The organism is Microvirga guangxiensis (genome assembly GCF_900102135.1).
GTDB classification, from domain to species: Bacteria; Pseudomonadota; Alphaproteobacteria; order Rhizobiales; family Beijerinckiaceae; genus Microvirga; species Microvirga guangxiensis.
Map to the genome: position 1 here is coordinate 1 of NZ_FMVJ01000003.1, position 54,734 is coordinate 54,734.

The 54,734-nt window shown below is 63.6% G+C and carries 58 protein-coding genes (1 of these 58 running past the window's edge); 36 read left to right on the forward strand and 22 right to left on the reverse strand.

The features are described from left to right. Nucleotides 1–1,517 (reverse strand): DNA translocase FtsK 4TM domain-containing protein (locus tag BLP10_RS03535; RefSeq protein WP_139165426.1); only part of this gene is annotated, 1,517 nt, incomplete at its 3' end. A gap of 124 nt (nt 1,518–1,641) precedes the next feature. On the opposite strand from BLP10_RS03535, the gene BLP10_RS03540 reads away from it, so the two are divergent. From BLP10_RS03540 to BLP10_RS03555, 4 genes are read left to right on the forward strand one after another with little or no spacing between them, the layout of a single operon-like run. Next, nucleotides 1,642–2,031 carry a hypothetical protein gene (locus BLP10_RS03540; RefSeq protein WP_139165427.1) on the forward strand — a complete coding sequence of 130 codons (390 nt, stop codon included), beginning with the start codon at nt 1,642–1,644 and terminating at the stop codon, nt 2,029–2,031. A 43-nt stretch (nt 2,032–2,074) separates the two neighbouring features. Beyond that, the gene (locus BLP10_RS03545) at nt 2,075–3,028 is read left to right on the forward strand and encodes a DUF1775 domain-containing protein (RefSeq protein WP_342025891.1); all 954 of its coding nucleotides are present in this window, start codon (nt 2,075–2,077) and stop codon (nt 3,026–3,028) included. A 15-nt stretch (nt 3,029–3,043) separates the two neighbouring features. Beyond that, nucleotides 3,044–3,643 carry an SCO family protein gene (locus tag BLP10_RS03550; protein WP_091130189.1) on the forward strand — a complete coding sequence of 200 codons (600 nt, stop codon included), beginning with the start codon at nt 3,044–3,046 and terminating at the stop codon, nt 3,641–3,643. After that, nucleotides 3,640–3,978 (forward strand): DMT family transporter, encoded by a 339-nt coding sequence (locus BLP10_RS03555; RefSeq protein ID WP_139165428.1) that lies wholly within the window; start codon nt 3,640–3,642, stop codon nt 3,976–3,978. The genes BLP10_RS03550 and BLP10_RS03555 overlap by 4 nt, the downstream gene beginning before the upstream one ends. A gap of 120 nt (nt 3,979–4,098) precedes the next feature. On the opposite strand, the gene BLP10_RS03560 is transcribed toward BLP10_RS03555, so the two are convergent. From BLP10_RS03560 to tesB, 3 genes are all read right to left on the reverse strand, one after another. Beyond that, nucleotides 4,099–5,466, reverse strand: coding sequence for an ammonium transporter (locus tag BLP10_RS03560; RefSeq protein WP_091130193.1), 1,368 nt, complete (start codon nt 5,464–5,466; stop codon nt 4,099–4,101). 34 nt (nt 5,467–5,500) lie between these two features. Further along, nucleotides 5,501–5,839 carry a P-II family nitrogen regulator gene (locus tag BLP10_RS03565; protein WP_091131946.1) on the reverse strand — a complete coding sequence of 113 codons (339 nt, stop codon included), beginning with the start codon at nt 5,837–5,839 and terminating at the stop codon, nt 5,501–5,503. A 208-nt stretch (nt 5,840–6,047) separates the two neighbouring features. Next, nucleotides 6,048–6,905, reverse strand: coding sequence for an acyl-CoA thioesterase II (gene tesB, locus BLP10_RS03570; protein WP_091130197.1), 858 nt, complete (start codon nt 6,903–6,905; stop codon nt 6,048–6,050). 173 nt (nt 6,906–7,078) lie between these two features. Here tesB and BLP10_RS03575 point away from each other — a divergent pair, with 173 nt between their 5' ends. Next, nucleotides 7,079–8,338, forward strand: a complete 1,260-nt coding sequence (locus BLP10_RS03575) for a ubiquinone biosynthesis hydroxylase (RefSeq protein WP_091130201.1) — start codon at nt 7,079–7,081, stop codon at nt 8,336–8,338. Nucleotides 8,339–8,479: 141 nt separating this feature from the next. Further along, on the forward strand, nt 8,480–10,852 hold the full coding sequence (locus BLP10_RS03580) for a calcium-binding protein (RefSeq protein WP_091130204.1): 2,373 nt from the start codon (nt 8,480–8,482) through the stop codon (nt 10,850–10,852). Between the two features lie 81 nt (nt 10,853–10,933). Here the strand turns inward: BLP10_RS03580 and ppa are convergent, their stop codons facing one another. Together ppa and BLP10_RS03590 are read right to left on the reverse strand one after the other, a co-directional pair. After that, nucleotides 10,934–11,467, reverse strand: a complete 534-nt coding sequence (gene ppa, locus BLP10_RS03585) for an inorganic diphosphatase (RefSeq protein WP_091131949.1) — start codon at nt 11,465–11,467, stop codon at nt 10,934–10,936. A 289-nt stretch (nt 11,468–11,756) separates the two neighbouring features. Further along, nucleotides 11,757–12,263, reverse strand: a complete 507-nt coding sequence (locus tag BLP10_RS03590) for a GNAT family N-acetyltransferase (RefSeq protein WP_091130207.1) — start codon at nt 12,261–12,263, stop codon at nt 11,757–11,759. 258 nt (nt 12,264–12,521) lie between these two features. Between BLP10_RS03590 and BLP10_RS03595 the strand changes: the two genes are divergently transcribed. After that, complete coding sequence (locus BLP10_RS03595) at nt 12,522–14,702, forward strand: calcium-binding protein (RefSeq protein WP_091130210.1); 2,181 nt, start codon at nt 12,522–12,524, stop codon at nt 14,700–14,702. A 95-nt stretch (nt 14,703–14,797) separates the two neighbouring features. Here the strand turns inward: BLP10_RS03595 and acnA are convergent, their stop codons facing one another. After that, nucleotides 14,798–17,506, reverse strand: a complete 2,709-nt coding sequence (gene acnA / locus BLP10_RS03600; RefSeq protein ID WP_091130213.1) for an aconitate hydratase AcnA — start codon at nt 17,504–17,506, stop codon at nt 14,798–14,800. A gap of 234 nt (nt 17,507–17,740) precedes the next feature. Between acnA and ccmA the strand changes: the two genes are divergently transcribed. Both ccmA and ccmB read left to right on the forward strand, forming a co-directional pair. After that, nucleotides 17,741–18,373 (forward strand): heme ABC exporter ATP-binding protein CcmA, encoded by a 633-nt coding sequence (gene ccmA, locus BLP10_RS03605; RefSeq protein ID WP_091130217.1) that lies wholly within the window; start codon nt 17,741–17,743, stop codon nt 18,371–18,373. Next, entirely contained in the window at nt 18,370–19,038 is a 669-nt protein-coding gene (gene ccmB, locus BLP10_RS03610) for a heme exporter protein CcmB (protein WP_091130220.1), read from the forward strand. The genes ccmA and ccmB overlap by 4 nt, the downstream gene beginning before the upstream one ends. Before the next feature lie 7 nt (nt 19,039–19,045). Here ccmB and BLP10_RS03615 read toward each other — a convergent pair whose 3' ends face one another. Continuing rightward, a complete protein-coding gene (locus tag BLP10_RS03615; RefSeq protein ID WP_091130224.1) occupies nt 19,046–19,729 on the reverse strand; it encodes an ArsR/SmtB family transcription factor in 684 nt (227 codons plus the stop codon). 77 nt (nt 19,730–19,806) lie between these two features. Here BLP10_RS03615 and BLP10_RS03620 point away from each other — a divergent pair, with 77 nt between their 5' ends. Next, the gene (locus BLP10_RS03620) at nt 19,807–20,136 is read left to right on the forward strand and encodes an NIPSNAP family protein (protein WP_091130226.1); all 330 of its coding nucleotides are present in this window, start codon (nt 19,807–19,809) and stop codon (nt 20,134–20,136) included. Beyond that, nucleotides 20,133–20,510, forward strand: a complete 378-nt coding sequence (locus BLP10_RS03625; protein ID WP_091130229.1) for an antibiotic biosynthesis monooxygenase family protein — start codon at nt 20,133–20,135, stop codon at nt 20,508–20,510. The genes BLP10_RS03620 and BLP10_RS03625 overlap by 4 nt, the downstream gene beginning before the upstream one ends. Here BLP10_RS03625 and BLP10_RS03630 read toward each other — a convergent pair. Beyond that, nucleotides 20,494–21,480 (reverse strand): M23 family metallopeptidase, encoded by a 987-nt coding sequence (locus tag BLP10_RS03630; protein WP_091130232.1) that lies wholly within the window; start codon nt 21,478–21,480, stop codon nt 20,494–20,496. The two genes, BLP10_RS03625 and BLP10_RS03630, sit on opposite strands and share 17 nt — an antisense overlap. Before the next feature lie 242 nt (nt 21,481–21,722). Between BLP10_RS03630 and BLP10_RS03635 the strand changes: the two genes are divergently transcribed. Genes BLP10_RS03635 through BLP10_RS03645 form a run of 3 tightly spaced genes read left to right on the forward strand, consistent with a single transcriptional unit; the run spans nt 21,723 to nt 23,186 of the window. Beyond that, nucleotides 21,723–22,463 carry a heme ABC transporter permease gene (locus tag BLP10_RS03635; RefSeq protein ID WP_091130235.1) on the forward strand — a complete coding sequence of 247 codons (741 nt, stop codon included), beginning with the start codon at nt 21,723–21,725 and terminating at the stop codon, nt 22,461–22,463. Continuing rightward, a complete protein-coding gene (gene ccmD, locus BLP10_RS03640) occupies nt 22,463–22,618 on the forward strand; it encodes a heme exporter protein CcmD (RefSeq protein WP_091130239.1) in 156 nt (51 codons plus the stop codon). Before BLP10_RS03635 ends, ccmD begins: the two co-directional genes overlap by 1 nt. Beyond that, nucleotides 22,611–23,186, forward strand: coding sequence for a DsbE family thiol:disulfide interchange protein (locus BLP10_RS03645; RefSeq protein WP_244510384.1), 576 nt, complete (start codon nt 22,611–22,613; stop codon nt 23,184–23,186). Before ccmD ends, BLP10_RS03645 begins: the two co-directional genes overlap by 8 nt. On the opposite strand, the gene BLP10_RS03650 is transcribed toward BLP10_RS03645, so the two are convergent. Further along, complete coding sequence (locus tag BLP10_RS03650; RefSeq protein ID WP_091130246.1) at nt 23,152–23,640, reverse strand: YaiI/YqxD family protein; 489 nt, start codon at nt 23,638–23,640, stop codon at nt 23,152–23,154. The two genes, BLP10_RS03645 and BLP10_RS03650, sit on opposite strands and share 35 nt — an antisense overlap. Before the next feature lie 107 nt (nt 23,641–23,747). Here BLP10_RS03650 and BLP10_RS03655 point away from each other — a divergent pair, with 107 nt between their 5' ends. Beyond that, nucleotides 23,748–25,115: an adenylate/guanylate cyclase domain-containing protein gene (locus tag BLP10_RS03655; protein ID WP_175493769.1), complete on the forward strand. Its 1,368-nt coding sequence runs from the start codon at nt 23,748–23,750 to the stop codon at nt 25,113–25,115. On the opposite strand, the gene BLP10_RS03660 is transcribed toward BLP10_RS03655, so the two are convergent. Both BLP10_RS03660 and ftsY read right to left on the reverse strand, forming a co-directional pair. Next, nucleotides 25,085–25,681: a septation protein A gene (locus tag BLP10_RS03660; RefSeq protein ID WP_091130252.1), complete on the reverse strand. Its 597-nt coding sequence runs from the start codon at nt 25,679–25,681 to the stop codon at nt 25,085–25,087. The two genes, BLP10_RS03655 and BLP10_RS03660, sit on opposite strands and share 31 nt — an antisense overlap. Continuing rightward, on the reverse strand, nt 25,678–27,027 hold the full coding sequence (gene ftsY / locus BLP10_RS03665; protein WP_091130255.1) for a signal recognition particle-docking protein FtsY: 1,350 nt from the start codon (nt 27,025–27,027) through the stop codon (nt 25,678–25,680). The genes BLP10_RS03660 and ftsY overlap by 4 nt, the downstream gene beginning before the upstream one ends. A 67-nt stretch (nt 27,028–27,094) precedes the next feature. On the opposite strand from ftsY, the gene BLP10_RS03670 reads away from it, so the two are divergent. Further along, complete coding sequence (locus BLP10_RS03670; RefSeq protein ID WP_091130259.1) at nt 27,095–27,910, forward strand: RluA family pseudouridine synthase; 816 nt, start codon at nt 27,095–27,097, stop codon at nt 27,908–27,910. On the opposite strand, the gene mtaB is transcribed toward BLP10_RS03670, so the two are convergent. Further along, a complete protein-coding gene (gene mtaB, locus BLP10_RS03675) occupies nt 27,907–29,160 on the reverse strand; it encodes a tRNA (N(6)-L-threonylcarbamoyladenosine(37)-C(2))-methylthiotransferase MtaB (RefSeq protein ID WP_091130262.1) in 1,254 nt (417 codons plus the stop codon). The two genes, BLP10_RS03670 and mtaB, sit on opposite strands and share 4 nt — an antisense overlap. Beyond that, nucleotides 29,160–30,044, reverse strand: a complete 885-nt coding sequence (gene dapF / locus BLP10_RS03680; protein ID WP_091130266.1) for a diaminopimelate epimerase — start codon at nt 30,042–30,044, stop codon at nt 29,160–29,162. The genes mtaB and dapF overlap by 1 nt, the downstream gene beginning before the upstream one ends. Nucleotides 30,045–30,205: 161 nt before the next feature. Here dapF and BLP10_RS03685 point away from each other — a divergent pair, with 161 nt between their 5' ends. Further along, nucleotides 30,206–31,039: a GyrI-like domain-containing protein gene (locus BLP10_RS03685; protein ID WP_091130269.1), complete on the forward strand. Its 834-nt coding sequence runs from the start codon at nt 30,206–30,208 to the stop codon at nt 31,037–31,039. On the opposite strand, the gene BLP10_RS03690 is transcribed toward BLP10_RS03685, so the two are convergent. Further along, complete coding sequence (locus BLP10_RS03690; RefSeq protein WP_091130273.1) at nt 31,027–32,100, reverse strand: MBL fold metallo-hydrolase; 1,074 nt, start codon at nt 32,098–32,100, stop codon at nt 31,027–31,029. The two genes, BLP10_RS03685 and BLP10_RS03690, sit on opposite strands and share 13 nt — an antisense overlap. Nucleotides 32,101–32,348: 248 nt before the next feature. On the opposite strand from BLP10_RS03690, the gene BLP10_RS03695 reads away from it, so the two are divergent. The 8 genes from BLP10_RS03695 to leuC all read left to right on the forward strand — a co-directional run bounded on the left by BLP10_RS03695 (nt 32,349) and on the right by leuC (nt 38,742). Then, a complete protein-coding gene (locus BLP10_RS03695; RefSeq protein WP_091130277.1) occupies nt 32,349–32,564 on the forward strand; it encodes an eL24 family ribosomal protein in 216 nt (71 codons plus the stop codon). Between the two features lie 2 nt (nt 32,565–32,566). Beyond that, nucleotides 32,567–34,114 carry a signal recognition particle protein gene (gene ffh, locus BLP10_RS03700; protein ID WP_091130280.1) on the forward strand — a complete coding sequence of 516 codons (1,548 nt, stop codon included), beginning with the start codon at nt 32,567–32,569 and terminating at the stop codon, nt 34,112–34,114. A gap of 80 nt (nt 34,115–34,194) precedes the next feature. Further along, entirely contained in the window at nt 34,195–34,764 is a 570-nt protein-coding gene (locus BLP10_RS03705; protein WP_175493770.1) for a hypothetical protein, read from the forward strand. 12 nt (nt 34,765–34,776) lie between these two features. Further along, nucleotides 34,777–35,136, forward strand: a complete 360-nt coding sequence (gene rpsP, locus BLP10_RS03710; protein WP_091130286.1) for a 30S ribosomal protein S16 — start codon at nt 34,777–34,779, stop codon at nt 35,134–35,136. Nucleotides 35,137–35,189: 53 nt separating this feature from the next. Continuing rightward, complete coding sequence (gene rimM / locus BLP10_RS03715; RefSeq protein ID WP_091131952.1) at nt 35,190–35,858, forward strand: ribosome maturation factor RimM; 669 nt, start codon at nt 35,190–35,192, stop codon at nt 35,856–35,858. After that, a complete protein-coding gene (gene trmD, locus BLP10_RS03720) occupies nt 35,855–36,538 on the forward strand; it encodes a tRNA (guanosine(37)-N1)-methyltransferase TrmD (protein ID WP_091130290.1) in 684 nt (227 codons plus the stop codon). Before rimM ends, trmD begins: the two co-directional genes overlap by 4 nt. A 188-nt stretch (nt 36,539–36,726) precedes the next feature. Continuing rightward, nucleotides 36,727–37,110 carry a 50S ribosomal protein L19 gene (rplS, locus tag BLP10_RS03725; RefSeq protein ID WP_091130293.1) on the forward strand — a complete coding sequence of 128 codons (384 nt, stop codon included), beginning with the start codon at nt 36,727–36,729 and terminating at the stop codon, nt 37,108–37,110. Nucleotides 37,111–37,335: 225 nt separating this feature from the next. Next, nucleotides 37,336–38,742 carry a 3-isopropylmalate dehydratase large subunit gene (leuC, locus tag BLP10_RS03730; RefSeq protein ID WP_091130296.1) on the forward strand — a complete coding sequence of 469 codons (1,407 nt, stop codon included), beginning with the start codon at nt 37,336–37,338 and terminating at the stop codon, nt 38,740–38,742. A 79-nt stretch (nt 38,743–38,821) separates the two neighbouring features. Here the strand turns inward: leuC and BLP10_RS03735 are convergent, their stop codons facing one another. Beyond that, complete coding sequence (locus tag BLP10_RS03735) at nt 38,822–39,112, reverse strand: hypothetical protein (RefSeq protein WP_091130299.1); 291 nt, start codon at nt 39,110–39,112, stop codon at nt 38,822–38,824. Nucleotides 39,113–39,236: 124 nt separating this feature from the next. Between BLP10_RS03735 and BLP10_RS03740 the strand changes: the two genes are divergently transcribed. Both BLP10_RS03740 and BLP10_RS03745 read left to right on the forward strand, forming a co-directional pair. Beyond that, nucleotides 39,237–39,500 (forward strand): hypothetical protein, encoded by a 264-nt coding sequence (locus BLP10_RS03740; RefSeq protein ID WP_091130303.1) that lies wholly within the window; start codon nt 39,237–39,239, stop codon nt 39,498–39,500. A gap of 6 nt (nt 39,501–39,506) precedes the next feature. After that, nucleotides 39,507–39,914, forward strand: coding sequence for a metallopeptidase family protein (locus BLP10_RS03745; protein WP_091130308.1), 408 nt, complete (start codon nt 39,507–39,509; stop codon nt 39,912–39,914). Nucleotides 39,915–39,926: 12 nt separating this feature from the next. Here BLP10_RS03745 and BLP10_RS03750 read toward each other — a convergent pair whose 3' ends face one another. After that, entirely contained in the window at nt 39,927–40,157 is a 231-nt protein-coding gene (locus BLP10_RS03750) for a hypothetical protein (RefSeq protein ID WP_091130312.1), read from the reverse strand. 172 nt (nt 40,158–40,329) lie between these two features. On the opposite strand from BLP10_RS03750, the gene leuD reads away from it, so the two are divergent. The 7 genes from leuD to leuB all read left to right on the forward strand — a co-directional run bounded on the left by leuD (nt 40,330) and on the right by leuB (nt 47,584). Then, complete coding sequence (gene leuD, locus BLP10_RS03755; protein WP_091130316.1) at nt 40,330–40,932, forward strand: 3-isopropylmalate dehydratase small subunit; 603 nt, start codon at nt 40,330–40,332, stop codon at nt 40,930–40,932. Nucleotides 40,933–41,821: 889 nt separating this feature from the next. Then, nucleotides 41,822–42,196 carry a cupin domain-containing protein gene (locus BLP10_RS03760; protein WP_091130320.1) on the forward strand — a complete coding sequence of 125 codons (375 nt, stop codon included), beginning with the start codon at nt 41,822–41,824 and terminating at the stop codon, nt 42,194–42,196. 77 nt (nt 42,197–42,273) lie between these two features. Further along, nucleotides 42,274–43,464, forward strand: coding sequence for a lytic murein transglycosylase (locus BLP10_RS03765; RefSeq protein ID WP_091131955.1), 1,191 nt, complete (start codon nt 42,274–42,276; stop codon nt 43,462–43,464). Nucleotides 43,465–43,470: 6 nt separating this feature from the next. Further along, nucleotides 43,471–44,094, forward strand: a complete 624-nt coding sequence (locus tag BLP10_RS03770; protein ID WP_091130323.1) for a LysE family translocator — start codon at nt 43,471–43,473, stop codon at nt 44,092–44,094. Nucleotides 44,095–44,161: 67 nt separating this feature from the next. Further along, on the forward strand, nt 44,162–44,902 hold the full coding sequence (locus BLP10_RS03775) for a metallophosphoesterase family protein (protein WP_091131958.1): 741 nt from the start codon (nt 44,162–44,164) through the stop codon (nt 44,900–44,902). Between the two features lie 2 nt (nt 44,903–44,904). Next, nucleotides 44,905–46,362 carry a serine/threonine protein kinase gene (locus tag BLP10_RS03780; RefSeq protein ID WP_091130326.1) on the forward strand — a complete coding sequence of 486 codons (1,458 nt, stop codon included), beginning with the start codon at nt 44,905–44,907 and terminating at the stop codon, nt 46,360–46,362. Nucleotides 46,363–46,477: 115 nt separating this feature from the next. Further along, nucleotides 46,478–47,584, forward strand: a complete 1,107-nt coding sequence (gene leuB, locus BLP10_RS03785; RefSeq protein ID WP_091130330.1) for a 3-isopropylmalate dehydrogenase — start codon at nt 46,478–46,480, stop codon at nt 47,582–47,584. A 65-nt stretch (nt 47,585–47,649) separates the two neighbouring features. Here leuB and BLP10_RS03790 read toward each other — a convergent pair whose 3' ends face one another. Next, nucleotides 47,650–47,985: a hypothetical protein gene (locus tag BLP10_RS03790; RefSeq protein ID WP_139165430.1), complete on the reverse strand. Its 336-nt coding sequence runs from the start codon at nt 47,983–47,985 to the stop codon at nt 47,650–47,652. A gap of 147 nt (nt 47,986–48,132) precedes the next feature. On the opposite strand from BLP10_RS03790, the gene BLP10_RS03795 reads away from it, so the two are divergent. Then, the gene (locus BLP10_RS03795; protein WP_244510385.1) at nt 48,133–49,242 is read left to right on the forward strand and encodes a sulfite oxidase; all 1,110 of its coding nucleotides are present in this window, start codon (nt 48,133–48,135) and stop codon (nt 49,240–49,242) included. On the opposite strand, the gene BLP10_RS03800 is transcribed toward BLP10_RS03795, so the two are convergent. Further along, complete coding sequence (locus BLP10_RS03800; protein WP_091130341.1) at nt 49,220–50,002, reverse strand: hypothetical protein; 783 nt, start codon at nt 50,000–50,002, stop codon at nt 49,220–49,222. The two genes, BLP10_RS03795 and BLP10_RS03800, sit on opposite strands and share 23 nt — an antisense overlap. Before the next feature lie 390 nt (nt 50,003–50,392). Between BLP10_RS03800 and BLP10_RS03805 the strand changes: the two genes are divergently transcribed. Further along, the gene (locus tag BLP10_RS03805; RefSeq protein WP_091130344.1) at nt 50,393–51,424 is read left to right on the forward strand and encodes an aspartate-semialdehyde dehydrogenase; all 1,032 of its coding nucleotides are present in this window, start codon (nt 50,393–50,395) and stop codon (nt 51,422–51,424) included. A gap of 231 nt (nt 51,425–51,655) precedes the next feature. On the opposite strand, the gene BLP10_RS03810 is transcribed toward BLP10_RS03805, so the two are convergent. From BLP10_RS03810 to BLP10_RS23930, 3 genes are all read right to left on the reverse strand, one after another. Next, nucleotides 51,656–53,101, reverse strand: a complete 1,446-nt coding sequence (locus BLP10_RS03810; RefSeq protein ID WP_244510386.1) for a sensor histidine kinase — start codon at nt 53,099–53,101, stop codon at nt 51,656–51,658. 271 nt (nt 53,102–53,372) lie between these two features. Further along, a complete protein-coding gene (locus BLP10_RS03815; RefSeq protein WP_091130351.1) occupies nt 53,373–54,050 on the reverse strand; it encodes a carbonic anhydrase in 678 nt (225 codons plus the stop codon). A gap of 16 nt (nt 54,051–54,066) precedes the next feature. Continuing rightward, nucleotides 54,067–54,734, reverse strand: the 3' end of a protein-coding gene (locus BLP10_RS23930) for a serine/threonine dehydratase (RefSeq protein WP_342025902.1). The gene runs 1,009 nt beyond the window's last position; only the last 668 of its 1,677 coding nucleotides appear in the window; its start codon lies beyond the right edge, outside the window — the gene reads right to left on this strand; its stop codon occupies nt 54,067–54,069.

A 54,734-nucleotide genomic window follows, 5' to 3' on the forward strand; every position in this document is an offset into this window, starting at 1 on the left:
AGGTGGGGCATGCGGGCGAGATCGGCGATGACGGGCTCGCCGCCGATGGTCTTGCCCAGGCACAGGGCGAGCTTCTGCTTGGAGGTCTCGAAGTCCTGGGAGGCGAGCAGCTCGCGCAGGTAGACGGTCTCGCGCTTGTGGTTGGGCAGCTCGATGCCGATGGCATTGCGGCCCTGGACCACGGCGACGCGGGCGGAGACGGCGCTCATGGAGCGGGCGATGTCGTCGGCCAGCGAGATCACCCGCGACGACTTCGTCCCAGGCGCAGGCTCAAGCTCATACAACGTCACCACAGGACCGGGGCTCACCTTGGTGATGGCGCCGCGCACGCCGAAATCCTCCAGCGTGCCTTCGAGCAGGTTGGCGTTCTGCTCCAGCGCTTCCGCCGAGATCAACGGAGCCGAGGATTTTTTGGGCTCGGCCAGCAGGTTCAACTGCGGCAGCTGGTAATTCTCTTCATCAAGCAGGGACGGCTGCGCCTCGCGGGCCATGCGCTTGCCGGGCTTGGGGGCGGCAGGCACAGGTCCGACGCGGGCGGAGACGGGCTCGGGCCGCATGGCGGCGCGGGGCACCGGCTGGGCCATGGGCTCATCGTCATAGGTGTCGTCGTCCTCATAGACCGGCGCGGGCGCTGTCCGCGCAGCGCGGGGTGGGGGCGCATCGAGTACCGGCTCCCGGCGAACGGCGATGCCATCGCGCTTGGTTCTGCGCGGTTGCGGCTCGGCCTCGTATTCCTCATCCTCTTCAGGCGCGTGACGGCGCTCGCTCCAGCGGCGTGCGCTGGCGCGAAGGCTCATGACTCCATGGGCAAGCGCCCCAAGCGACACGATGCCCCAGCCGGGCTCGTCGTGACCTGCATCGTCAGGATCGTCCAAGTCGGCGATCTGGCGGCGCTTGACGGGTCGGGGAGCCTCCTCCTCCGGTTCATCGTAGGCGCGCTCCTCGTGCGGGCTGATGCCGCAGGCGGCGGTGAGGCTTAAAATCGCGATGCCGGCGAAGAGGAAGCCCAGAACGGCGCTGGCCGAACCGCTGGACAGGCCGGTGATGGCCTTTGCGCCGGTGAGAACCGCATCGCCTGCGACGCCGCCCAGGCCCGTCGGCAGGGGCCAGCGATCCGTGGCAGGCATGGCGCTGGCGAGCGCTGTCGCCGCGCCCGCGCCAAGCACCCAAAGGGCGAATCGCAGCTGCAAACGGCCGAGTTCGCCCGATTTCATGAGGCGCCAGCCCCACAGCGCCAGCGGCAGGACAGCGGCGATGGCCCCGAGGCCCAGAAGCTGCATCAGCAGGTCGGCCACGATGGCGCCGGGCCAGCCGAGCGCATTATGGACCGGCAGATCGGTGGCGTTGTTGAGGCTCGGGTCGTCCACCGACCAGGTGGCGAGCGCCACCGCCACCGCACCGGCTGTGGCGACCAGGCACAGGCCCGTCAGCTCCTGCGTCCGGCGGGCGAGGAAAGCCCGCAGACCGCTGAACAGGCCGTCATAGGCGGAAGAAGAGGAACGGCGTGCCGTACGCATCAAACCACTCTGAAAACCAGATAAATGAGACAATCTTGCCCTGAGCTTAGAGGCCGGGGGTTAAGGGCCTATTAACCCTGTCGCTTCTTTGCCGCTGTTGACGGACGGGGTGGAAGGGACCAGTGTGCCGGCTATGACGCGCACGGGCACCACCACGGCTTTCAAACGCGCCGTTCTCACGGTGCTGCTGGCCTATGCGCTCGTGCTGCAGACGGTCCTGGTCTCACTCAGCGGGGCCGCTCATGCGGCCGAAGCAGCCGGACCCCAGGGCATCCTCTGCCTGCAGGACGGCCAACGCCTGCCGGATCATGATCCGGCCAAAGCCCATGACGGGCTCTGCTGCATCCTGAGCTGTTATAGCGCGGGGCCGGCCGGTCCCTTGCCCGAGCAGGTTTCGGCCGATCGTCTCATGCCTGTCGCGATCAAGGCGACGGTGCGGGCCGTCTCTGCGGACATACGCCCCTTCTCCAACGTTCTTCCTGTCGGATCGCGCGCGCCGCCGCGCCTCGGCTGATTGTGCCTTCATCGATCACCCGAACTCCCACAGGATCCTTCCCATGTTGTCGTCACCTACCCGCGGTGCGCTCGTCGCAGCCGCTCTCATTGCCGTATCTACCCCCGCTTTCGCCCATGTGAGCTTCGAAGCGGCGCAGGCCGCTCCCAATTCAAGCTACAAGGCGATCCTGCGCATCCCGCATGGCTGCGACGGCACGCCGACCCTCAAAGTGCGTGTGCGCATTCCCGAAGGCGTCGTTGCCGTCAAACCCATGCCGAAGCCGGGCTGGAAGCTGGAGACGGCAAAAGGCGCCTATGTGCGCGCCTATCAGGTTCAGGGCGAAGCGGTGTCCGAGGGCGTGACCGACATCGTCTGGACAGGCTCGCTCGACGATGCCCATTACGACGAGTTCGTGTTCCAGGCTCGCTTCACCGATGCGTTTCAGCCGGGAGCGACGGTTTATTTCCCCGTCGTGCAGGAATGCGAGAAGGGCACTCAGGAATGGACGCAGGTGCCTGCCGCCGGCGAGGATCCGCACAAGCTGGCCTCGCCTGCACCGGGCGTAAAGATCGCGGCAGCCGCCCATGCTGCGCCCGCTGCGCAGAAGGCTGGCGCGCTCACCATCGAGCAGCCCTGGTCGCGGGCGACGCCTGGCGGCGCGAAAGTCGGCGGCGGTTATCTGCGCATCACCAACACCGGCAAGGAATCCGACCGCCTGATCGGCGGCTCGTTCCCGAATGCTTCGCGGGTCGAGGTGCATGAGATGACCATGGAAAACGACATCATGCGCATGAAGCAGGTCGCAGGCGGCCTCGAGATCAAGCCGGGCGCGACCCTCGAGTTGAAGCCCGGCGGCTATCACCTCATGTTCATGGATCTGACGGCACCGCTCGCCGAAGGCCAAGTCATGAAAGGCACGCTCGTGTTCGAGAAGGCCGGAACGGTGGCTGTGGAATACACCGTTCGCGGCATGGGGGGCGCTGCTCCCGCCGCCGGCCACCATCAGCACCACTAAGGAGGCACGCGAACGATGACTTTCAAACGCTCCCTCATCATCCCGCTCGCGGTGTTTCTCGCGGGTCTGGGTATCCTGCTCACCACGGCGTTCTTCATCCTGCAGCCGCAGCAGCAGCAAAGCGCCGGACGCGTGCCCATCGGCGGGCCTTTCCGGCTGACGTCGCATGAGGGCAAGCCGTTCACGGATGCGGATCTGAAGGGCAAGCCCTTCGCCGTGTTCTTCGGCTTCACCCATTGTCCGGAAGTTTGTCCGACGACGCTCTACGATCTCACGCAGGATCTCGCGTCGCTGGGATCGGACGCCGATAAGCTGCGGATCGCCTTCATCACCGTCGATCCCGCGCAGGACACGCCGGAGTTGATGAAAACCTATCTCTCTTCCTTCGACCCGCGCATCGTGGGGCTGACTGGAACGGACGAGGAAATCGCGGCGGTCGCGAAGGAGTACAAGATCTATTATCGCAAGGTGCCGACCGATGGCGGTTACACCATGGATCACTCGGCCACGATTTTCCTGATGGACAGCAAGGGCGATTTCTACGGCACGTCGAACTTCCAGGAAACGGCGGAGATCCGGCGCGGGAAGTTGAAGCAGCTGATCAAGAACGGATGAGGCGCGTGAGCTATCTCTATCTCGGTGTTGCCATCGTGGCGGAGGTCGTCGCGACCTCCGCTCTGAAGGCCTCTGAAGGCTTTTCGCGTCTGGGTCCAAGCCTCATCGTCCTGTTCGGCTACGGGCTTGCCTTCTTCTTTCTATCGCTGACGCTGCGGGCCATTCCGGTGGGAATTGCCTACGCCATCTGGTCTGGTATCGGCATCGTGCTGATCTCTGCCGTCGGGTGGATCTGGTTCAAGCAGGCGCTCGACATGCCTGCAATCATCGGCATGGGTTTGATCATTGCCGGCGTGGTCGTGGTCAACATGTTCTCGAAGTCCGTGAGCCACTGAAACCGGCTGATTCCATGAACCGGAAAAGCCCCGGCCATGTGGGCCGGGGCTTTTCTTTTGAGCCTCTGGAAGGCTTCGTTGCCGCATCGTGCGAGTGTGCTCGCGCGATGCGGATGATGCTCAGTAGTTGTAGGCGCGCTCGCCGTGATCGGCGAGGTCAAGACCCTCGCGTTCGGCATCCTGCGTGACACGCAGGCCGACGATCAGGTCGACGATCTTGTAGAGCACGAAGGAGCCGATGCCGGTCCAGAGCAGGGTCACGACAGTCGCGATGATCTGCGTCCAGACCTGACCGCCGATGCTGTATTCGCCCGCGCCGGTGCCGCCGAGGAGCGGAGCGGCCACGATGCCGGTGCCGATGGCGCCGATGATGCCGCCGATGCCGTGGATGCCGAACACGTCGAGCGCGTCGTCATAGCCGAGGGCGTTCTTCAGAGAGGTCACGGCGAAGTAGCAGCCCGCGCCCGCAACGAGGCCGAGCACGATGGAGCCCATTGGGCCCGAAAGACCTGCGGCCGGCGTGATGGCGACCAGACCCGCGACGGCGCCCGATGCGATGCCCAGCAGCGAGGCCTTGCCCTTTTCGAAGGCTTCGACGGTCATCCAGGCAAGACCGGCGGCGGCGGGGGCGAGGATCGTGTTCAGCAGGGCGAGAGCCGCGCCGCCTGTGGCTTCCAGGTTGGAACCTGCGTTGAAGCCGAACCAGCCGACCCACAGAAGGCATGCGCCGACGAAGGTGAGGGTAAGCGAGTGCGGGGCCATCAGGTCGCGGCCATAGCCGATGCGCTTGCCGACCATGAGAGCGCCCACGAGACCGGCGACGCCCGAGTTGATGTGCACTACCGTGCCGCCCGCGAAGTCGAGGGCCCCGAGGCCGAAGAGATAGCCTTCCGAGAACCACACCATGTGCGCGATGGGCAGATACACGAAGGTGAACCACAGGCCCGTAAACAGCATCACCGCCGAGAACTTGATGCGCTCGGCGAAGGCGCCGACGATCAGGGCGGGCGTGATGCACGCGAAGGTGAGCTGGAAGGCGATGAAGCTGAATTCCGGAATGGCGACGCCCTTCGTGAAGGTGTCGGCGGTGGAATCCGTCGTCACGCCTGCGAGAAAGGCCTTCGAGAATCCGCCGATGATGGCGCCGAGCGTACCCTCGCCGCCGGAGGTGAAGGCGAGCGAGTAGCCATAGAACACCCACAGGATCGACACGAGGCTGAACACCGCGAAGACCTGCATGAGCACGGACAGCATGTTCTTCGTGCGTACGAGGCCGCCGTAGAACAGGGCAAGGCCCGGGATCGTCATGAGGATCACGAGGAGCGCGGAAACCAGCATCCAGGCAGTGTCGCCCTTATTGACGGTGGGAGCTGCAGCAGCCGCGTCGGCTGCGGGCGCGGCGGCGTCCTGCGCGAGGGCGGGATCGATGGCAGCAAGGCCGAGCGCCAGCGCACCGAGGGCGGGCAGAATGAGATGACGGAACTTCATCGGATCAAACTCCGGAAAACCATTGAAAAAGGGATTACAGGGCGTCGGTATCGGTCTCGCCCGTGCGGATGCGGACCGCTTTCTCGAGCGATGTGACGAAGATCTTTCCGTCGCCGATCTGACCTGTGCGGGCGGCGGCCGTGATCGCTTCGATCACCTGCGACACGAGGTCGGATGCCACCGCCACCTCGATCTTGATCTTCGGCAGGAAGCTCACGGCATATTCCGCGCCGCGGTAGATCTCCGTATGGCCCTTCTGCCGTCCGTATCCCTTCACCTCGGTCACGGTGAGGCCGTGTACGCCCAAGGCGGTGAGCGCGTCACGCACCTCCTCCAGCTTGAACGGCTTGATGACCGCCATCACGATTTTCATGGGTCTTGCCCCCTTTGAGACGCTGGCCTGCAGGAAGCAGGCCATGGTTTCCATGCGAACCCGCCTCCTTCGGCAGGTGTCGGAAAGGGATATGCAAGGAGCATGCCAAGTCTGTTTAGACAGGCGTCAGCAGGCCTGCCTCTTTCATAGGCAGCCCGGAAATGGCCAGGAAAAACCCTATTTGCTTAATTTCTGTGCAGCTCTCGGTTCAGGACCGATCCCGGATAAGACCTTCCTGCGCCACCGAAGCGACAAGGGTACCGTCCTGCCTGAAGATCAGGCCGCGGGAAAAGCCGCGAGCGCTGCCGGCATTCGGGGTGTCCTGCGCATAGAGCAGCCACTCATCGGCCCGGAAGGGGCGGTGGAACCACATGGCGTGGTCGAGGCTCGCCGCCTGGACGGTGGGGTCGAACACAGTGAGGCCGTGGGGGATTAGCGACGTATCGAGCAGGGTCATGTCGGACGCATAGGCCAGCACGCATTGGTGGATGGCCGGATCGTCCGGCAGGCGGCCGGTGGTCTTGATCCACACATGAAAGCGCGGCTCTCCGGGCTTGCGGGAGATATACCGCTCGATTTCGACGGGGCGGATCTCCAGCGGGCGCTCGCGCTCGTAATAGGTGCGCATGGGCTCGGGCATCTGAAGCAGCAGGCCGCCCTTCACCTCTTCCTCGGAGGGGAGCTCGTCGGGGCTCGGCACCTTCGGCATCTCGGCCTGATGTTCGAAGCCGCCTTCATCCACCTGGAACGAGGCGGACATGGCGAAGATCGCCTGGCCGTGCTGGGTCGCCACCACGCGGCGGGTGGTGAAGCTCTTGCCGTCCCGGATGCGGTCCACCTCGTAGATGATCGGCACCTTGGGATCGCCCGGCAGCATGAAATAGCAATGAAGCGAATGAGGATGGCGCCCATCCACGGTGCGCGTGGCGGCCACCAGTGACTGGCCGATCACCTGCCCGCCGAAGACCCGCTGCCATCCGCTCTTCGGGCTCTGGCCGCGAAACAGGTTCACTTCGAGCTGCTCGAGGTCGAGAATGGAAAGAAGATCCGTGACGGCGCGGGACATGAATCGGTGATCCTCAAGAAGAAACGAGTCATCCATCGGCGAGTGTCGTGCGAAGGTCAAGCTTGACGCTGGTCAATGGATCGCTGACACCCAACCTATAACGATCGACGCGGGATAAGGCGACGCGATGCGTACCCGGATTGCCGCCACCCGTGAGAGGCGAGGAGAAGAACATGGCTGCAGCAGACATGGGACGGTCGCGCATCGTCATTGCAGGCGGAGGCCTGGCCGGACTGTCTCTCTCGCTTGCCCTCAAGCGGGCGCTTGCCGACGGCGTCGATGTGATCATGTGCGACCCCGCGCTCTCCCGCGACCCGCATGGGGACCGGCGCTCCTATGCCATCGCCGCGGCTGCCCGGCGCATGTTCCAGGCGCTCGGCGTCTGGGATGCGGTGTCTGAAAAGGCCCAGCCGATCCTCGACATGGTGATCACGGATTCGAGCCTACAGGACCCGATTCGCCCCACCTATCTCACTTTCGAAGGCGCGGTGGACGGCGAGGCTTTCGCTCATATGGTGACCGCGGGCGACCTGACGGCGCTGCTGCTCGAGGCATGCCGGGAAGCCGGTGTGACCTTGAAGCCCGAGGGCGTGAAGGGCTTTACCTCGCATGCCGCGCATACCGATGTGGAGCTGACGGGCGGCGAAACACTTTCCGCCACTCTTCTTGTCGCGGCCGACGGCGCGCGCTCCCGTTTGCGCGAGCAGGCCGGCATCGGCTGGATCTATTGGCCCTACAACCAATCCGGCATCGTCGCCACGATCTCCCACGAGCGCGACCACGAGGGCAGGGCGGTGGAGCATTTCCTGCCTGCCGGTCCCTTCGCGATCCTGCCGCTCAAGGACGAAACGCGCCCCGATGGATCGGTGCAGCACCGTTCCTCCATCGTCTGGAGCGAGCGCAGCGAGAACGTGCCGGTTCTGCTTGAATCCCACCCGGAGGATCTGCTTGCCGAGCTCGAGAAGCGCTTCGGCCTGCAGCTCGGCAGGATTGCCTTCGAGACCAAGCCCCAGGCCTTTCCGCTGGCGTTCGGCGTGGCGCGCTCCTTCGTGGGCGAGCGCCTCGTTCTTCTGGGCGATGCCGCCCATCTCATTCATCCCATCGCAGGGCAGGGTCTCAATCTCGGCCTACACGACGTGGCGGCCCTGGCCGAGATCATCACCGACGCCATGCGGCTGGGTCAGGATCCGGGCGGCGCCGACGTGCTCATGCAATACGAACGCGCGCGGCGGGCCGACATCACGGCCATGGGCATCGTGACCGACGGCCTGAACCGGCTGTTCTCGAACGACCTGTTGCCTGTGCGCCTGATTCGCGATCTTGGCCTCGGGCTCGTCGACCGGATGCCGGGCTTGAAACGCTTCTTCATCCGCGAGGCGGCAGGCCTCAGACGAGAGGACGTTCCGAGGCTTCTCAAGGGCGAGGCGCTCTGAAGGAAAGCACACGCCTCAGAGGAAGGTCAGAGAAGAACTGCAAAGGCGCGTCGGAAATCAGCTAGATAACGCTCTTTCCCTTTCTTATGAAATAACATATCACAATCAGCCATCATTCCTTTGCTTTCGCGGAAGAAATCCATGGCCGATTACTATTTTGATCCTGATCCTGCTAATAACCCGCCTGCCGATTATGATACAGATGGAGCTCTCAAGCTCACCGCGGGAACGGCGATTATCGGCCTTACGCTTACGAGAGACGCAAATGGCGGGATCCCAGGAGTCGGGATCCGTGCTCTGGGCATCCAAGACATCACCCTCATCTCCGGAGCGACCATCCGCAGCCAGAGCACCGGGATCGAATTTGCGGCGCAAGGCACAAACAGGCTCTTCAACAGCAACGGCTTCATCTGGTCCCTGTCCGGCAGCGCTGTCCGGTTCTCCCAGGGTGGCGAGGGCATTATCTCGAACCAGGGTGCCATCCAGGGTCGGACAGGCATCGAGATGACGGGCACCGGCGGGTTGCAGGTGTTCAATTCGGGCGTGATCACGGCCACAGGGACGGAAACCGAGGATAACGCAATTCGCGGCGGAAAAGGCAGCGACAGAGTCGTCAATACCGGCATCATCCGCTCCGTGAACAGCGATGTCGCGATCGACCTCGACGAAGGCGACGACATCTACGAGGGCGGCGGCGGCAGCGTCATCGGCAAGGTTTTGCTCGGGAAAGGCAACGACACAGCCTATGGTGGCTCCGGTGACGAAACCTTCTCGGGCGGCCAAGGTAATGATTACATCCATGGCGGCGCCGGCATCGACACGGTCGATTACTCGGATGCCACCGGCTCGGTCACCGTCGATCTGCGGCAGAGTGTCGAGCAGAGCATCGGCGGCAACCATGACAGGGACACGCTGATCAGCATCGAGAACGTCATCGGCGGCGATCACAACGATCGGTTGATCGGCAACGATGACGACAATTACCTGCAAGGCGGCAAAGGCGACGATACACTTGAAGGCGGTGCCGGCAACGACACTCTCGACGGCGGAGAGGGCGATAAGGACTGGGTCCGTTACACAGGCACGGCCGCCGTTACGGTCAATCTCGGATTGACCCACGCTCAGGATACGGGCGGCTACGGCAAGGATACCCTCTACGAAATTGAGCATGTCGAAGGCGGCGGCGGTTCCGATACGATCACCGGAAACGACAAAGCCAACGAGCTTATCGGCAATGGTGGCAACGACACTTTCCAGGGCGGCAAGGGCGATGACACCATCGACGGCGGCCAAGGCAACGACATGGCCGTCTTCTCAGGCAAGAGGGAGGAATACGAATTTCCCATCAATGTCGATGGTGACAATGTCGAATTCACCGTCAAGGACCTGGTCGCCGACCGGGATGGAACCGATAAACTGAAGAACGTTCGTTTCCTCAAGTTTCTGGGGGATCCCAATACGAGCGACGATGATGTCATCATTGCCGTACGCAACCAGAATCCGAGCAGCATCACCTTGTCCACGTCCAGCGTGCGGGAGGATGCAACGAGCGAGTCTCATATCGGCTACATCAACGGTTCCGATCCTGATGAGGATTCGCTCACCTACTCCCTGAGCAACGATGCGGGCGGGCGATTCAAGCTGAACGGAACGCAGCTGCTTGTGAACGGCGCGTTCGACTACGAGAGCGCGACCTCACATGAGATTGTCGTCAGAGCCGTAGACAAATGGGGCGGCGAATTCTTCAAGACGATCACCGTCAACGTGACGAATGTCATCGAGTACACGCCGATCGTCCGCACCGGCACGGCTGCGAGCGATCGGCTCACGGGCGAGAGCGGCAACGATTGGTTCTCCGGTCTGGGCGGCAATGACTCGCTTTATGGCAGCAACGGCAACGACTCGCTTTATGGCGGCGACGGAGATGATCTTGTCGTCGGCGGCGATTCCGATGGCGACGAGGCCAACGGGAACGACCTGCTCGATGGCGGTAACGGCAACGACCGGCTTTATGGCTGCGCTGGAAACGACACAGTTTACGGCGGCGAAGGAAACGACGTCGTCGTCGGCGGAAATGGCGATCTCCCGAGCGGCGACGATCTCCTCTATGGCGGCAACGGGGCCGATACCCTGTATGGCGGTGACGGCAGCGACGTCCTTTACGGCGGCAACGGCAACGACATGCTGAACGGGGGCAGCGGCAGGGATACTTTCGTGTTCGACATGCGGCCCAATGCGCGCACGAATATCGACAACATCACAGATTTCAGCCCCGCCGATGACACGATCCACCTGGCCCGCTCCGCCTTCAACAAGATCTCGAAGGGGACCCTCGCGAAAAAGGCCTTCGTGGTTGGCAACAAGGTCAAGGACAGGGACGACCGCATCATCTACGACAAGAAGTCGGGCGCGCTGTTCTACGATCCAGATGGGACCGGCAAGGCCAAGGCTGTCCAGTTCGCAATGATCCAGAAGAACCTTGCCCTCACGCACAAGGACTTTTTCATCTTCTGATCCTGCCCAAACAAAAGCCCGGCTCGCAGGAGCCGGGCTTTCAAGCTCGAATGGCCGGAGGGGATCCGGCCAGTGCGGTTCTTAAGCCGGCTTCTTCGCCCGCTCGATGGCTTCCCGGATCAGGCGATGTGCCTCGGCCGCGTCGCCCCAGCGGATGATCTTGGCCCATTTGCCGGGCTCGAGATCCTTGTAATGCTCGAAGAAGTGCTCGATCTGCTTGAGGGTGATCTCGGGCAGGTCGGTATAGGTCTTCACCCGGTCGTAGCGCTGGGTGAGCTTGCTCGACGGCACGGCGATGATCTTCTCGTCCTGGCCGCCGTCGTCCTCCATCACGAGCACGCCGACGGGGCGCACGTTCATGACGGCGCCGGGCGCGATGGCGCGGGTGTTGGCGATGAGCACGTCGCAGGGGTCACCGTCGCCGGACAGGGTGTGCGGAATGAATCCGTAGTTTCCGGGATACCGCATGGCGGTATAGAGGAAGCGGTCGACGAAGAGAGCACCCGACTCCTTGTCCATCTCGTACTTGATGGGCTCGCCGCCGAGCGGCACTTCGATGACGACGTTCACATCCTCAGGCGGGTTCTTTCCAATCGGGATCGCGTCAAGGCGCATAGAGGTGTTCTCCGGAACAAGGCTCGAGGCATCGACCTCGGTGAGAAAGGCTTGTTTCACCGATCAATGCAGCAAAATGAAGCCCTCAGGGATCAGGCCGGGTTTTCCGGATCTGCCCATGAGGCTTTCCGCGCTTCACTAGCCGGAGTGAGCGCGCGCAACAAGAACCAAAAACGGGTTTGGAGCCTCGGACCCAAAAGTGGAACCCACTTTTGGGATTAATCCGATGCTCCCTTTCAAAAGGCGCATCGTTTGGCGTGGAAAACCGGGACCACTTTTCCACCCGATGCTAGCGAAAGAGATAGGCGACTTTGGCAAGGGGCATGCCCCCGATCCGCTCCTCGACCCGGGCGATGCTGCGGCCGCCGAGGCCCTGGTAGAAGGCGCAGGCACGCTCGTTCTCGGCCAGCGCCCACACCGCCACGCGCGCCATACCCTCATGGCGCAGGTCGTTGAGAACCGCCTTGAACAGGCGCCGCCCGAGCCCGATCCCCTGATATTCCGGCAGCAGATAGATCTCGTCGATCTCCCCATCGGCCGGCAGGGAGCGGTCCCGGCAGCGGCCGTAGGAGGCATAGCCCGCAATGCCCTGGCCGATATCCAGCACCACGAGGGGGCGTCCGCGAGTCACCGTGGAGCGCCACCAGCGCTCCCCGCGCCGAGCGAACATCTTCTCCAGTGTCACCCCGGGAATGATGCCGGTGTAAGCCTCTCGCCATGCCGCATCGAACACCTTCGAGAGAGCCGGGGCATCATCGGGCTTCGCGTGGCGGATACTGACGAGAAGGTCGCTCATGGCTGTAAGGCAATGTCTTGAAAAACAACGAAAAGATCTTCGCTGAAACAGGGTTAACGGGGCGTTAACGGATCCCTGAGAATGCCCAGCGAAGCCCCGCCTGTTTACGCCAAAGTGGGTACCGGGCGCACAGGCAAAACGCCGCAAGGAACCCCGGTGCGGGATGCTATGTCGCACAGTCAATTGATTTTAACGATATTAAGTATCAAAAGCCATTCATAGATCGTGTCATGCCTGTTCATTTGAGGGGATCATTTCATGTCGGCCAATCTTTGGGGTCAAAAATTTCAAATCAACACGACTGCGGGGGGCGCCCAGTATTTCCCGAAGATCGCAGCGTTGCCGAACGGTAGTTTCGTCGCCGTATGGACCGATACGAGCCAAACAGGCGCTGACCAGAGCGAAACCGCTGTACGCGGCCAGATCCTCAACGCCGATGGAACGAAGAAGGGCGGCGAGTTCCTCATCAACGAGATCACCATTCGCAACCAGAGCAATCCTTCCATCGCTGTCCTAAATGATGGGCGTTTCGTCGTCGTGTGGACCGATTCCAGTGGGCACGACGGCGAAATGGGTAACGGTGTCTGGGGACGGGTCTACAAGATGGACGGGTCCGAGGCGGGCAATAGCTTCCATATCAATACGCCTCGCATCGGCAGCCAGATGGATGCCACTGTCTCCGCCACAGCCAATGGCGGCTTCGTCGTCACGTACACGGATGATCCGGGGCAATCGTCGCCAGCGGCGGGGGATGGATCCGGCCAGGGAATTCTGGCGCAGGCCTATGATGCCAATGTGCAGAAGTTCGGGCCCGAAACCTATGTCAACGGGACGAAGACCCGCGACCAGGCCTCCAACACTGTCATCGGTCTCAAGGATGGCCGCTATGTCGTGTTCTATACGGATCAGAGCATGAGCGCGGACGATCCGTCCATGAGCACGATCCGAGGCCGCATCATGACGGCGGATGGCCAGCCTGCACCGGGCACGTCGGAATTCGTGGTGCCGAGTTCGCGCGGCACGAAGATGGACCCATCCGCGGTTGCGCTGGCCGATGGTCGCTTTGTCGTCGTCTGGCGCCACCTTGAGCCGGGAACGGGAGACGGCTCGGGATCCTCCATCAAGGCGCAGATTTATAACGCCAACGGCACGATGCATGGCGGTGAGTTCGTCGTGAACACGACAACTCACAACGATCAGTCGAACCCGGTGGTCACGGCAACGAAAGACGGCGGCTTCGCTGTAGGTTTCGCGGATATTCCGGATCCCGCAAAGTTCGAGCGTGTTTTCCGCGTTGTCACTTTCAAGGCAGACGGCACGCGGTCGGGCTCCGATACGGTCGCTGCAATCGACAACGGTAATACAGCGAGCTCCATCGTTGCTTTGGCCGATGGGCGGATCGTTCTCACATGGGACGGGAAGATCGGGTCCGCCAATGATACTCAAGAGATCTGGGGACAGATCCTGGATCCGCGCAGCCAAGCAATCGTGCTGAACGGCAGCGAGGCCGACGATCAATATGTCGGCACCACAGGACACGATGTGCTCAGAGGCGCCGGCGGCAATGATCGCCTCTCCGGACAGGGTGGCGACGATGTCCTCGACGGCGGCATCGGCAACGACGTTATGGATGGTGGCGCCGGCAACGACACTTACTACGTGGACAGCGCGGGCGATGTCATCGTCGATTCATCGGGCGTCGATACGGTCGTGACGTCTTACAGCCGCGGCCTGGAGAGTTTCATCGAAAACCTGACGGCGTCCGGATCCGGCGCGTTGGCGCTCACCGGCAACGGCCTCGACAACGTGATCACCGGCAATGATGCTGCGAACGAGATCAACGGCGGCGCTGGCGCCGATACAATGCAGGGCGGAGGCGGCGACGACATCTACCATGTCGACAGCACGGGCGACCGGATCGTGGAAGCCTTCAACGGCGGCATCGATCAGGTTTACACCACCGTGAGCCACGCCCTTTCGGCCGAAGTAGAGCACTTGACCGCTCTGGGCGCAGCCTCTCTCAACCTGACCGGAAACGCGCTTGCCAATGTGATCGAGGGGAATGCGGGCGCCAACAAAATTTATGGCGGCCTCGGCAACGATCAGCTCCGAGGTGGAGGAGGCAAGGACATTTTCGTGTTCGACACCAAGCCGGACGCCAGGACGAACAAGGACAACATCCTCGACTGGAACCATCGCGACGACACGATTCAGTTGGAGAACCAGATCTTCAAAGCCCTCAAGAAGACCGGCAAGCTCAAGAAGGACTTCTTCGTGCTCGGTGCGAAGGCGAAGGACGGCAACGACTACGTCGGCTACAACAAGAAGACCGGCGATCTCTGGTACGACGCCAACGGCAGCAAGGGAGGCGGACAGGTGGTGTTCGCCAATATCGGCAAGAACAAGAAGATCGCCCACGACGATTTCTTCGTGATCTGAATCAAAAAGCCCGGGCGATGGAATGATCGCCCGGGCTCTCTTGTTCCGTTTCGGCCGCTCCTTGTCCGAAGAGCGGGCGTTTTCATTTGTTTGCCTTAAGCAGCGAGCTGGCGCAGCACGTAGTGCAGGATGCCGCCGTTGCGGAAGTACTCGACTTCCTCGAGCGTATCGATGCGGCAAAGCAGGGGTACGCGCTTCACCGAGCCGTCGGCGGAGGTGATTTCCATGTCCATGACCTGGCGCGGCTTCAGCTCGCCAGCCAGGCCCTTGATGGTGATCGTCTCATCGCCCTTCAGGCCAAGCGACGCCCAGGAGGTATCGCCCTGGAACACGAAGGGAGCCACGCCCATGCCGACGAGGTTCGAGCGATGGATGCGCTCGAAGCTCTCGGCGATCACGGCGCGGACGCCGAGCAGGTTGGTGCCCTTCGCCGCCCAGTCGCGCGACGAGCCGGTGCCGTATTCCTTGCCTGCGAGGATGACGAGCGGAACGCCCTCGTCCTTGTAGCGCATGGCAGCGTCGTAGATGAACATCCGCTCGCCCGACGGGTGATGGATGGTGTAGCCGCCTTCGACCACGTGGCCGCTCTCGTCCTTCACCATCTGGTTCTTGATGCGGATGTTGGCGAACGTGCCGCGCATCATGACTTCGTGGTTGCCGCGACGGGTGCCGTACTGGTTGAAGTCGGCGACGCGCACCTGATGCGACTGCAGGTATTCACCGGCTGGAGACGCGGCGCGGATGTTGCCCGCGGGCGAGATATGGTCGGTGGTGATCGAGTCCTGGAAGAGACCCAGGATCCGCGCGTTCAGGATATCCTGAACCGGCTTCGGCTCCTTGGTCATGCCTTCGAAGTAGGGCGGGTTCTGCACATAGGTGGAGCCCATGTCCCACTCGTAGGTGAGGCCCGGCTCGAAGGTGACCTTCTTCCAGTTCTCGTCGCCTGCGAACACGTCGGAGTAGCGGGTCTTGAATAGTTCGCTCGTGATCGTGCGGTCGATGAAATCCTGCACCTCGGTCGAGGACGGCCAGATGTCCTTCAGGTACACCGGCTTGCCGTCCTGGTCCGTGCCGAGCGGATCCTTCGCGAGGTCCACCAGCATGGAGCCGGCGAGCGCGTAGGCCACCACCAGCGGAGGCGAGGCGAGGTAGTTCGCGCGCACGTCCGGGTTCACGCGGCCCTCGAAGTTGCGGTTGCCCGAGAGCACCGACACGGCCACGAGGTCGTTGTCGTTGATCGCCTTCGAGATGTTCTCCGGCAGCGGGCCGGAATTGCCGATGCAGGTGGTGCAGCCGAAGCCGACGAGGTTGAAGCCCAGCGCATCCAGATCCCCCTGGAGACCAGCCTTCTTGAAGTATTCCTCGACGATCTGCGATCCGGGCGCCAGCGAGGTCTTCACCCACGGCTTGGACTTCAGGCCCTTGGCGACGGCGTTGCGGGCGAGAAGGCCCGCGCCGATCATCACGCTCGGGTTCGAGGTGTTGGTGCAGGAGGTGATCGCCGCGATCACCACGTCGCCGTGGCCGAGATCGTAGTTGGCGCCGTCCACCTTCACGCGCTTGCCGATCTCCTCAGCCTTGCGGAACTCCTTCTCCATAGCACCGAGGAACTCGGTCTTGGAGGTGTCGAGGGTCACGCGGTCCTGCGGACGCTTGGGGCCCGCGAGCGAGGGCACCACGTCGCCGAGGTCGAGCTCGAGGGTGTCCGTGAACACCGGGTCGGCCATGTCGGGGGTGAGCCACATGCCCTGGGCCTTGGCATAAGCCTCGACGAGGGCCACGCGCTCATCCGTGCGGCTGGTGGTTTTGAGGTAGTCGACGGTCTTCTGGTCGACAGGGAAGAAGCCGCAGGTGGCACCGTATTCCGGAGCCATGTTGCCGATGGTCGCGCGATCGGCCACGGACATATCCGTGAGGCCGGGGCCGTAGAACTCCACGAACTTGCCGACCACGCCCTTCTTGCGCAGCATCTGGGTGACGGTGAGCACCAGGTCGGTGGCGGTCACGCCTTCCTTCAGCTTGCCGGTGAGCTTGAAGCCGATGACTTCCGGAATGAGCATGGAAACCGGCTGGCCGAGCATGGCAGCCTCGGCCTCGATGCCGCCCACGCCCCAGCCGAGAACGGCAAGGCCGTTGACCATGGTGGTGTGCGAATCGGTGCCGACCAGGGTGTCCGGATAGGCCACTTCCTCACCCGTGGCGGAATCCTTGCGGGTCCACACGGTCTGGGAGAGGAATTCCAGGTTCACCTGGTGGCAGATGCCGGTGCCGGGAGGAACGACCGAGAAATTCTCGAACGCGGTCTGGCCCCACTTGAGGAAGCGGTAGCGCTCGCCGTTGCGCTGGTATTCCAGCTCCACGTTGCGGTCGAAGGCGCGGGGCGTGCCGAACTCGTCCACGATCACCGAGTGGTCGATCACGAGATCGACGGGCACGAGCGGGTTGATCTTGCGCGGGTCGCCGCCGAGGTTCTTCATGGCGTCGCGCATGGCGGCGAGGTCCACCACGGCGGGAACGCCGGTGAAGTCCTGCATCAGCACGCGGGCGGGGCGATAGGCGATTTCCTTCTCGTCCTTGCCCTTGTTGTTCAGCCATTCGGCCACGGCCTGGATGTCGGCCTTGGTGACCGTGCGGCCATCCTCGTAGCGGAGCAGGTTCTCAAGCAGCACCTTCATGGAGAAGGGCAGCTTGGAGGCGCCGGTCAGGCCGTTCTTCTCGGCCTCCTTGAGCGAGTAATAGGTGTAGGTCTTGTCGCCGACCTGGAGGGTCTGGCGGGCATTGAAGCTATTGCTGTTGAGCGTCACGGCGAATCCTCGCGTGCATTTGGGTTACGAACGAACACTTTGTTCGGCCGAAAGCGCGAAAAGCGCGCGCCGCTCCGGGGGCGCCCGGACAGGGGAGAAGCGCGCGAGGCGGATTGGACGCCTTGGCGCGCGGCGCAGCCAGGGGTGCTATAGATCATTTCGAACCGTCCGGCTACACGGTTTAGAACCATTCTGGGGTGCAAAGAGGGCAGGGGTCGAAGTTTGGGGCAGGGTTTGCGTCTGAGCGTTAACAATTTGGCCTGCGAGCGGGGCGGCCGCCGGATCTTCGAAGGTGTGTCGTTCACCCTGCTGCCCGGAGAAGCCCTCGTCATCACCGGGCGCAACGGGGCCGGCAAATCGACCCTGCTGGAGCTGCTGGCCGGTCGGCTCCACCCAGCCGGGGGCAAGGTGCTCTGGGAGGGGGCTGGAGAGCGCAGCCTGCCCGAATGCCTCCATTATGTGGGCCACCGGGATGCCCTCAAAAGCGCCCTGACCGCCCAGGAGAATCTGGATTTCGCCCAGGATTTTCTCGGAAACCCGGCCTTGTCCGCCCGCGAGGCCCTGGAGGCGGTGGGCCTTGTCCACGCGGCCCGTCTGCCGGTGGGCTATCTCTCGGCCGGCCAGCGCCACCGCGTGGCGCTCGCCCGCCTGCTCGTGGCGTATCGTCCCTTGTGGCTTCTCGACGAGCCGACCTCGGCGCTCGATGTCGCTTCGCAGGAAACCTTGCGCGAACTCCTGGAAGATCATCGTGCCAAGGGGGGCATGATTGCCGCCACCACGCACGCGCCCCTGTTTCTGTCCGAGCCGAAGGAAATCAGGATCGAGCGTAGTGCTGCCCCTTCCGCTGCTGCGGGAGAGTGGCAATGATCCGTTCCTTCCGCGCGCTCCTGATCCGCGACCTGAAGCTCGCCGCCCGCGTGGGCGGCTCCGGCGTCATGGGCCTCATCTTCTTCCTGATGATCGTGACGCTGATTCCCTTCGCGCTCGGCCCCGATCTCAACCTCCTGTCGCGAATCGGCCCGGCGATTCTCTGGATCGCGGCCCTGCTCGCGACCCTCATCGGCCTCGACCGGCTGTTCCAGGCGGATCAGGAGGACGGCTCCCTCGAGCTGCTGCGGCTGTCGCCTGCGCCCCTCGAATTGATCGTGCTCGCCAAAGTGATCGCCTACTGGCTCACCACCGGCCTGCCGCTTGCCGTCGCCACACCCCTCTTCGGCCTGCTCGTGGCGCTCTCGCCGGAAGGTATGCTCGCCATGGTGGCGACCCTGCTGGTGGGCACGCCCGCGCTCACCTTCATCGGCGCGGTGGGGGCGGCGCTCACCGCATCGCTTCGGCGCGGCGGCCTGATCCTGGCGATCCTGGTGCTGCCCTTCATGATTCCGACGCTGATCTTCGGGGTCTCGGCGGCGAACGCAGCCGTGGGAGGCACGGTACCCTTCGCCACCCCGTTCCTGATCCTCATCGCGCTGTCGCTGGTTGCGGCTGTGGTCGGCACGGTAGGCGCGGCTGCGGCCTTGCGGTCGGGAGAGTAAAGCCGACTCAGCGGGCTTCGGCGCCGAACGTCGCGTCGAAGCCGTCTGCGCCTTCGCAGGTGAAAGTCAGCACACGCCCTGCCTCACGCCGGACCCATTGCTTTTCGATCATCCGGGACAGCACCGCGGCACCGAGGGAGCCGCCGAGATGGTTGCGCCTCTCGCTCCAGTCGAGGCAGGCGCGGCATACCGGGCGGCGCCCTTTCTCCAGGGCTGCCACGTCGATCCCAAATGCGGTGAAGAAAGCGTGCCCCTTGTCGGTCAGGGCCAAATCCTGCCCGTCTTCGAGAAGACCTTGGCGCTGCGCTCCTCTGAGCAGGGCCACACCCCGCTCGCCGGCGAGGTGGTCATAACAGGTGCGGGCCGATCTCAGCGCCATATCCTTCGGGCCGGTCCGCACGCGGGTCGCCCCCGTGCGCTGGGCAAGGCCCATCAGCGCCTCCAGAACCTCCGCCACATCGGGGCCGGAGAGGCGATAATACCGGTGCCGCCCTTGTTTCTCCGCGCTCAGCAGATTGGCCGCTTCGAGCTTGGACAGGTGTCCGCTTGTCGTCTGGAGCGTAACGCCCGCCGCCTCCGCAAGCTCGCTCACCGTCAATGCCCGCCCATCCATGAGGGCGGTGAGAATATTGGCGCGCGCTGGATCGCCCAGAAGCGCGGCAACGGATGCGATGATGGGGCCTTCTTTCATACTTCGATCATAGCCGAAGCATCGGCGACGATCCATCGGCTAAGACCGAACTGTCTCTGCCAACAGGATACCCATCGATGATCACCTGCTTCATTCGCTACGAAATCGACCCCTTCAAAGTATCCGCCTTCGAGGAATATGCCCGCAGCTGGGGGCAGGCCATTCCCCGCTGCGGTGCCGATCTCATCGGCTATTACGCGCCGCACGAAGGCTCCAGCACCATTGCCTACGGCGTCTACAACATCAAAGACCTAGCGGCGTACGAGGCCTATCGCGAGCGCCTGCGCAATGATCCGATGGGGCGCGCCAATTACGAATTCGCCAAGCGTGAGCAGTTCATCCGCCGGGAGGACCGGATCTTCCTGCGTTTGGCCTCAACGCCTCACACGGAGCTCTTGAAACCATGATCGCGGTGATCTTCGAAGTCTGGCCCGATGGCGATAGCGGGAAGCGGGATTATCTCGACCTTGCCGCAGCGCTGCGCTCCGAACTCCTCACGACGGATGGCTTCATCTCCATCGAGCGCTTCCAGAGCCTCAGCGAGCCAGACAAGCTTTTGTCGCTGTCGTTCTGGCGTGACGAGGATGCGGTGCGGGCCTGGCGCAACCTGCCGTCCCACCGCGCCACGCAGAGCCGGGGCCGCGCCGGCACCTTCAGGGATTATCGCCTGCGCGTTGCGGGCGTGCTGCGAGACTACGGATTGAACGAGCGCGAAGAGGCGCCGCCGGACAGTCGCACGGCGCATGAGGGATGTCCTTTGTCCGTCAGGGGCGAAGGTTGATCCCGAAAGCCTGCTCGATGTCTGGCTTGCCGTCCCGCTCCACGCGATAGATCGCGCGGTAGAGGCCCGGTTTGAACCCGCCCGACGGCTGCTTGATGCCGGCGAACATCATCCACTGCGCCTTGGTGCGGTCGAGGGGCGGGGCTTTGTTCTGAGCCACCGGCTTTCCATCTGCGTCGAAGAGCGTGAGCGTCTGCACGTCGCCGCCTTTGAGGGCGATCGTGCGCACATAGGCGACGAGGGCAGGGGAGCGCGTCGTTGGGACATCCTGCTCGACCGATCCCGATTCAATCGCCTCCATGCTCACCGGGCCGGGGGCGAAACCTTTGTTGAGCACGGTGCCCGTCTGATAGGCGAGCGAGGGCTGCAGGGAGGCGTCCCAGAGGGACTTTCCACCACCGCAGGACTTATCCGGCGCACCATAGGCGAAGGGATCGACAGGCTTGCCGTCCTTGAGGACGGTGAAATGAAGGTGGGGAAATTCGGTCAAACCCGAGAGGCCGACCTGCCCGATCTTCTCGCCGGCCTTCACTTCCCGGCCGGACCGCACCGTGAGGCTGCCCTTCGCCATATGGCAATAGGCCGTGCGCCATCCGTTGCCGTGGTCGATGACCACCGCATTGCCGCAGCCGATCTTTGAGATCTTCTCCACATCCTCCTTTCGAACGAAAGCGTCGGGCACACCCTCGCGGGTGCTCGCCACTTTTCCGTCCGCTGCCGCCACCACATCGACGCCGGCCTGTTGCGCAGGCATGTTCAGGAGCCTGAAATCGGTGCCGTCATGCTTGTCGTCGCCCAGGGAGCCGCATTGGTAATCACGGACCTCCGTGGAGGGATCGTGATCCAGGTATTTCTGAATGAAGCAGGTGCGCCCGATCTCGCAGGCGACCGGCAGGCGAAGGGAGATCTCCTGCGCCTGGGCTCCCCCGCAAAGGCTGAAGACGATGAGGCTAAAGGCCGGAAGGCGCATGGCTTGCTCCGCAACAAAGATGCAAAGACCATAACCTGTCCCATGGCGATTGAAAGGCGGGGCCGTGCCGTCATTCCCGGTTCTGCGAAACGCTGGGGATGACAAGGGCTTCGTTACGGACAATACCGGAGTGCCGGAGAACGTTTTTACCCGTTAAAGAACGCCGATTCTGGCGAAAACGTTATTCTGCGTGAGAAGCGCTCCTCGTTGCAGGCGCGCGCAAGGGCCGCTACATCGTGCGTATGATCCGTGAGCTTGCCAATCCCACCCGCTTCATGAGCCTCAGCGGCGCCCTTCTGCCTTGGGTGACGGGGCTGGCCGTGCTTTTGCTTGCCGTGGGTCTTTATCTGGTCTGGTTCGTCGCGCCCGCCGATTACCAGCAGGGCGAGACCGTGAAGATCATGTACATCCACGTGCCGGCGGCCTGGCTGTCCCTGTTCTTCTACATGATCATGGCAAGCTCGGCCTTGGGCACGCTCGTATGGCGCCATCCCTTGGCGGATGTATCGCAGAAGGCGGCAGCCCCCATCGGCGCGGCCTTCACCCTGATCTGCCTCGTGACCGGCTCGCTCTGGGGTAAGCCCATGTGGGGCACCTATTGGCAATGGGATGCGCGGCTCACCTCCATGCTGGTCATGCTGCTCATTTACCTCGGCATCCTGGCGCTCTGGCGCGCCATCGAGGAGCCGAACCGCGCCGCCCGCGCTGTGTCGATCCTCACCCTCGTCGGCGCGGTGAACGTGCCCATCGTGAAGTTCTCCGTCGACTGGTGGAACACCCTGCACCAGCCGGCTTCCGTGTTCCGCCTCGATGGTCCGACGATCCATACCTCCATGCTCGTGCCGCTGCTGATCATGGCCGTTGCCTTCACGCTGATCGGCGTGGCGCTGCACCTGTCCGGCATCCGCACGGAAATCCTGCGCCGCCGCGTGCGCACGCTGAACATCCTTGAGGCCGAGCGCCTCGATGCACAGGCTGCCTGATGACGCATACGTTCTTCATTGCATTCTCCTACATTCTCACCGCGCTCGTGATCCTGGGACTCACCTTGCGCGCCGTGATCGATCATCGCGCCCAGGTGCGCGCTCTGGCCGATCTCGAATCCCGTGGAATCGGCCGGAGGTCGCGTCGTGGCTGAGGCAACCGCGCCGCGCTCGCGGCTGATCTTCATCCTGCCAGGCGTCGTCTTCCTCGTTCTGGCGGTGCTGTTCTTCGTGCAGCTCACCTCGGGCCGCAATCCGGCGGATCTGCCCTCCGCGCTTCTCAACAAGCCCGTGCCCACCTTCAGCCTCGCGCCCCTCGAAGGGCTTTTGGCCGATGGCAAGCCCGTGCCGGGCTTCTCCAACGAGGATCTGAAGGGCCGCGTCACCATCGTGAACGTCTGGGCTTCCTGGTGTGGCCCCTGCCGCGTGGAGCATCCGCTGCTCGTGGATCTCGCTAAGGACCCGTCGATCCGGCTTGTCGGCATCAACCAGAAGGACAACCCGGACAACGCCCGCCGCTTTCTCGGCGCGCTCGGCAATCCGTATGCCGCCGTGGGCGTCGATCCGAATGGCCGCGCCTCCATCGACTGGGGCGTCTACGGCGTGCCGGAAACTTTTATCGTTGGCCCGGACGGCATGATCCGGCACAAGCATATCGGCCCGCTGACGCCGGAAAATCTTGAGGGTTTTAAGGAGAAACTGCGCCAAATCCCGCACGCTTGAGGCGGTTGATTGCCACGTCGAGCGCGGAGAGAAAGGCCGACCTGTCCTTCTGGGAAAACGGCTTCGGTCCGCCGGTCACGTCGCCCATGGCGCGCAGGTCTTCCATAAGGTTTCTTGTGGCGAGGGCCATGCCGATGGAGGCTTCCGTAAAGGGCTTGCCCGTAGGGCCGATCACGTCCGCGCCGGCTGTCACGCAGCGATGGGCCAGCGGAATATCTGCGGTGATGACGATGGCGCCGCGGCGTGCCCGCTCCGCGATCCAGTCGTCTGCAGCGTCGAAGCCGGAACTCACCACCACGCGCTCGATCAATGGGCTCTGCGGCACATTGAGAAACGCGTTCGCCACCACGAAAACCTTCACCCTGTGGCGCTCGGCGACCTTGTAGACCTCGCTCTTCACCGGGCAGGCATCCGCATCCACATAGATCGCGATGGCTTGAGAGGTCTCGGTCATGAGCCATTTATTCCTTCAGGGCGGGCATGCTTTGGCCAGAATGGGAGAACAAAGCTGCCTGTTCGGCACTTGTCATCAATAACCGAGCTTCAGGCGAAAAGAACCCCGTGGACCATTCCTCCCGTCTCCAATCCGCCTGGGCCTCATTCCGCAACCGGCGCCGGTCGCGGGAGCTGAGCGACGTCACGTCCCGCCTGATCCGCGAGGCGGATACGGGCGCGCTGCAGCGCGCAGGCATGGTGCGTGTGGTTGTGGCCGGCATCATGCTCGTTTCGGTTCTGCTCGTAACCTATGGGGTCGATATCGCGAACCCCATGGCCATCAAGCAGATCGCGGCCGCGGAGCTGACGCTGGCGCTCTTCGGCGTATCGGGCTGGACGAGTGCATGGCTTGCCTCGAAACGCATCGCGGTCGAGCAGCTTCCCGTCTTCACGGCCGTGATCGACGCGCTTCTGGTGCTCGGAAATCTGGGTTATTCCCATTGGGGCCTGGGGATTCCCGGAGGGCTGTTCGCGGTTTTTCCGGTCACCTGGGTCGTGCCCATCACCCTCGCGGCGGTGGCGATTCACTATCAGCCGCGCCTGCAGATCATGGTGGCCCTGATCTATGTGGCGGGCCTGTCGTTTCTCGCCTTCGGCGGCGAGACCTTGAGCCCGGCGGAGCGGCGCGAGGACCTGTCCCAGATCAACGCCGTATTCTCGGACCAGGCGAATCTGGTGCGCGTCGCGATGATCCTGTCTCTGGCGTTGATCCTCATTCTGGTCGCGCGTCAGGGCCGGGTGCTGCTGGAGCGAGCGGTGCGCGAGACGACCTTGCGCGTCAGCCTCACCCGCTATCTGCCGCGCGAGCTCGCGCCGGTTCTCACTGAGCAGGCCTTCGCCTCGTTGCGGCAGGGACGGCGCGCCCATGTCACGGTCATGTTCGTGGACATGCGCGCCTCCACGTCGTTCGGCGAGACAATGGACCCCGGTCAGCTTGCCGTTTTCATCACCTCGTTCCGCCGTCGCGTGCTACGGGCTGCAAGCCGCCATGGCGGCGTCATCGACAAGTTCACCGGCGACGGTGCGCTCATCCTGTTCGGCGTGCCGGGCAAGGGTGACGACGATGCGAAACGCGCGCTCGCCTGCGGGCGCACGCTGCTGCAGCTGATCCAGCGCTGGAACGTCAAGCGGCAATTCGATCCGCCCGTGCGCGTCGGCATCGGCATTCATTCGGGCGAGGTGTTCTGCGGCGTGGTGGGCGACGAGAGCCGGCTCGAATTCACCGTGGTCGGAGAGACGGTGAACATCGCCTCTCGCATCGAGCAGGCCACGAAAAGCGCGGATTGCGAGCTGCTGGCTTCGGTGGAGACGGTGCAGGAAGCGGGCGAGGAGGATCTGTGGGAAGAGGTGGCGCACGAGCCCTTGCCCGGCGTCACCCGCAACGTGGTTCTGATGAAGCCGATTCAGGCTTCTTCCGTCTTCTTCGTATCGTAGCGCAGGATCAGCGGCGTCTGCGCGAAGGCGAAGGCGATGGTGAGCGGCATGATGCCGAAGACCTTGAAGCTCACCCAGAAATCCGTGGTCTGCGTGCGCCAGACGATCTCGTTGATGGCGGCCAGCGCGAAGAAGAACATCGCCCAGCGGAAGGTGAGCTTGCGCCAGCCTTCCTCCGTCAGCTCGAACATACTGTCGAGAACGATCTGAAGGAAGGGCTTGCGGAAGTACAACCCGATCAGAAGCACGAACCCAAACAGGGAGTTCACGATGGTGGGCTTGAGCTTGATGAACAATTCGTCCTGCAGCAGCAGCGTGAGCCCGCCGAACACCACGACAACGACGGCCGAGACCAGCGGCATGATCGGCAGTTTGCGCAGCAGGGCATAGCTGATGCTCAAGGCGATCACGGTCGCCACGATGAAGATGCCGGTGGCCGCGAAGATGCGCTGATCTTCCGGCACTCCGAAGCGCGTCGCATAGGAATTGCTGAAGAAGAACAGGCTCAGGGGCCCGAGTTCGAGCACGAGCTTGAGGAGCGGAGGAAGGCGCTTTTCGTCGGTCATGGCGTTGCTTCTAACCCGGCAATGGCTTTCGCGAAATCCCCTGCGGTGAAAGGCTCCAGATCCTCCACGCCCTCGCCGACGCCGATGAAATGGACCGGCAGCCCGAACTTGGCAGCAAGGGCCACCAGGATGCCGCCCCGCGCCGTTCCGTCGAGCTTGGTCATCACGAGGCCCGTCACGCCCGCCGCCTTCTGGAACAGCTCCACTTGGCTCATCGCGTTCTGGCCTACGGTCGCATCGAGCACGAGAAGCGTGGCATGCGGTGCGCTCTCGTCGAACTTCCGGATCACGCGCACGATCTTTTCGAGCTCGGCCATGAGGCCTGCCTTGTTCTGCAGGCGGCCCGCCGTGTCGATGAGCAGCACGTCAGTCCCATTGGCTTTAGCTTCCTGCAGGGCATCATAAGCCAGACCCGCCGCATCTGCGCCCTGCTCGCGGGCAAGCACCGGCGCGCCGACGCGATCGCCCCACACTTTCAGCTGCTCGATGGCGGCGGCGCGGAAGGTGTCGCCGGCGGCGAGCATCACCTTCAGGCCTTGGCTCCTGAACTTCTGGGAGAGCTTGCCGATGGTGGTGGTTTTTCCAGCACCGTTCACGCCGACCATGAGAATCACGAAAGGCTTCTTCCCGCGGTCGATGTGGAGCGCCTGCGCCACGGGCTGGAGCGTCTTCTCGACCTCGGAGGCGAGGATGGTGCGCACCTCCTGCGGCGAAATCTCTTTATTGTACCGTCCTGATGAGATCGCTTCCGTGATCCGCATGGCGGTCGGCACGCCGAGATCGGCCTGGATCAGCGCGTCCTCCAGATCCTGCAAGGTGGCATCGTCCAGCTTGCGCTTGGTGAAAAGGCCAGTGACGCTGTCCGAGAGGGACGAGGAGGTGCGCCGCATGCCCTCCGTCAGTCGTTGCCACCAGCCCCGCTTCTCGTCCGGAGCGGGCTTGGCTTCGAGGGCGGAAGGTGGAACCACCTCGGCCGGAGCAGGCTCGGGGTTGGCTAGATCGGCAGCCGCAATGTCGGGCCGCAGCTGAGGCCCGGTTTCGGTGACGATCCGAGGCAAGGGCTCCTGCGGACTGACGCCCTCAGGGTCGAGGCCCTCCACAGGTTGCAGATCGGCCCCAGCCAGTTCGGGAACTGTCTTGTTCTCCTCAGGCGTATCGGGAGAGGCGGTGGTGACGGTCGGCGGAGCCGCCACGAGATCGTCCGCAGCCGTCGCGGGCGGGGAAGGCATCGCTTCCGGCTCGCCCCCGGCCTGTGGCGTCTGAGGAGCGGCCTCGGGCTGTGTTTCACCCTTGCGCCCGAAGAGACGGGAGAAGAATCCGGGCTTGTCGGGCTTGGTTTCGGCCATGAGTTTCGCTTTGCCTTTTTGAACGCTGTGCTTGATTTAGTGCGTCTGCCTCGATAGCCGAGGCATCATGAATGCGGAAGAGATAGTAAGCCGTTTGCTGTATCGCGATGCCCTGATGCTCGTGATCAACAAACCCGCCAGCCTGCCGGTGCATCCCGGTCCTAAGGGCGGGGAGACCTTGTTTCACCATCTCGACGCCCTGCGCTTCGGCCTGCCTCGCCGTCCGGAAGCGGCGCACCGGCTCGACAAGGACACCTCCGGCTGTCTCGTACTGGGCCGTCACCCGAAGGCCATCGCCCGCCTCAACGAGCTTTTCCGCAACAATGGGGTCGACAAGGTCTATTGGGCCTTGGTCGAAGGCGGACCGGAAGCCGACGAGGGCGAAATCGACTTGCCTCTCGCGCCGAAATCCCCCGATCGCGGCTGGTGGATGAAGGTGGACCCGAAGGGCCAGCCGTCTCTGACCAAATGGCGCGTGCTCGGCCGCTCCACCTCCCCCTCGAGGGGGGAGGTCGCGCCGCAGGCGCGGGAGGGGGTGGAAGGCGCGAGTTCTGAGAATTCAGTGCTGCCACCCCACCCCGGACCGCTGACACGCTCCCACCCTCCCCCTCAAGGGGAGAGTGAAAAGCTGCTAACATTGTTAGAACTGCGCCCGATTACGGGCCGCACCCATCAGCTGCGCGTCCATTGCGCGGCCATGGGCTTCCCGATCGTGGGCGACCCGATCTACGGCACCGCGCCGCGCTTTCACGGCCCGGGCCTGCACCTGCATGCCCGCAGCATCACGGTGCCGCTCTATCCGAAGAAGCCGCCGATCCTCGTGGAGGCACCGTTGCCGGAGCATATGCGCGAGCGGGTGAAGCTGTGTGGCGGTGCGGTTTAGGCCGCCAGCAGATCCTTGCCGTCGTGTCCGGCGATAATGGTCGGCACGATTGAGCCCTGCGTCACCCCGCCTGCGAAGCGCACAAGCGTAAAGCCTTCCGTGCGGCCGACCTGGTTGGCCTCGATCAGCACGTTGCGCGTTGAGCCGACTTCCCCTCTCAGATGCTTCAGCAGTGCCGCTTCGCCCTTCTCGCGCAAGCGGCGGGCGCGGTCCTTTACGATGTCTCGGGCAACTTGCGGCATGCGCGCTGCAGGCGTGCCGGGACGGGGCGAGAACGGGAAGACGTGGAGATGCGTGAGGCTGCACTCGTCGACGATGTCGAGGGAGCGCGAAAACATCTCTTCCGTTTCCGTCGGAAAGCCCGCGATGATGTCGGCGCCGAACACCATGTCGGGGCGAAGGCGCTTCACCTGCTCGCAGAACGCAATCGCATCGTCGCGCAGGTGCCGGCGTTTCATGCGCTTGAGGATCATGTCATCGCCCGCCTGCAATGAGAGATGCAGATGCGGCATCAGGCGGCTTTCATTGGCAATGGCGTCGAGCAGATCGTCGTCCGCTTCCACCGAGTCGATGGAGGAGATGCGCAGGCGCTCGAGTTCGGGCACATGGCGCAGCAGGCTTTTGACCATCGTGCCGAGCTTAGGCTCGCCGGGGAGGTCCTTGCCATAGCTCGTGATGTCCACACCGGTGAGCACGACTTCGCGGGAGCCGTGTTCGACGAGCGTGCGCACCTGTTCCACCACCGCGCCCATGGGCACGGAGCGGGAATTGCCGCGGCCATAGGGAATGATGCAGAAGGTGCAGCGGTGATCGCAGCCGTTCTGCACTTGCACGAAGGCGCGGGTGCGTCCGCGCATGCCGTCGATGAGATGCACGGCGGTTTCCTTCACCGCCATGATGTCGTTGACGAGAACCTTTTCGGAAGCGCCGACCCCGAAATCGCGCATTCCCGCCCAAGTCTCGGCCTTCATCTTCTCGTGGTTGCCGATGACCCGTGTCACCTCCGGCATGGAGGCGAAGGTCTCCGGTTCCACCTGAGCGGCGCAGCCCGTTACGATGATCCGCGCATCCGGCTTTTCGCGCGCGATCCTGCGGATCGACTGGCGCGCCTGGCGCGTGGCCGCGGAGGTGACGGCGCAGGTGTTGACGATAATGACCTCGCCTAAACCCGCGTCCTTCGCGTGGCGCTGCATGGCCTCCGACTCGTAGATGTTGAGGCGGCAGCCGAAGGTGACGACCTCCACGCTCATCAGGCCGCTCCGGCGAACAGGGCGGGGACGAAGAAGCCCTCGTGCTCGAGCTGCGTCTCGCCAGTCATGAGCACGTGGTCGTCGCTCTCGCGCCATTCGATCAGAAGGTCGCCGCCGGGAAGCGAGATCTTCGCCTTGCGCCCCGTCAGTCCCTTGCGCGCTCCCGCCACGAGAGTGGCGCAGGCAGCGGAGCCGCAGGCGCGGGTGGCTCCCGCTCCGCGCTCCCAGACGCGCAGGACCACATGGTCGGGACTCACGACCTCAGCGAAGGAAATGTTGGCCCGCTCCGGGAAAACCGGATCGTGCTCGAATTTCGGGCCGACGGCGGTAAGATCGTAGGCCTGTGCGTTCTCCACCCAGAAAATCGCATGCGGGTTCCCCATGCCGACGGCGGACGGGCTCTGCAATTCGGGATGTTCCGGGATGTGGGTATCGACTGCGATGGCGCGGGTGTCCGGATAAGGATCGCGCAGGGGAATCTCGTTCCAGCTCAGGCGCGGAGGGCCCATGTCGACCGTAAAAACCGTGTCGGACACCCGCGTTACCGGCAGGAGCCCGGCCTTGGTTTCAAGCACCAGACCTTCATGGACCGGGCGGCTCATGATGGGATCGGCCAGCATGGCCCAGGCCACGCAGCGGGTGCCGTTGCCGCAGGCGCCGGATTCCGTGCCGTCCGTGTTGTAGATGCGCAGGTAAGCGTCCGTTCCGGGGGAGACCGGGTCGTGCAGCACCATCAGCTGGTCGAAGCGCGAGCGGGAATCGGCCGCGATGGCACGGGCTTCCGCAGAGCTCACCACATGGAGGGAGCCGCGCAGGTCCAGGACGGTGATCTCGTTGCCGAGACCGTTCATCTTCAGAAAACGATGGTTAGAAAGGGCGCTCATGAGCCGTATATGGCTGAAAACTTGGAAAATCGCGAGAGGGTGCTTAACCCTGCTTCGATCCGTCCACCAGAGGAGCGCTCGGACCACCTCGCGGCGGGGCGAAAACCCCCTTATGCTCCCGCTCGTCACCCTCTCGTGATTCGAAGTTTAAGGCACTCCCCATGCGGCTGCGCTCCCCCTCTCTCGCCCTCGTGCTTGCCCTCTGCTCAAGTGTGGCCCTGGCACAGACCCCGCCAGCTGCACCCCCCCCTTCCGTCGCTCCGGCCCCAGCCGCGCCGGCTGCTTCAGAACCTGTTCCCGCGGCTCCTGCGCTTGAGGCCGCGCCTGTCCCGACTCAAACTGAAAGCGCGCCCGCTCCCTCGTCGACTCCTGCTCCGGCAGCGTCCGCGCCTGCGCCTGAAACCCCCGCTCAGCCCCAGCAGCCCACGACGGCGCAGCCTGCCCCGGTACCGGCTCCTGCAACGCCTGCTCCGGCTGTGCCCAACCAGCAGACGGCCCGCACGACGCTCTTTCCCAATCCCAGCGACCCGACCGGAGTGGAGGAGGGCGTTCTCGTCGCCAAGCCCACGGTCGTGTTTGCTGGCATCAGCCCCTGGGACGATGCTTTCAACAACCTGAACAATGCGGTCGCCAAGCTCGATGGCGAGCTCAAAAAAGCCGGCATCGCGCCCGCGGGCCGTCCGCTCACGATCTTCGTGGATACGGATGACAACGGCTTCAAATATGAGGTGATGATTCCGATCGCGCAGGTGCCGGACGGCAAGACCGAGCTGACGCCGGAGATCAAGTTCGGCAAGACGCCGGAGGGCAAGGCCTTCCGCTTCGTGCACAAGGATGCCTATGACGAGATCGACGGCACCTACGAGACGATCACAGCCTATCTCGACATCAAGGAGATCGTTGCCCAGGATGCCTTCATCGAGGAATACGTGAGCGATTTCACGGATGCTCAGGACACCAATTTCGAGGTGAACATCTACGTTCAGCCGAAGTGAGGCGAGGCCTCCCAGGTTTCTCCCGGCCGCAACGGCCTGAAAAGCTCCGGTGAAACCTGTGCCGTCTGCAGTGCCGCCGCCAACTCCTGTGGCGGCTCGTCGACGCCTTCGTTGGTGAGGCGGAACGTACCCCAATGGTGGCCAAGGGCCTGCTGCGGCGCGACGATGTTGAACACCTTCACCGCATCCTCCGGGTTCATGTGCTGCGGTTCCATGAACCATCGCGGCTCATAAGCGCCGATGGGAAGATGCGCGAGGCGGATCGCGCCGAAGCGCTCGCGCACCGCGTGGAAGATCTTGCCGTCGCCGAAACCTGTATCGCCGATGTGGTAGATCGTGCCTTGGGGTGTGGTGAGCACATAGGCGCACCAGAGCGCCATGCGCCGGTCGTTAATGCCTCGCGCGGACCAGTGATAGGCGGGCTCCAGATGCACATGGATGCCGTGGCCGATCTCTACCGATCCGCCCCAGTCCCGCGTCTCGACGAGGATTTCCGGATGCCCGGCGTTGATCACCGCATCGTTGCCCAGCGGCGCGACGAAGCGCGGCTTATGCTCCCGCCAGAGACGCCCCAGAGTCTCAATGTCGAGATGGTCGTAATGATTGTGCGTGATCAGCACCGCATGGATCGGTGGCAGGTTCTCGAAGCGGATGCCGGGCGGGTTGACCCGCTTCGGCCCTGAGAACGAGACCGGGCTCGCCCGTTCCGAAAATACCGGATCGATGAGGATATTGAGACCCGCCACCTGGATCAGGAAGGAGGCATGGCCGATGAGAGCCGTGCGAAGGCCTGCGACCTCAGCCGGAGGTTTGTCCTGAAAAGGGCTCGGAAAACTCTCCGGCCAGTCCTTCTTGGTTTCGCCGAGCTGCCAGCGCAGCAATTCGGCAAAGCCCTTGTCCTGCGGCTGGCCCGGGGAGAAGAAGCGCACCCCGTCGAAATGGTCCGTTACGGGACCCTGGTGATAGCGGTTCGTGGCGCGGGCAGCTTTCACCCAGCCGATGGCGCCTGTAGCGGCGAGGGCAGGGAGGGCAAGTGCTTTGAGAAGGGTGCGGCGGTTCATCGGGACCTTTCGGGGCAGCAGAGCTTAAGCTGGTGATCGGGGATTCTTCCGGCAAGACCCAGAAAGCTGAGGCTTTTTCGCTCTTTTCTTGACTCTGCGCCTCCATTCCTCTATCGCCTGACCGCAAATCTGTAGAGCGAGCCCTTATGAGCCGCCGACCAGCCCGAGAGGCTGGAGGTCAACGTCCGACAGCGCGATGCGCCCTCGGGCGCGCTTCCCTTTGGGTTTCGCGTTGGGAATGGTGACGGATGTCGAAAGACGCATTGCGCATTGAGGACGCGGTCAACGAGACCTGTCCGTGGTCGGGAAAGCCGATCGCGGCGGATTCGCTCACCCTCTATCGCGGCGAGGTGGTCGGCTTCTGCAATCCCGGCTGCCGCGACAAGTTCGAAGCGGCGGTCAATCAGTTTGAAAAGGCCATCGCGGATCGCGATGTACCACTCATTGCAAAAGGAATTGAGTGAACATGTTCGAAGGCCTTTCCGATAAACTTTCCAACATCCTCAACTCGCTGACGCGCCGCGGCGCGCTGACGGAAGAGGATGTGAACGCCGCCCTTCGCGAAGTCCGCCGCGCCCTGCTCGAAGCCGACGTGGCGCTCGAGGTCGTTCGCTCTTTCACGGACAAGGTGCGCGCCCGCGCGGTCGGCGCCGAGGTCATCAAGTCGGTCTCGCCCGGCCAGCAGGTGGTGAAGATCGTTCACGACCAGCTCGTGGAGATGCTGGGCTCGGACGCGGAGGTGATCAGCCTCAACGCGGTTCCGCCCGTCGGAATCCTCATGGTCGGTCTGCAGGGCTCGGGTAAGACGACCACCACCGCCAAGATCGCCAAGCGCCTCACCGACCGCGAGAACCGCAAGGTTCTCATGGCCTCCCTCGACACCCGCCGTCCGGCGGCGATGGAGCAGCTCGCGGTGCTGGGCAAGCAGGTGGGCGTGGATACGCTTCCCATCGTGGCGGGCCAGAGCGCGGTGCAGATCGCCCAGCGCGCCATGGAAGCCGCGCGTCTCGGCGGCTACGACGTGGTGATGCTCGACACGGCGGGCCGCGTGACCGTGGACGAGGCGCTGATGGTGGAGGCTGCCGACGTGCGCGCAGCCACCAATCCGCACGAGGTTCTGCTCGTTGCCGACGCGCTCACCGGTCAGGACGCGGTCAACACCGCGCGCGCCTTCGACCAGCGTCTCGGCGTCACCGGCATCGTGCTGACCCGTATGGACGGTGATGCGCGCGGCGGCGCCTCGCTCTCGATGCGCGCCGTCACGGGCAAGCCGATCAAGCTCATCGGTACGGGCGAAAAGGTCGATGCGCTGGAGGAATTCCATCCCTCGCGCGTCGCCAACCGCATCCTCGGCATGGGCGACATCGTCTCGCTGGTCGAAAAGGCCGCCGAGAACTTCGACGCCGCGCAGGCCCAGCGCATGGCCGACAAGATGCGCAAGGGCAAGTTCGATCTCGAAGACTTGCGCGATCAGCTCTCCCAGATGGAGAAGCTCGGCGGACTTGGCGGCCTGATGGGCATGCTGCCCGGCGTCGCCAAGATGAAGTCCCAGCTCGAGAACGCCAATCTCGACGACAGGATCATCAAGCGCCAGCGCGCCATCATCGATTCCATGACCCCCGCCGAGCGCCGCAATCCGGATATCCTCAAGGCATCGCGTAAGAAACGCATCGCCGCCGGTTCCGGCGCGAAGGTCGAGGAGATCAACAAGCTCCTGAAGATGCACCGCCAGATGGCCGACGTCATGAAGATGATGGGCGGCGGCAAGGGCAAGGGCATGGCGGGCCAGCTCGGCAAGATGTTCGGCATCGGCGGTGGTGGCATGCCCCAGCCGACGCCGGAGCAGATCGAAGCGCTGCAGAAGCAGATGGGCGGCAAGCTCCCCGATTTCCCCGGCGGCGCGGGCGGCGCTTTGCCCCCCATGCCGAAGGGCGTCCCCGGCCTGCCGGGCCTTGGCGGCGGAAAGATTCCCGGGCTGCCTGGAATGGGCTTCCCGTTCGGGAAGAAGAAGTAAGCAACTAGATGGCGCTTGAAAGTACCATAAGGCTGTCCCCCAGAAGCGAGGCCATACTGGCCTCGCTCGTTGGACGCACTGTGCGTTTCAACGTTGTAGAGGGGCGAGTCTTTTTGGATTCATGCTTTGATGCTCAAGGTGTCATTATTGAGCATTTCGAGCCTCGGACAAAGTTCAAGCAGCAGAAATTTCTTTATTTCGGTGCAATTGTTGGCCGTGAAAACCGCCGGAACACTTGGAGCGTGCGTGAATTCAAGTTGTTCCCACGGCTGCCGATAGGAATTTTCAAGAACTGCTATTTTTGGAAGCCCAAGTTAGGAGCTTACCTCCGCAAGGGCGGTACAGAGGTGGTAGCGACCTCAGGAGGTCTGCATAAGCTGACACGCATCGAAGTGTTCTCAGAATTGATTTCACACGATGACAGCGAGGACGAGATCGAGCGCATTTATACCGCCGATGCCGATCGGCGGATCTGCTTCACTTTTGACAATGATGAAAGCATCGCGTTCGAAGCCGATGACAGTGGCAATCAGCCATTACTCATCACAACCGGCGAGCAGCGGCCTTTCGACCGCTCGTTCGACACTCTGAAATCCCGCCTCGTTCTGAAAGAAACGAACGCGGCAAACCTGACTTCAATTGGACACTAGAAGGAGAAACCCATGTCCCTGAAGATCCGTCTCACCCGTGGTGGTGCGAAGAAGCGTCCCTACTACCGCATCGTCGTTGCCGACTCGCGCTCCCCGCGCGATGGCCGCTTCATCGAGAAGGTCGGCACCTACGACCCGATGAAGCCGAAGGATGACGCCACCCGCGTGACCCTCGAAGTCGAGAAGATCCAGGCTTGGCTCGCCAAGGGCGCCCAGCCGACCGACCGCGTTCTGCGCTTCCTCGATGCTGCCGGCCTCCTGAAGCGTTCGCCGCGCAACAACCCGCAGAAGGCCGTGCCTGGCAAGAAGGCTACGGAGCGCGCAGAGGCCAAGGCTGCCGCCGCTTCCGCTGGCGAAGGCGAGGCTGCGTAAGCACCGTGACAAGGGGGCGCAACCCATCCTCCCCTCGAGGGGGAGGGTCGACGCTGCATGAGCAGCGGCGGGGTGGGGTGGAAACACCCCGTTCTGCAAGGTCGCGCTCCCACCCCACCCCGGACCTGCGGTCCGACACTCCCTCTCAAGAGGCGGGTAAAAGGGTGGAAAAAAACGACCTCGTCCTCGTGGGCGAGTTCGGCCGCTCGCACGGCCTCAAGGGCGAGGTGCGGCTGAAATCCCATACGGGCGATCCGCAGGCGATTGTCGGTTACAAACCGCTCATCGCTACGAACGGCAAAACCTACACGCTCAAAAACGTCCGTCAGGCCCCCGGTGGCGAGCCCGATATTCTGATCGCCCTCGTCGACGGCGTGACCACGCGCGAGGCCTCCGAGGCGCTCAATCGCGTGCAGCTCCATGTGGAGCGCGACAAGCTGCCGCCGCCTGATGACGAAGACGAATTCCTGCTTGCCGATCTTATCGGTCTCACCGTTCAAAACGAAGCCGGCGAGACGATCGGCACCATCGTAGCCGTGCCGAACTACGGCAGCGGCGACCTTCTCGAAATCGCGCCCGCGCAAAAAGGCTCGACCGCGCTTCTGCCGTTCACGAAGGCTTTCGTGCCGGTCGTCGATATTGCGGCTAAGCGCGTGGTCGCTGCTGTGCCTGACGATTTCTTCGAGATTGCCAAACCCGAACCCGGTGAGGACCGCGCGTGAGTTTTTCCGCTACCATCCTCACGCTCTATCCCGAAATGTTTCCGGGCCCGCTCGGCATATCGCTCGCAGGTGATGCGCTCTTGCGAGGGGTCTGGTCGTTGGAGGCGAGGAACATCCGCGATCACGGCCTCGGCCGCCATCGCACCGTGGACGATACGCCCGCGGGCGGCGGTCCTGGCATGGTGCTTCGCTGCGATGTGCTGGGCGCTGCCATCGATGCCGCTGCAACGCCTGACGATCCGCGCCCAAAACTCCTCATGAGCCCGCGCGGCAAGCCGCTCACCCAAAGCTATGCGCGTGAACTCGCGGCTGGTCCCGGCGTCATCATCGTCTGTGGCCGTTTCGAGGGCGTGGACGAGCGCGTGATCGAAGCGCGGGGCTTGAAAGAGGTTTCCATCGGCGATTACGTGCTCTCCGGCGGCGAGATGGCGGCGATGATCGTGCTCGATGCCTGCGTGCGCCTTCTCCCCGGCGTCATGGGCAAGGAAGCCTCCGGCACCGAGGAGAGCTTCGAGGCGAACCGCCTCGAATATCCGCATTACACCCGTCCCCGCGAATGGGAGGGGCGGACGATCCCCGATGTGCTGCTCAACGGCAACCATGCCCATATCGAGCGCTGGCGGCGGGAGGAATCCGAGCGCATCACGCGGGAGAGAAGGCCGGATCTGCTGGAGCGGTAGCCAAGGCATCATCCCGGACGGCAGCGCCGATCCGGGTTCTTCTGCGCAGCCCCGGGTGACAATCCGGCTCAGGGCCGCTCGACAATCCCCCCGAACTCCTGTATACGCGCGGCCTCAACTTAAAACAGGACGCCGAAATCCAGCTGGCTTGGGCTTGCCCGAGACCATGCAACGGCAGGAGTAGAACGATGAACATCATTCAGCAGCTCGAGCAGGAGCAGATTGCCAAGCTCGCCAAGACGATCCCCGACTTCCAGCCCGGCGACACCGTGATCGTCAACGTGAAGGTGAAGGAAGGCGAGCGTAGCCGCGTCCAGGCCTATGAAGGCGTCTGCATCGCCCGTTCCGGCGGCGGCCTCCAGGAGAGCTTCACGGTCCGCAAGATTTCCTACGGTGAGGGCGTGGAGCGCGTGTTCCCGATCTACTCGCCGAACATCGATTCCATCAAGGTCGTGCGCCGCGGTGCCGTCCGTCGCGCCAAGCTGTACTACCTGCGCGACCGTCGCGGTAAGTCGGCCCGTATCGCCGAGCGCACCGAGAAGCGCACTGAGACCCCGGCCGCTGCCGAGTAAGTCTCCCGTTAAGCAAGTTTCACGAAAAGCGCGGCCCGAGAGCCGCGCTTTTTGTTTATGGCGATAAGATCAGCTGATTGGCATCGCGATAAAAATTTTATTGCGCATTTCGGGCAATCAGCTATGCGATCCTTTCAAAGCCCTGCGCGCTCAGAGCACCTTTTCCTCTCGCGCGAGTCCCGTTAGATAACGACTGAAGACCCTAATCACTGTTGGAAGACACCCATGGCCAAAGCCCGCACCCTCTATGACAAGATCTGGGACGACCACGTCGTCGATCAGCAGGATGACGGGACGTGCCTTCTCTACATCGACCGCCACCTCGTCCACGAAGTAACCAGCCCTCAGGCCTTCGAGGGTCTGCGGACCGCCGGCCGCAAGGTGCGCCAGCCGCACAAGACCCTGGCCGTGGTCGATCACAACGTTCCGACCACCGACCGCTCGCACGGCATCGAAGATCCTGAATCGGCGACGCAGGTGGCGACGCTCGCCCAGAACGCCAAGGAATTCGGCGTCGAGTATTACAACGAGCTCGATACCCGTCAGGGCATCGTGCACGTGGTGGGGCCGGAGCAGGGCTTTACCCTGCCGGGCATGACCATCGTGTGCGGCGACAGCCACACCTCGACCCATGGCGCCTTCGGCTCGCTCGCCCATGGCATCGGCACGTCGGAGGTCGAGCATGTGCTCGCCACCCAGACGCTGATCCAGAAGAAGGCGAAGAATTTCCGCGTCACCGTCGACGGCAAGCTGCCTGCCGGCGTGACCGCGAAGGACATCATCCTCTCGATCATCGGCGAGACCGGCACGGCCGGCGGCACCGGCCACGTGATGGAATATGCGGGCGAGGCCATCCGCGCGCTGTCCATGGAAGGCCGGATGACGGTCTGCAACATGGCCATCGAAGGCGGCGCCCGCGCCGGCATGATCGCGCCCGACGAGAAGACTTATGCCTACCTGAAGGACCGTCCCAAGGCGCCGAAGGGCGATGCCTGGGATGCCGCCGTGCGCTACTGGGACTCCCTGCGCACGGACGAGGGCGCCTTCTTCGACACCGAGATCCGCCTCGATGCCGCGAACCTGCCTCCCATCGTCACCTGGGGCACCAGCCCCGAGGATGTGATTTCGGTGGCCGGTGCCGTTCCGAACCCGGACGACATCCAGGACGAGAACAAGCGCATCTCCAAGTGGCGTGCCCTTGAGTACATGGGTCTCAAGCCCGGCCAGAAGATTACGGACATCACCCTCGACCGCGTGTTCATCGGCTCCTGCACCAACGGCCGCATCGAGGATCTGCGCGCGGTGGCGAAGGTCGTCGAAGGCAAGCAGGTGCATCAGGCCGTCAACGCCATGATCGTGCCCGGCTCCGGCATTGTGAAGATGCAGGCGGAGGCCGAAGGCCTCGACAAGATCTTCAAGGCCGCAGGCTTCGACTGGCGCGAGCCCGGCTGCTCCATGTGCCTGGCCATGAACGCGGATCGCCTCGCCCCCGGCGAGCGCTGCGCCTCCACCTCGAACCGCAACTTCGAGGGCCGTCAGGGCTTCAAGGGCCGCACGCACCTCGTCTCGCCGGCCATGGCGGCGGCGGCGGCCATTGCGGGCCGCTTTGTGGATATCCGCACCTTCGGCTGATCGGTCAAACGAGAATAAAAGAAAAGGCGGCGGCTCAAGAGGGAACCGCCGCCTTTTTCATGCTCGATGGCTTGAGCTTTTAGTCCACATAGACCCGGCGGCTGCCAACCACTTCGCGGCAGCGCTCGACGGGGCGGCGAACCACGTCGCCGTTCCGGCGCACACGCTCCTCCATCACCGTGCGGCACACGGTGCGGGTACGGGCGGGACGCACGTAGCGGCGCTCGACGCGCTCGCGATAAACCGGGCGGCGCTCTTCCAGACGAACGCCGTCAGGGCCGATACTCACGCCGACGCCTTGGGCCGATGCTGTGCCGGCACTGAGAGCCGTGAACCCGGCCACGGCCAGGATACCGAGAATCTTACGCATTGTTGCCTCATCAACTGTTGGCTATTCGAGGCAGTTAACGACTGGGTGCTGCAGGCGTTCCGTTGTCCCGAAGCCGAAATGACGCTTATGGTTGAGACAAAGTTATGATCTCAAGGAGCCTTTCATGAACGAGCAGGATCGCGAACGCGAAGCCCGTGAGGCGCTGGAGCGGGTGCAGCGCGATTCGGAAGCCCTTGGCTCCTCTGCGCTCGCACGCATGAGCCGGCACGCGCAGGACCACTTTTCCGCACGCGATGCCGTCGGTGCCGGTGAGGGCGGCGACACCGACTCGATCGAGCTCTGGGGACGGCGCATCGGGCGCGTCCTGTCGCTGATCGGTGTCGTGGTTCTGACCCTGTGGCTTCTGGCGCAGCTCGGCATTATCTAAGAACCCATGACCGACTGGGCCAAACTCCACGCTCCCACGCTCGCCGATTTCGAGGTTCTCGCCGAGGAGGCTTATGCACGCCTGCCGGAGGAATTCCGCGCGCTCTGCGAGGGCGTCGTCATCCGCATCGAGGATTTTCCCGATGACGAGACCATGGAAACGATGGGCTGCGAGACGCCCTTCGACCTCCTGGGCCTCTTTCGCGGCATCGGCCTCGCGCAGGGTGGGGCGATGATGCAGACGGGCCAGTTTCCCAACATGGTCTGGCTCTACCGGCGCCCGATGCTGGATTACTGGGCCGAGCACGAGGAGAGCCTCGGCCACCTCATCACCCATGTGCTCGTGCATGAGATCGGCCACCATTTCGGCCTGTCCGACGAGGACATGGAGGCCATCGAGGCTGCCGCCACTTGATGTGAAGAGACCTCAGGACTGACGTCTCGACAGGCGGTGCCAGAGCGCCAGGAAGCCTATGGTTGTTGCGGACGCGACGATGACGGCGAGATAAAACGGTTCCAGGGTCGGATCGAAGAGCGAGAGGCACCCCGCGATGACGCCAGCCGCGAGCATCCATGTCATCAGAACGACCGCCCCGATCAGCCTGGACGTGATTTCTTCCACGACTATCAGCAGAACTTTATGCAGCGCGGCCTTCATCGCTATAGAGTTGCACGACTGGCTGTGACCAGGCAAGCGTCAGCTTGAAGATTGCGCCGGAGAGCTCTGAAAAGAAAACTTCTTGCGCGACCATCATGAGTCTGGTGCTTTTTCGAGGCCTTTGGTAAGAGCCACCTGAACGGCTCAGAGCTGCCGCAAGGATGGAAAGACCATGGACAAGTTCACTGTGCTCGAAAGCGTCGCGGCACCGCTGCGGATCATCAATATCGACACCGATATGATCATCCCCAAGCAGTACCTGAAGACCATCAAGCGTACGGGGCTTGGCAAGGGGCTCTTTTCCGAGATGCGCTATCGCGAGGATGGCTCCGAGAATCCGGATTTCGTGCTCAACCAGCCGGCCTACCGCAACGCCAAGATCCTGGTGGCGGGCGACAATTTCGGCTGCGGCTCGTCCCGCGAGCATGCTCCCTGGGCGCTGCTCGATTTCGGCATCCGCTGCGTGATCTCCACGAGCTTTGCCGACATCTTCTACAACAACTGCTTCCAGAATGGCATTCTGCCGATCAAGGTCTCGCCCGAAGACCTCGACAAGCTCTTCGACGATGCGAGCCGCGGCGCCAATGCCACGCTCACCATCGACCTGGAGAAGCAGGAAATCCGCGGTCCCGACGGCGGCTCGATCAAGTTCGACATCGACCCGTTCAAGAAGCATTGCATGCTCAACGGCCTCGACGGCATCGGCCTGACCATGGAAAAGGCCCCTGCCATCGACAGCTTCGAGAAGAAGCTCTCCGAGCGCGCCTGGGCCTGAACTCTTTTTCCGAGACATTGCGCAGCGGAGAGGGAGCGAATCCATCTCCCGCGCCTGCACCGCGCCAGAAGCGACGGCCTGCATGTTCCGCGAGGGCATGAGCCCGAGGCTGTGCGGTTGTGATTGTCAAAGAGCAAGCGGGAGTATCCTCGCGAGCGTGTGGCTCCGAGGGTGTGAGTCGAGGGAGGGCGCGAGGAGGCGTCCGGCTCGTGTGTCTAGTGTGTGAAGAACCCGACGGCTCCTCGCGCACGGTTTGTTTAGGCGGACATCGCATCTTGCAGCGATGGGCCTCCTGTCACAGGATTGCGAGGCCTGCACAGGACCGTTCCGGCTCCCATCATTCACGACGCCTCGCGAGCGCGCCCCTCCTGGAGCCGGATGCCCACAGCTATAGCCCAGGTTAGGACAACAGTCAAGAACAAAGTAAGAACATAACATCCGCTACGGTGCTTGGGTGAGGCGCGTGTTCCCTCCCCCTTGCGGGGAGGGGTAGGGGGTGGGGGTCGGTTGACTGGGTGAGCGCTCAGACCAGTGAGACGCAGTTCCACCTCTCTACAGCGGGGAAAGGTCGAGCCTTGTCCGGAGAGGGCACTCCCTCACCCCTGCCCCTCTCCCACCCGGGAGAGGGTATGTGCTGTCGGGCTGTCGTGCGATCTGGATGCCTGCTGCGCTCCGACACTCCGACCCCCACCCCTACCCCTCCCCGCAAGGGGGAGGGAACAGCGCTACTCTCGCCGTACGCCCCCGGGTCCCGCCGCCTCTCTCCAAGGAACGATCACCGGCCTTGTGCCGGTGATCGCGATGGCGTGGAGCGCAGCGTTGGATGCCGCTTGCAGAAACGGTTCATCATGAAGACGATCAGGGGCTCTCCACACTCCAGGTATGAACGATGAAACAAGGCAAGCCTCGCGTTCTCAACCGCTCCGACTGGGCGACCCACCCCGATCTGTTCTGGAAGGGCCATGTGGAGGGGCACACGCTGGGCACCGGCGTGACCGTTTTGTTCTATGCCACAGAGGAAATCGGCGGCGGGCCGAAATGGCATGTGCATCCCTACGACGAGATCTTCATCCTCCGCGAGGGACGGGCCCTTTTCACCGTCGGTGACGAACGCTTCGAATGCGAGGCGGGACAAGTCGTGTTCGGACCCGCCAACGTTCCGCACAAATTCGTCAATCTCGGCCCGGGCCGCCTTGAAACCACCGATATCCACGTCAGCGACCGTTGGGTGCAGACGAACCTTCCCGACCCTGATCTGAGCTGAGCCGCACGACATGACGAATGCGTGAGCTGCAGCCCCGTTTCCATAAGATTAACCAAATTGCCTGCAAGGTCGCGGGCATGAAACGCATCATTGTTCCCGCGCTCCTCAGCCTCGTCGCCCTCGCGGCGGCCGCGCCGGCCTCCGCGCAGGCCGATTTCCGTTCCTGCCTGTCGGGCCTGCGCTCCCAGGCGGCTGCCAAAGGCATTTCCGGCCAGGCTTTCGATGCCGCGACCCGCGGCATCACGCCGGATCTGACGATCCTCGACCTCATGAGCAACCAGCCTGAGTTCAAGACGCCGATCTGGGACTATCTCGCCGCTCTCGTGGACGACGAGCGCGTGCAGGACGGCAAGGCCGCCATGCGCCAATGGGGCCAGGCGCTGGCCGCTGCGGAGGCGCGCTTCGGGGTCGACCGCCATGCGATTGCGGGCGTCTGGGGTGTGGAATCGAATTTCGGCAAGGATATCGGCGGGCGGCCTCTGGTTCAGTCGCTGACGACCCTTGTCTGCTATGCGCCGCGCCGCAACGAATACTTCAAGGGCGAGCTGATGGCGACGCTCAAGATCGTGCAGGACGGTGACATCAACCCGGCGAACCTGCGCGGCTCCTGGGCCGGCGCCTTCGGCCACACGCAGTTCATGCCCTCCACCTTCCAGCGCCTGGCCGTCGACGGCGACGGCGACGGACGGCGCGACATCATGAATTCCGTGCCCGACGCGGTCCACTCGACCGCCAACTTCCTGAAAAGGGCGGGATGGGTGAATGGCCTGCCCTGGGGCTATGAGGTGCGTCTGCCGGCGAACTTCAATTCGAAGTTGGCTGGCCGCAAGAACAAGAAGCCGCTCTCCACCTGGGCCGCCATGGGCGTGACGCGTCTGGATGGGCGTCCGCTTCAGGGCAATTACGCCGCCGGCATCCTCATTCCGGCAGGCATCAACGGCCCGGCCTTCGTGGTCACCAAGAACTTCGATGCGGTCTATTCCTACAATGCCGCCGAATCCTACGGTCTCGCCATCGCGCTGCTCGGCGACCGCCTGAAGGGCCTGCCCGGCATCCGCACGGCGTGGCCCACCGACGATCCGCCGCTCTCGCGCGCCCAGCGCCGCGAGCTGCAGCAGCTTCTCACTGCCCGCGGCTACGACGTGGGCGAGCCGGACGGCAAGGTCGGGACAAAAACCCGCGAAGCGATCAAGGACGTGGAGCGCCGCATCGGCCTCGAGCCGCGCGGACGTCCCGGCGGCAAGGTGCTGGAAGCCCTGAGGGGATAATCCGTCATGACCTTGAGCGCGTTCCTGCTGTTCATTCCGGCGTGCTTCGCGCTCAACATGGCGTTCGGGCCCAACAACCTGCTCTCCCTGACCTATGGATTGCAGGACGGAATCCGCACCGCCGTCATGGCCTCGTCGGGCCGCCTCGTGGCCTTCGCCTTCATGATCACGCTCACCGCGCTCGGCGTCGGCGCGGTGCTGGCGGCCTCCGAGATGGCCTTCACGATCCTGAAATGGGTGGGCGCCGCCTATCTGATATGGCTCGGGATCAAGATCCTGCGCGGCAGCGCCGCCGTCGATGCGCCAACGGCTGCAAGCGCCCGCCGCCCCTTGAAGGCGCTCGCCCTGCAGGAATTCTGGACCGCCATCGGCAATCCGAAAGCCATCCTGATCTTCACCGCCTTCCTCCCGCAATTCATCGAGCCCGGCGCCTATTGGCTGAGTTTCGCCATCGTGGGCACGGCTTTCATCGCGCTCGAAGTCGTGGCCGTGTTTTTCTATGCGCTCCTCGGCCACCGCTTGAATCGCCTCTCCCGCAACGGGAAAGTGTTCGGCTGGATGAACCGCCTCTCCGGCATCACGATGATCGGTTTCGGTGTAGCTCTGTTGCTGACGAGACGCCCCGCTTGAACAATAATCGCCTGCTGCCTCTCATTCGCCAGTTGCGATGGGGCTTCGTTCAGCGTTTATTGCCCGCATGCTCATCGCGCTCCTGACCGACATTCACGGCAATCGCGAGGCCTTCTCGGCCTGCCTTGCCCATGCGCGCTCCCTCAACGTCGACAGGTTCGTCCTGCTTGGCGACTATGTCGGCTATGGGGCCGATCCGGCCTGGGTCGTCGACACGGTGCGCACGATGGTGAACGAGGGCGCCGTTGCGCTCCTCGGCAATCACGACGCAGCCATCGACGGCAGCGACGAGGAGATGAACAGCATCGCGCAGGAGGCCATCCGCTGGACGCGGGGCCAGCTCGGCATGGAGCAACGCGCCTTCCTGGCGGACCTTCCGCTCGTTCATGAGGAGGGAAGCGTCCTCTACGCTCATGCCAACGGTTTTGCGCCGAGAGGCTGGCACTACATCACCGACGTGATGGAGGCCTCGCGGCATTTCGGCAGGGTCGATGCGCACATCACCTTCTGCGGGCATGTGCACGTGCCGATGCTCTATCACATGAGCAACACGGCGAAGGTGGGCTCCTTCTCGCCGGTGTCGGACAATGATATCCCTTTGCTGTCCACGCGCTCCTGGATCGCGGTGATCGGCGCGGTGGGACAGCCGCGCGATGGGGTTCCGGCGGCGAATTATGCCGTGTTCGACACGGCCCGGCAGAGCCTGCGCTATTTCCGCGTGCCCTACGACAACATGACGGCGGCGCGGAAGGTGCGCGAGGCGGGTCTGCCCGAGCGGCTCGCCCAGCGTCTCGAGGAGGGACGCTGAGCATGCGCCTTCGCCTCGAGCCGGGCATGGAGATCGACGGATTCACCCTCCGGGAGCATTTGAGCACCGGCGGAATGGCCCAGATCTGGTCCGTGGAGCGGAATGACGACCCGTCGCCAGACAACGATGGCGTCGAATCGATCCCGAAAGCGGATTTCGGTTCCGATGCTCTCGTGATGAAATTCCCCATGCTCATCGACAGCGACGATCCGATCCCGATCGTCTGCTTCGAGACCGAGCAGATGATCATGCCGCGTCTGTCGGGTCCGCATGTTCCGCGGTTCATCGCGGCAGGCCCGCTCGATCCCCAGCCCTATATCGTCATGGAGCACGTTCAGGGCGAGTCGCTCAAGGCCCGCCTGTCCGACGTGCCGCTGCCCTGGGCCGAGGTGGTAGAGATCGGCGCGAAGGTCGCCCGGGCGCTGCATGATCTGCACCTGCAGAAGGTGATCCATCTCGACGTGAAGCCGAGCAACATCATGTTCCGCGAGACGGGCGAGGCGGTGCTCATCGATTATGGTTTCGCGCGGCATGAGCAATTGCCCGATCTTTTGGCCGAGGAGTTCCGGGAGCCCTTCGGGACCACGCCCTACATGGCCCCCGAGCAGGTGCTGGAGGACCGCGCCGATCCGCGCAGCGATCTCTTCGCCCTCGGCGTGATGCTGTATTTCTTCGTCACCGGCGAGCGCCCCTTCGGCACTCCCAGGGGCGGCCAGATCCGCCGCCGCCTGTGGCGCGATCCGGTGCCGCCGCGGGCGAAGAACCCCGATTGCCCGCCCTGGCTGCAGGAGATCATCCTGCGCTGCCTGGAAGTCAATCCGAACGATCGCTACGCCACAGCCGCGCAGCTTGCCCTCGATCTCGAGAACCCCGCTCAGGTGAAGCTCACCGAGCGCGCCGAGCGTCTCGAACGCGACAGCGGCATGAAGACCTTTCGCCGATGGCTGAAAGCGCGCAAGCAGCAGCCTCTCGAGACGCCCAACATCGTGGGGCAGCTCTCGCGTGCGCCGATCATCCTCGCAGCCATCGATCTGACACCGGGAACCGAGGACCTCGCCGAGGCGCAGCGCACGCTCATCGCCCGTATCCTGGCCATGGAAACGCAGGCGAGGGTGGCTTGCGTGAATGTTCTCAAGCTCTCGCGCATCGCCGTGGACGTTCTCGAGGACGAGGAAGGGCGCAGTCTTCATGTGCAGCGTCTCATCCAGCTCAGGCATTGGGGCTCGGGGCTCGAGCTCCCTAAGGAGCAGATCACCTACAGCGTGCTCGAAGCCGTCGATCCGGCCGGCGCCCTCATCGATTATGCGCGCCACAACAACGTGGACCATATCGTCATCGGCGCCCGCGCCTCTTCCGCGTTCCGGCGCTATCTCGGCAGCGTCTCGTCCCAGGTGGTGGCCGAGGCTCCCTGCTCGGTGACGGTGGTGCGCACTCCCCGCGACCGGCGGCAGGGGGAGTAGACCGCATCTGTTGCGGGCCACCCCCTAACGACTAAGTCGAGAAGCGCTTGCCAAGCGGCCCGTTCGGCTTTTTAAGAGCCGGGCATCTTTTTCGCTAAAACAAGGGGCCTCTCCCATGGCAACGCACAAGCTTCTCCTTCTCCCCGGCGACGGCATCGGCCCGGAGGTCATGCGCGAGGTCGAGAAGATCGTGGGCTGGTTCCGCAAGCAGGGAATCGGCTTCGAGACCGAGACGGATCTCGTCGGCGGCTCGGCCTATGACGCGCACGGCAAGGCCATCTCCGAGGAGGCCATGGGCCGGGCTCAAGCCGCCGATGCGGTGCTCTTCGGCGCGGTCGGCGGTCCCAAGTGGGACGGCGTTCCCTACGACGTGCGCCCGGAAGCGGGCCTGCTTCGCCTGCGCAAGGATCTGGGCCTCTTCGCGAATCTGCGTCCCGCCATCTGCTATCCGGCTCTGGCCGACGCCTCCTCGCTCAAGCGCGAGATCGTCGAGGGCCTCGACATCGTGATCGTGCGCGAGCTCACCGGCGGCGTCTATTTCGGCGAGCCGAAGGAGCTGGTGACGCTCGAGAACGGCCAGCAGCGCGCCGTCGACACGCAGGTCTACACGACCGGCGAGATCGAGCGCATCGCTCGCGTCGCGTTCGATCTGGCCAAGAAGCGCCGCAACAAGGTGTCGTCCTCCGAGAAGATGAACGTGATGAAGACCGGCGTCCTGTGGCGTCAGGTGGTCTCGCGCATCGGCAAGGCCGAATTCGCGGATGTGGAACTCGAGCACGTGCTCGCCGACAACTGCGCCATGCAGCTCGTGCGCAATCCGAAGCAGTTCGACGTGATCGTCACCGACAATCTCTTCGGCGACATCCTCTCCGACATCGCCGCCATGCTCACGGGCTCGCTCGGCATGCTGCCCTCCGCCTCGCTGGGCGCCGAAGATGCCAAGACCGGCGCGCGCAAGGCGCTCTACGAGCCGGTCCATGGTTCGGCTCCCGACATCGCGGGCAAGGGCCTTGCCAACCCGATCGCCATGATCGGCTCGTTCGGCATGGCGCTGCGCTATTCCTTCGGATTGCTCGAGGAGGCGGATCGTCTGGAGAAGGCGATCGCCAACGTGCTGGCTTCCGGCACGCGCACCAAGGACATCGCGGCTCCCGGCGCGAACGCGGTCGGCACGCAGGATGTGGGCGATGCCATCGTGAAGGAGCTGGAGGCTCTCTCCTGAGGCTCCGCGCCGCTTTCAGGCATGCAAAAGCCCCGGATCTCTCCGGGGCTTTCGTTTACGCGGGACTAGCGGATCGAGCCGGTGGCTTCGACGTCCGGAACGCCGAAGGTCGGGAAAGGATTGCGCGCGCCGACGAACGGTCCGCCGATGGGATCGGGCAGCGTGCCTTCGCCGAAGCGGTCGCGCTGGAAGCCCCAGGGGGGATTGGCGACGTAGGAGAGCTGTCCCTGTGTGGCGTAGCGATTGAGCGAGCCCACCGGCGCAACGGGCCCGGGGTCGAGGAAGCTGCGGGGTTGCACTCGGAAGACAAGGGGGCGATCCTGAGCCTGCGCTTCGGCTGCTACGGAGACAGCACCGAGAGCTGCAAGCATGCCAAAACCGATCAGCGTGAAGCGGCGCATTTTGCAAATCTCCAGGGTCGGCATCAGCGCTTGCTGAGCCGTCGTGAAAACATTCAAGGCTGTCAGAACAAGCCGGCCTGACTAAAATTGGTTCCTTCACATTGAAGGGTTGGCCTGAAAGGGTAAGCAGAACGGATGCAGGATCGAATGAGCGAGCTTGAGCTGTTCGGAAAGGACCGCCTCACGTTGCTGGGCGAAACGCCCCTTGTGGCCGAGACGCCGGAATCGCTGCTCGACGACGAGACGACGCCGATTGCGCGCTTCTTCATCCGCAACAACGGCCTTCTGCCCCAGCGGATCGACGATCCGGAGGCATGGCGCTTCACCATCGACGGAGAGGTGGAACGCCCGCTCGATCTTTCCCTCGCCGATCTGAAGAGCGGCTTCCCGACGAAGACCTTCCGCATGGTGCTTGAATGCGGCGGCAACGGACGCGCGTTCTTCGAGCCGAAGGCCGAGGGCAATGCCTGGACGAACGGCGGCGCAGGCTGCGCGGAATGGACCGGTGTTTCCTTGGGCGATGTTCTGCGGGAGGCAGGGCTCAAGGAGACGGCGCGCTTTACCGGCCATTTCGGAGCCGATCCCGACAAGAACGGCAGCTTCGAGAAACAGGCCATGTCGCGCGGCATGCCAATCGCGAAGGCTCTCGAAGACCATACGCTGCTCGTCTGGGCCATGAATGGCGAGCCCCTGCCGTTCATCCATGGCGGCCCCTTGCGTCTCATCGTGCCGGGCTGGCCTGGATCGCTCAGCCAGAAATGGCTGACACGGATCTGGCTTCGCGATCGCGAGCATGACGGCCCCGGCATGACGGGCCTGTCCTACCGCGTTCCGGTTCGCCCGATCCCACCGGGTTCCGACGGGACGAACGTGGAAACACGCATTCTGGAATCGATGCCGGTGCGCAGCATCGTCACGGCTCCTGCGGATGGTTCGCGCTGTCCGGCGGGTACGCGAAGCATCATTGTGAGAGGAGCGGCCTGGGCGGGAGACGACACGGTTGCCCGGGTGGATTGCTCCATCGACGGCGGCGCGACCTGGATGCCGGCTCAAATGACGCCGCCGCGCAATCGTTACGATTGGGTGCGCTGGAGCGCGAGCATCGCGCTGCCCGGAGACGGCTTTTACGAGATCATCGCCCGCGCCACCGACTCGCAAGGACGCGCTCAGCCTTTCCGCGCAGCGAATTGGAATCCGAACGGTTACGGCTGCAACGTCGTGCACCGGGTCGCGGTTACGGTCGGGGAGGGGTCCTGACGCCAATCGAAGCAGTGCGGGCGCTGGGCCCGCAGGCTTCCGTGCGGTTTCTCTCGGCCCGTACGAACAGGGCCTTCAGGGAAGGACTGGCCGCGTTGCCGAGCGCGATGCCGTCGATGAAGCAGGCAAGCTGCGCATCGTCCAGCGCATCCGCGCCGCACACCCAGCCCTGAAATCCGAAACTGGAATCCGCGTCGGCGAACCGGAAGGTCTGGCAATCCTGCTCGATTTTACCGACGAGAGTCATGGCAGCGGCTTCGACGGAGCCGAATTTGGTGGCGAGCATCCGGCTCTGGGCGTTGCGCGAGACCGCCAGACCTGCCTGCGCCGCGCGGCGCACGATGTCGACGAAAAAGCTGCGGGCAGGGTCCGTGGAGCCCTGGATCAGGGTGAGCCGCACATGATGCGCATCCCCGAAGCGGCCGAGGGTGAGAATGTCCTCTCGGGCGCCGCTCGTGTGCTGGCGCGCCTCGATGTGGGGAGCGGAGGCTTTCTCGATGGCATAGAGAGCAGGGGTTGCTGCAACGGGGCTCCAGATGGGAGCGGGCGCGACCAGAACGGAAGAGGGGACGCCCCTGCGGGCGGTAACCTGAACCTCGGCTTCCTGCTGCTGTGCGAAATAGACGAGACCTCCCACGATCAGGGAGGACAGGAGGATCATGCGGAACCAGCGCACGGGCTTCCTGCGTGCACGACGGGCCGGGCGTTCGTCGAAGAACGCCTCGTCGTCATCCCATGCAGGATATCCGGCCCGTGCCATCACGCTTCACCACACCCGTCGGTCGGTTGTCATGAACATGTTCTACCGTAGCAAAGCGGGAGCCTCGAAAGGTTTTGCTAAGCAAGGTAAACGAAAGGTTATTGCTCCGCTTGGGCCCCAATCGTCGTATTCTTGCAGAGAGTGCTTGACGCGAGCGGACCTTTGGTGTGTTGGTGAAGTTATCGAGGTCCGGGCTGGACCTGCGAACGGACGAAGGCAAATGGCGCTGCTCACTCACACGACGAGCAAAACGAAAACCGCCACGACGGCTGTCAAAACGACGGCCGAATAAGCCTCGTCGTCCCCGGTCCTCTCTCCCCACGGGGCGAGAGGCGACACCCGAACAGGGTCTTTTTATCTCCCGGGGAGAACGACAACAGGAGAAGTCCAATGGGTTACAAGATCGCCGTCGTGGGTGCGACCGGCAATGTGGGCCGCGAGATGCTGAACATCCTGGCCGAGCGCGCTTTCCCGGCCGATGAGGTGGTGGCGCTGGCCTCGCGCCGCAGCCAGGGAACGGAAGTGTCCTACGGCGACAAGACCCTGAAGACGAAGACGCTCGATACGTACGATTTCTCCGACGTCGATCTGTGCCTCATGTCAGCGGGCGGCGAAGTGTCGAAGGAATGGTCGCCCAAGATCGCCGCGCAGGGCGCGGTGGTGATCGATAATTCCTCCGCCTGGCGCTACGACCCGGAGGTGCCCCTCGTGGTGCCGGAGGTGAACGCCGAGGCGCTGCGCGAGATCAAGAAGGGCATCATTGCCAATCCCAATTGCTCCACCGCGCAGCTCGTGGTGGCCTTGAAGCCGCTTCATGACGCCGCCACCATCAAGCGCGTGGTCGTCGCCACCTACCAGTCGGTTTCCGGCGCCGGCAAGGACGGCATGGATGAACTCGACCGCCAGACCAAGGCGCTCTACTCCCTGCAGGACGTGCAGGAGAAGAAGTTCCCCAAGCGCATCGCCTTCAACCTGATTCCGCACATCGACGTGTTCATGGAGGACGGGTACACGAAGGAAGAGTGGAAGATGATGGCCGAGACCAAGAAGATTCTCGACCCGAAGATCAAGCTCACCGCCACCTGCGTGCGCGTGCCGGTGTTCATCAGCCATTCGGAAGCGGTGAACGTGGAATTCGAGAAGCCGATCACGGCCGACGAGGCCCGCGACATCCTGCGTGCGTCGCCCGGAATCATGGTTGTCGATAAGCGCGAGCCGGGCGGCTACATCACGCCCCACGAGGCTGCCGGCGAGGACGCCACCTACATCTCCCGCATCCGCGAGGACATCACGGTCGAGAACGGCCTGTCCTTCTGGTGCGTCTCGGACAACCTGCGCAAGGGCGCGGCGCTCAACGCCATTCAGATCGCGGAAGCCATGGCCAATCGCGGCCTGCTGAAGGCGAAGAAGCAGGCGGCTTGAGGCCATTTGCAGCGAGAGTGAAAAAGGCCGCCTCCGGGCGGCCTTTTTGTTTGGGAGTGTTTGAGAGCCGGGCCATTGATCTCGATCCTCATCCCGAGGAGCCGCGAAGCGGCGTCTCGAAGGAGGATCCAGAGTACACGGGAGGCGCCTCGCCCGTCAGGACGCGAGCAAGCTCGCTCCTCAGGCTGAGGCTTGGGGATGAGCGGCGCGGCTCTGTCGGCTGCGCTGGTATCAGTCCTGCTCCTCGTGCGCCTCGATGAGCGGTGCATCAATGGTGCAGACGACGCCGTCCGCTGCGAAATCGATCTTCGCCTCGCCGGCGAGATGGCCTTGAGACAGGCTTCGTTCGATGAGGCGGGTGCCGAATCCCCGGCGGGTGGGCGGGACGACGGACGGTCCATCGCTCTCTTCCCATCTCAGGACGAGATGAGGGCTGTCTCGCGTCTCATCGACCTGCCAGCTGATCCGGACCTTGCCCGCTTCGTTCGACAGGGAGCCGTACTTGACCGCGTTGGTCGCGAGCTCCTGGAGCGCCATGGCGATTGCGAGAGCCACATTGGGCGGCAGCCTGACCTTTGGTCCATGACAATGGATGCGGCTGTGGCCGACCGACTGAAAGGGGTGCATCGCCTCGCTGACGACCTCGCCGATCCAGGCGCCTTCCCAGTTCTCACGGGTGAGAACGTCATGAGCGCGCGAGAGGGCGAACAGCCTGGACTCGATCGCCTCGCGCGCGGCCTGGGTCGAGGTCGCCGTCCGCAGGGTCTGGGACGCAATGGACTGCACCGTCGCCAGAGTATTCTTGACGCGATGATTCAGCTCGTTGAGCAGGAGCAGCTGATGCTCCTCGGAGCGAACCCGCTCGGTGACGTCGTTGCCTTCGGCGAAGATGCCGGTGACCCGGCCCTCAGCATCGCGGATCGGCTGGAACACGAAGTCGATGATGCGCTGTTCCGGCTCCTGCGTGGGCTTGCGGCGCAGGTAAACCGGGATGCTGCGGCCGACATAGGTTTCCTGTGTCCGGTACACTTCGTCGAGCTGGCCGATGAAGCCCTGATCGATCACTTCCGGGAGCGCCTCCATGAGGGGCTTGCCGATGAGGTCGCGTTGGCCGACCAGCCTGTAATAGGCTTCGTTCACAAACTCGAACACGTGGTTGGGCCCGTTCCAGATCACCATGAAGCCGGGGGCCTGGTGGAACAGTTCGCGAAGCCGGTCCTTTTCCGCCACGTTCCTGCGCTCGGCCAGAACGCGCTCCGTGGTCTCGACCACGATGGCCAGAACGCCGCCGGGCTTACCGGTCTCGTCGATGACAGGGCTGTAGTCCAGATTCATCCAGACCTGCTCCGGCACGTTGTTGCGGTGGAGCGTGAGTTCCTGATCGCGGTAGGAGAGGGTGCCGCCCGCCATGCCGACCCGCATCACGTTGGCGTTGAAATCGGCGACTTCCGCCCAGCCCTCCAGAACCTTGGAGCCGAGAAGGCGGGGATGACGACCGGCGGCGAAAACCGTGTAGGCATCGTTATAGATCATGATCCCGTCCAGCCCCCAGAGCAGGACCATGGGAATCGGGGACCGCAGCATGATGCTGATCGTGGTTCTCAGGCTCTGGGGCCAGATCTCCATAGGGCCGATGGAGGTGCTGCCCCAGTCGAACCGCCGCATGAGCTCAGACATCTCCCCGCCTCCGGCAAGGAAGTCTGCGGGCGCTGTTCTGAGGTCACCATAGGGGCGCATGGATTGAGGAGCTCAAGAGCAAACCTGCAGCTGTCGGCGCGGAGGCTCCAGCTGCACGTTCGGGATGATCGTCATTACGGGCGCATCGCTAACGGCGCCGGTTCAGGAAAGTTCGTGAGCCGGCCCGCTCTTGAGCACGAAAGGACTATAGATGATAGGAGCGCCATGCCAAGCGCCCGCATTATCATGAAGCACCCGCCCGGAAGACGAATTATTCCTGCACCTGCTGCGCGCGGAACATCGACACCCGATCCGGCATGTCCTCCACCGCCGGCTTGAACTCTCCGGTTTCCGGGTCGCGCACCAGCAGCACGCCGGTCGCCACGCCGAAGTAAGCGCCGTGCAGCTGCAGCTTGCCGCGCTCCACCAGAATGCGCACGCAGGGGAAGGTCATCAGGTTCCGCAGGCTGTTCTCGACGGCGGCGAGTTCCAGGCGCGGCAGGTATTCTTCCAGGTTGCCGTCGTGAGGCCCGAGGCGCTCGCCCGCAGGCTTGATCAGGGTCATCCAGCGGCCGATGAAATCGCCCGGCGAAAGAGGGGCGGTGTCGTCGGCGAAGGCGCGCACGCCGCCGCAGCGGGCATGGCCCAGCACCACGATGTGCTTCACGCGCAGCGCCTGCACGGCGAATTCGAGGGCGGCCGAGGTGCCGTGATAATCGCCCCCGGTCTCGAAGGGCGGCACGAGATTGGCCACGTTGCGCACCACGAACAACTCGCCCGGGCTCGCGTCGAAGATCACCTCCGGCGACACGCGGCTGTCGCAGCAGCCGATCACCATCACCTCCGGAGATTGACCCTTCTCGGCCAACGCCTCGAAGCGGCTCTTCTCGCGAGGGAGACGGTCATTGACGAAAGAGCGGTAGCCGTCGGTCAGGCGCTGGGGAAACATGGGCGGTTCCTTGTTGTCAGTGCATCAGTTCGGCGAGCTTGGAGAGTTCGACATTGGCCCCGCACAGGAGCACGCCGACCCGCTCGTCAGATTGAGGCTTATAAGCCTCCGAGATCAAAGCCGCCAGAGCCGCCGCACCGCCGGGCTCGGAGGCGATGCGATAGTCGCGCCAGAGAACCCGTTGCGCCTCGCGGATCGCCTTGTCACCGACGAGGGCCACATGGTCGACCGTTTGGCTGCTGATGGCATGGACGAGATCGCCCGTATTGCGGGCGCCGAGGGAATCGGCCGCCACGGAATCCACATCCACATCGACCGGCCTGCCGGCCTGGAGGGCCGCGTGCAGCGCGCGCGAGCCTTCGGGCTCCACGCCCACCACCTTCACCCGGCCTGCCCACCAGCTCGCGATTCCGCTGATGAGGCCGCCGCCGCCGACCGCCACGAGCACCGTGTCGAGATCGGGGGCATCCTGCTCCCATTCGAGCCCAACGGTGCCCTGGCCGGTGATGGTGCTCTCTGCGGCAAAAGGATGGATGCGCAATGCGCCGCTCTCGGCCACGTAACGGTCGCAGGCTTCCTGCGCGTCCGCATAGCGTGCGCCGCCGATCACCACCTCCGCTCCGTGCGAGCGGATGACGGCTACCTTCGCGGGGCTCGAGATTTCAGGAACGAAGATGCGCGCCT

Coding starts and splice junctions, on each gene's coding strand:
- BLP10_RS03545 (WP_342025891.1), top strand. CDS start 2,075: ATGTTGTCGTCACCTACCCGCGGTGCGCTCGTCGCAGCCGCTCTCATT.
- BLP10_RS03550 (WP_091130189.1), top strand. CDS start 3,044: ATGACTTTCAAACGCTCCCTCATCATCCCGCTCGCGGTGTTTCTCGCG.
- BLP10_RS03555 (WP_139165428.1), top strand. CDS start 3,640: ATGAGGCGCGTGAGCTATCTCTATCTCGGTGTTGCCATCGTGGCGGAG.
- BLP10_RS03560 (WP_091130193.1), bottom strand. CDS start 5,466: ATGAAGTTCCGTCATCTCATTCTGCCCGCCCTCGGTGCGCTGGCGCTC.
- BLP10_RS03565 (WP_091131946.1), bottom strand. CDS start 5,839: ATGAAAATCGTGATGGCGGTCATCAAGCCGTTCAAGCTGGAGGAGGTG.
- tesB (WP_091130197.1), bottom strand. CDS start 6,905: ATGTCCCGCGCCGTCACGGATCTTCTTTCCATTCTCGACCTCGAGCAG.
- BLP10_RS03575 (WP_091130201.1), top strand. CDS start 7,079: ATGGCTGCAGCAGACATGGGACGGTCGCGCATCGTCATTGCAGGCGGA.
- BLP10_RS03580 (WP_091130204.1), top strand. CDS start 8,480: ATGGCCGATTACTATTTTGATCCTGATCCTGCTAATAACCCGCCTGCC.
- ppa (WP_091131949.1), bottom strand. CDS start 11,467: ATGCGCCTTGACGCGATCCCGATTGGAAAGAACCCGCCTGAGGATGTG.
- BLP10_RS03590 (WP_091130207.1), bottom strand. CDS start 12,263: ATGAGCGACCTTCTCGTCAGTATCCGCCACGCGAAGCCCGATGATGCC.
- BLP10_RS03595 (WP_091130210.1), top strand. CDS start 12,522: ATGTCGGCCAATCTTTGGGGTCAAAAATTTCAAATCAACACGACTGCG.
- ccmB (WP_091130220.1), top strand. CDS start 18,370: ATGATCCGTTCCTTCCGCGCGCTCCTGATCCGCGACCTGAAGCTCGCC.
- BLP10_RS03615 (WP_091130224.1), bottom strand. CDS start 19,729: ATGAAAGAAGGCCCCATCATCGCATCCGTTGCCGCGCTTCTGGGCGAT.
- BLP10_RS03620 (WP_091130226.1), top strand. CDS start 19,807: ATGATCACCTGCTTCATTCGCTACGAAATCGACCCCTTCAAAGTATCC.
- BLP10_RS03625 (WP_091130229.1), top strand. CDS start 20,133: ATGATCGCGGTGATCTTCGAAGTCTGGCCCGATGGCGATAGCGGGAAG.
- BLP10_RS03630 (WP_091130232.1), bottom strand. CDS start 21,480: ATGCGCCTTCCGGCCTTTAGCCTCATCGTCTTCAGCCTTTGCGGGGGA.
- BLP10_RS03635 (WP_091130235.1), top strand. CDS start 21,723: ATGATCCGTGAGCTTGCCAATCCCACCCGCTTCATGAGCCTCAGCGGC.
- ccmD (WP_091130239.1), top strand. CDS start 22,463: ATGACGCATACGTTCTTCATTGCATTCTCCTACATTCTCACCGCGCTC.
- BLP10_RS03650 (WP_091130246.1), bottom strand. CDS start 23,640: ATGACCGAGACCTCTCAAGCCATCGCGATCTATGTGGATGCGGATGCC.
- BLP10_RS03660 (WP_091130252.1), bottom strand. CDS start 25,681: ATGACCGACGAAAAGCGCCTTCCTCCGCTCCTCAAGCTCGTGCTCGAA.
- ftsY (WP_091130255.1), bottom strand. CDS start 27,027: ATGGCCGAAACCAAGCCCGACAAGCCCGGATTCTTCTCCCGTCTCTTC.
- BLP10_RS03670 (WP_091130259.1), top strand. CDS start 27,095: ATGAATGCGGAAGAGATAGTAAGCCGTTTGCTGTATCGCGATGCCCTG.
- mtaB (WP_091130262.1), bottom strand. CDS start 29,160: ATGAGCGTGGAGGTCGTCACCTTCGGCTGCCGCCTCAACATCTACGAG.
- dapF (WP_091130266.1), bottom strand. CDS start 30,044: ATGAGCGCCCTTTCTAACCATCGTTTTCTGAAGATGAACGGTCTCGGC.
- BLP10_RS03685 (WP_091130269.1), top strand. CDS start 30,206: ATGCGGCTGCGCTCCCCCTCTCTCGCCCTCGTGCTTGCCCTCTGCTCA.
- BLP10_RS03690 (WP_091130273.1), bottom strand. CDS start 32,100: ATGAACCGCCGCACCCTTCTCAAAGCACTTGCCCTCCCTGCCCTCGCC.
- BLP10_RS03695 (WP_091130277.1), top strand. CDS start 32,349: ATGTCGAAAGACGCATTGCGCATTGAGGACGCGGTCAACGAGACCTGT.
- ffh (WP_091130280.1), top strand. CDS start 32,567: ATGTTCGAAGGCCTTTCCGATAAACTTTCCAACATCCTCAACTCGCTG.
- rpsP (WP_091130286.1), top strand. CDS start 34,777: ATGTCCCTGAAGATCCGTCTCACCCGTGGTGGTGCGAAGAAGCGTCCC.
- rplS (WP_091130293.1), top strand. CDS start 36,727: ATGAACATCATTCAGCAGCTCGAGCAGGAGCAGATTGCCAAGCTCGCC.
- leuC (WP_091130296.1), top strand. CDS start 37,336: ATGGCCAAAGCCCGCACCCTCTATGACAAGATCTGGGACGACCACGTC.
- BLP10_RS03735 (WP_091130299.1), bottom strand. CDS start 39,112: ATGCGTAAGATTCTCGGTATCCTGGCCGTGGCCGGGTTCACGGCTCTC.
- BLP10_RS03740 (WP_091130303.1), top strand. CDS start 39,237: ATGAACGAGCAGGATCGCGAACGCGAAGCCCGTGAGGCGCTGGAGCGG.
- BLP10_RS03745 (WP_091130308.1), top strand. CDS start 39,507: ATGACCGACTGGGCCAAACTCCACGCTCCCACGCTCGCCGATTTCGAG.
- BLP10_RS03750 (WP_091130312.1), bottom strand. CDS start 40,157: ATGAAGGCCGCGCTGCATAAAGTTCTGCTGATAGTCGTGGAAGAAATC.
- leuD (WP_091130316.1), top strand. CDS start 40,330: ATGGACAAGTTCACTGTGCTCGAAAGCGTCGCGGCACCGCTGCGGATC.
- BLP10_RS03760 (WP_091130320.1), top strand. CDS start 41,822: ATGAAACAAGGCAAGCCTCGCGTTCTCAACCGCTCCGACTGGGCGACC.
- BLP10_RS03765 (WP_091131955.1), top strand. CDS start 42,274: ATGAAACGCATCATTGTTCCCGCGCTCCTCAGCCTCGTCGCCCTCGCG.
- BLP10_RS03770 (WP_091130323.1), top strand. CDS start 43,471: ATGACCTTGAGCGCGTTCCTGCTGTTCATTCCGGCGTGCTTCGCGCTC.
- BLP10_RS03775 (WP_091131958.1), top strand. CDS start 44,162: ATGCTCATCGCGCTCCTGACCGACATTCACGGCAATCGCGAGGCCTTC.
- BLP10_RS03780 (WP_091130326.1), top strand. CDS start 44,905: ATGCGCCTTCGCCTCGAGCCGGGCATGGAGATCGACGGATTCACCCTC.
- leuB (WP_091130330.1), top strand. CDS start 46,478: ATGGCAACGCACAAGCTTCTCCTTCTCCCCGGCGACGGCATCGGCCCG.
- BLP10_RS03790 (WP_139165430.1), bottom strand. CDS start 47,985: ATGCGCCGCTTCACGCTGATCGGTTTTGGCATGCTTGCAGCTCTCGGT.
- BLP10_RS03795 (WP_244510385.1), top strand. CDS start 48,133: ATGAGCGAGCTTGAGCTGTTCGGAAAGGACCGCCTCACGTTGCTGGGC.
- BLP10_RS03800 (WP_091130341.1), bottom strand. CDS start 50,002: ATGGCACGGGCCGGATATCCTGCATGGGATGACGACGAGGCGTTCTTC.
- BLP10_RS03805 (WP_091130344.1), top strand. CDS start 50,393: ATGGGTTACAAGATCGCCGTCGTGGGTGCGACCGGCAATGTGGGCCGC.
- BLP10_RS03810 (WP_244510386.1), bottom strand. CDS start 53,101: ATGTCTGAGCTCATGCGGCGGTTCGACTGGGGCAGCACCTCCATCGGC.
- BLP10_RS03815 (WP_091130351.1), bottom strand. CDS start 54,050: ATGTTTCCCCAGCGCCTGACCGACGGCTACCGCTCTTTCGTCAATGAC.